General features: G+C 60.0%; 51 protein-coding genes (1 of these 51 running past the window's edge). 33 read left to right on the top strand and 18 right to left on the bottom strand.

Going from position 1 to position 57,671, the window contains the following annotated elements; translation table 11 throughout:
- The 3 genes in view from CER19_RS26970 to CER19_RS26960 are tightly spaced (at most 37 nt apart) and all read left to right on the top strand, a layout consistent with a single transcriptional unit that may run on beyond the window.
- Positions 1-184: the 3' portion of a CHASE2 domain-containing protein gene (locus CER19_RS26970; protein WP_116668608.1), read on the top strand. Its footprint begins 1,160 nt before the window's first position; 184 of the gene's 1,344 nt are visible here — the last part of the coding sequence; the start codon falls outside the window, past its left edge; the stop codon is at positions 182-184.
- Positions 185-221: 37 nt separating this feature from the next.
- On the top strand, positions 222-587 hold the full coding sequence (locus CER19_RS26965) for a hypothetical protein (RefSeq protein WP_014716500.1): 366 nt from the start codon (positions 222-224) through the stop codon (positions 585-587).
- 13 nt (positions 588-600) lie between these two features.
- Complete coding sequence (locus CER19_RS26960; protein ID WP_116668607.1) at positions 601-2,178, top strand: M48 family metallopeptidase; 1,578 nt, start codon at positions 601-603, stop codon at positions 2,176-2,178.
- Between the two features lie 81 nt (positions 2,179-2,259).
- Here CER19_RS26960 and CER19_RS26955 read toward each other — a convergent pair whose 3' ends face one another.
- Complete coding sequence (locus tag CER19_RS26955) at positions 2,260-3,576, bottom strand: OprD family porin (protein ID WP_116668606.1); 1,317 nt, start codon at positions 3,574-3,576, stop codon at positions 2,260-2,262.
- Positions 3,577-3,983: 407 nt separating this feature from the next.
- On the opposite strand from CER19_RS26955, the gene CER19_RS26950 reads away from it, so the two are divergent.
- On the top strand, positions 3,984-6,059 hold the full coding sequence (locus tag CER19_RS26950) for a TonB-dependent siderophore receptor (protein WP_116668605.1): 2,076 nt from the start codon (positions 3,984-3,986) through the stop codon (positions 6,057-6,059).
- Positions 6,060-6,324: 265 nt separating this feature from the next.
- On the opposite strand, the gene CER19_RS26945 is transcribed toward CER19_RS26950, so the two are convergent.
- The 3 genes from CER19_RS26945 to CER19_RS26935 all read right to left on the bottom strand — a co-directional run bounded on the left by CER19_RS26945 (position 6,325) and on the right by CER19_RS26935 (position 10,913).
- A complete protein-coding gene (locus tag CER19_RS26945; RefSeq protein WP_116668604.1) occupies positions 6,325-6,540 on the bottom strand; it encodes a hypothetical protein in 216 nt (71 codons plus the stop codon).
- Positions 6,541-6,775: 235 nt separating this feature from the next.
- Complete coding sequence (aguA, locus tag CER19_RS26940; protein WP_116668603.1) at positions 6,776-7,882, bottom strand: agmatine deiminase; 1,107 nt, start codon at positions 7,880-7,882, stop codon at positions 6,776-6,778.
- 121 nt (positions 7,883-8,003) lie between these two features.
- Positions 8,004-10,913 carry an aminotransferase gene (locus CER19_RS26935; RefSeq protein ID WP_116668602.1) on the bottom strand — a complete coding sequence of 970 codons (2,910 nt, stop codon included), beginning with the start codon at positions 10,911-10,913 and terminating at the stop codon, positions 8,004-8,006.
- Between the two features lie 151 nt (positions 10,914-11,064).
- Between CER19_RS26935 and rfbB the strand changes: the two genes are divergently transcribed.
- Genes rfbB through CER19_RS26900 form a run of 7 tightly spaced genes read left to right on the top strand, consistent with a single transcriptional unit; the run spans position 11,065 to position 18,146 of the window.
- Complete coding sequence (gene rfbB / locus CER19_RS26930) at positions 11,065-12,147, top strand: dTDP-glucose 4,6-dehydratase (RefSeq protein WP_116668601.1); 1,083 nt, start codon at positions 11,065-11,067, stop codon at positions 12,145-12,147.
- Positions 12,144-13,019 carry a glucose-1-phosphate thymidylyltransferase RfbA gene (gene rfbA / locus CER19_RS26925; protein WP_116668600.1) on the top strand — a complete coding sequence of 292 codons (876 nt, stop codon included), beginning with the start codon at positions 12,144-12,146 and terminating at the stop codon, positions 13,017-13,019. Before rfbB ends, rfbA begins: the two co-directional genes overlap by 4 nt.
- Positions 13,016-13,561 (top strand): dTDP-4-dehydrorhamnose 3,5-epimerase, encoded by a 546-nt coding sequence (gene rfbC, locus CER19_RS26920; protein WP_116668599.1) that lies wholly within the window; start codon positions 13,016-13,018, stop codon positions 13,559-13,561. The genes rfbA and rfbC overlap by 4 nt, the downstream gene beginning before the upstream one ends.
- Positions 13,558-14,439 carry a dTDP-4-dehydrorhamnose reductase gene (gene rfbD, locus CER19_RS26915; protein ID WP_116668598.1) on the top strand — a complete coding sequence of 294 codons (882 nt, stop codon included), beginning with the start codon at positions 13,558-13,560 and terminating at the stop codon, positions 14,437-14,439. Before rfbC ends, rfbD begins: the two co-directional genes overlap by 4 nt.
- 34 nt (positions 14,440-14,473) lie before the next feature.
- Complete coding sequence (locus CER19_RS26910) at positions 14,474-16,282, top strand: ATP-binding protein (protein WP_116668597.1); 1,809 nt, start codon at positions 14,474-14,476, stop codon at positions 16,280-16,282.
- Positions 16,279-17,664: a sigma-54 dependent transcriptional regulator gene (locus CER19_RS26905; protein ID WP_116668596.1), complete on the top strand. Its 1,386-nt coding sequence runs from the start codon at positions 16,279-16,281 to the stop codon at positions 17,662-17,664. Before CER19_RS26910 ends, CER19_RS26905 begins: the two co-directional genes overlap by 4 nt.
- Before the next feature lie 26 nt (positions 17,665-17,690).
- Positions 17,691-18,146: a thioesterase domain-containing protein gene (locus CER19_RS26900; protein WP_116668621.1), complete on the top strand. Its 456-nt coding sequence runs from the start codon at positions 17,691-17,693 to the stop codon at positions 18,144-18,146.
- A gap of 127 nt (positions 18,147-18,273) precedes the next feature.
- Here the strand turns inward: CER19_RS26900 and cysQ are convergent, their stop codons facing one another.
- Together cysQ and nudE are read right to left on the bottom strand one after the other, a co-directional pair.
- Positions 18,274-19,110 carry a 3'(2'),5'-bisphosphate nucleotidase CysQ gene (gene cysQ, locus CER19_RS26895; RefSeq protein WP_116668595.1) on the bottom strand — a complete coding sequence of 279 codons (837 nt, stop codon included), beginning with the start codon at positions 19,108-19,110 and terminating at the stop codon, positions 18,274-18,276.
- Positions 19,107-19,673, bottom strand: coding sequence for an ADP compounds hydrolase NudE (nudE, locus tag CER19_RS26890; RefSeq protein ID WP_116668594.1), 567 nt, complete (start codon positions 19,671-19,673; stop codon positions 19,107-19,109). The genes cysQ and nudE overlap by 4 nt, the downstream gene beginning before the upstream one ends.
- Before the next feature lie 87 nt (positions 19,674-19,760).
- On the opposite strand from nudE, the gene yrfG reads away from it, so the two are divergent.
- On the top strand, positions 19,761-20,423 hold the full coding sequence (gene yrfG / locus CER19_RS26885; protein ID WP_116668593.1) for a GMP/IMP nucleotidase: 663 nt from the start codon (positions 19,761-19,763) through the stop codon (positions 20,421-20,423).
- A 69-nt stretch (positions 20,424-20,492) separates the two neighbouring features.
- Here yrfG and lysM read toward each other — a convergent pair whose 3' ends face one another.
- Entirely contained in the window at positions 20,493-20,933 is a 441-nt protein-coding gene (gene lysM, locus CER19_RS26880) for a peptidoglycan-binding protein LysM (RefSeq protein ID WP_116668592.1), read from the bottom strand.
- A 242-nt stretch (positions 20,934-21,175) separates the two neighbouring features.
- Between lysM and fdhD the strand changes: the two genes are divergently transcribed.
- The 3 genes from fdhD (at position 21,176) to CER19_RS26865 (ending at position 25,168) form a co-directional block, all read left to right on the top strand.
- The gene (fdhD, locus tag CER19_RS26875; RefSeq protein ID WP_116668591.1) at positions 21,176-22,015 is read left to right on the top strand and encodes a formate dehydrogenase accessory sulfurtransferase FdhD; all 840 of its coding nucleotides are present in this window, start codon (positions 21,176-21,178) and stop codon (positions 22,013-22,015) included.
- On the top strand, positions 22,012-24,360 hold the full coding sequence (locus CER19_RS26870) for an FdhF/YdeP family oxidoreductase (protein ID WP_116668590.1): 2,349 nt from the start codon (positions 22,012-22,014) through the stop codon (positions 24,358-24,360). The genes fdhD and CER19_RS26870 overlap by 4 nt, the downstream gene beginning before the upstream one ends.
- 325 nt (positions 24,361-24,685) lie before the next feature.
- Complete coding sequence (locus CER19_RS26865) at positions 24,686-25,168, top strand: glycine zipper domain-containing protein (protein WP_014716482.1); 483 nt, start codon at positions 24,686-24,688, stop codon at positions 25,166-25,168.
- A gap of 146 nt (positions 25,169-25,314) precedes the next feature.
- Here the strand turns inward: CER19_RS26865 and CER19_RS26860 are convergent, their stop codons facing one another.
- The 3 genes from CER19_RS26860 to CER19_RS26850 form a co-directional block, all read right to left on the bottom strand.
- Positions 25,315-25,746: a thioesterase family protein gene (locus CER19_RS26860; protein ID WP_116668589.1), complete on the bottom strand. Its 432-nt coding sequence runs from the start codon at positions 25,744-25,746 to the stop codon at positions 25,315-25,317.
- A 12-nt stretch (positions 25,747-25,758) separates the two neighbouring features.
- The gene (locus tag CER19_RS26855) at positions 25,759-27,696 is read right to left on the bottom strand and encodes an ATP-dependent DNA helicase RecQ (RefSeq protein ID WP_116668588.1); all 1,938 of its coding nucleotides are present in this window, start codon (positions 27,694-27,696) and stop codon (positions 25,759-25,761) included.
- 223 nt (positions 27,697-27,919) lie between these two features.
- Complete coding sequence (locus CER19_RS26850; RefSeq protein ID WP_116668587.1) at positions 27,920-29,095, bottom strand: tetratricopeptide repeat protein; 1,176 nt, start codon at positions 29,093-29,095, stop codon at positions 27,920-27,922.
- A gap of 662 nt (positions 29,096-29,757) precedes the next feature.
- Here CER19_RS26850 and CER19_RS26840 point away from each other — a divergent pair.
- From CER19_RS26840 to CER19_RS26830, 3 genes are all read left to right on the top strand, one after another.
- Positions 29,758-30,228, top strand: coding sequence for a hypothetical protein (locus tag CER19_RS26840; RefSeq protein ID WP_116668585.1), 471 nt, complete (start codon positions 29,758-29,760; stop codon positions 30,226-30,228).
- A gap of 277 nt (positions 30,229-30,505) precedes the next feature.
- A complete protein-coding gene (locus CER19_RS26835; protein ID WP_116668584.1) occupies positions 30,506-30,862 on the top strand; it encodes a DUF1493 family protein in 357 nt (118 codons plus the stop codon).
- 191 nt (positions 30,863-31,053) lie between these two features.
- Positions 31,054-31,917 (top strand): DMT family transporter, encoded by an 864-nt coding sequence (locus CER19_RS26830; RefSeq protein ID WP_256660552.1) that lies wholly within the window; start codon positions 31,054-31,056, stop codon positions 31,915-31,917.
- Between the two features lie 55 nt (positions 31,918-31,972).
- Here CER19_RS26830 and CER19_RS26825 read toward each other — a convergent pair whose 3' ends face one another.
- Positions 31,973-33,514 (bottom strand): phosphoenolpyruvate carboxykinase, encoded by a 1,542-nt coding sequence (locus CER19_RS26825; RefSeq protein WP_003187687.1) that lies wholly within the window; start codon positions 33,512-33,514, stop codon positions 31,973-31,975.
- Positions 33,515-33,693: 179 nt separating this feature from the next.
- On the bottom strand, positions 33,694-34,596 hold the full coding sequence (gene hslO, locus CER19_RS26820) for an Hsp33 family molecular chaperone HslO (RefSeq protein WP_116668583.1): 903 nt from the start codon (positions 34,594-34,596) through the stop codon (positions 33,694-33,696).
- Between the two features lie 124 nt (positions 34,597-34,720).
- Here hslO and CER19_RS26815 point away from each other — a divergent pair, with 124 nt between their 5' ends.
- Positions 34,721-35,524 (top strand): phosphatase PAP2 family protein, encoded by an 804-nt coding sequence (locus CER19_RS26815; RefSeq protein ID WP_116668582.1) that lies wholly within the window; start codon positions 34,721-34,723, stop codon positions 35,522-35,524.
- A gap of 75 nt (positions 35,525-35,599) precedes the next feature.
- Here the strand turns inward: CER19_RS26815 and CER19_RS26810 are convergent, their stop codons facing one another.
- Positions 35,600-36,007: an RNA-binding S4 domain-containing protein gene (locus CER19_RS26810; protein ID WP_003236026.1), complete on the bottom strand. Its 408-nt coding sequence runs from the start codon at positions 36,005-36,007 to the stop codon at positions 35,600-35,602.
- 116 nt (positions 36,008-36,123) lie between these two features.
- Between CER19_RS26810 and CER19_RS26805 the strand changes: the two genes are divergently transcribed.
- The 3 genes from CER19_RS26805 to rimK are packed head-to-tail and all read left to right on the top strand — an operon-like array spanning position 36,124 to position 38,301.
- Entirely contained in the window at positions 36,124-36,903 is a 780-nt protein-coding gene (locus tag CER19_RS26805) for an EAL domain-containing protein (protein ID WP_116668581.1), read from the top strand.
- A gap of 46 nt (positions 36,904-36,949) precedes the next feature.
- Positions 36,950-37,399, top strand: a complete 450-nt coding sequence (locus CER19_RS26800) for an ATP-dependent zinc protease (protein ID WP_169856571.1) — start codon at positions 36,950-36,952, stop codon at positions 37,397-37,399.
- Entirely contained in the window at positions 37,396-38,301 is a 906-nt protein-coding gene (gene rimK / locus CER19_RS26795; protein ID WP_003187674.1) for a 30S ribosomal protein S6--L-glutamate ligase, read from the top strand. Before CER19_RS26800 ends, rimK begins: the two co-directional genes overlap by 4 nt.
- A 140-nt stretch (positions 38,302-38,441) precedes the next feature.
- Here the strand turns inward: rimK and CER19_RS26790 are convergent, their stop codons facing one another.
- Together CER19_RS26790 and ompR are read right to left on the bottom strand one after the other, a co-directional pair.
- The gene (locus CER19_RS26790; protein WP_014716473.1) at positions 38,442-39,755 is read right to left on the bottom strand and encodes an ATP-binding protein; all 1,314 of its coding nucleotides are present in this window, start codon (positions 39,753-39,755) and stop codon (positions 38,442-38,444) included.
- A 117-nt stretch (positions 39,756-39,872) separates the two neighbouring features.
- The gene (ompR, locus tag CER19_RS26785; protein WP_003187669.1) at positions 39,873-40,613 is read right to left on the bottom strand and encodes a two-component system response regulator OmpR; all 741 of its coding nucleotides are present in this window, start codon (positions 40,611-40,613) and stop codon (positions 39,873-39,875) included.
- A gap of 355 nt (positions 40,614-40,968) precedes the next feature.
- Here ompR and CER19_RS26780 point away from each other — a divergent pair, with 355 nt between their 5' ends.
- The 7 genes from CER19_RS26780 (at position 40,969) to tauD (ending at position 49,141) form a co-directional block, all read left to right on the top strand.
- Entirely contained in the window at positions 40,969-43,293 is a 2,325-nt protein-coding gene (locus tag CER19_RS26780) for a Tex family protein (protein WP_116668580.1), read from the top strand.
- Entirely contained in the window at positions 43,293-43,676 is a 384-nt protein-coding gene (locus CER19_RS26775) for a PaaI family thioesterase (protein WP_057709541.1), read from the top strand. The genes CER19_RS26780 and CER19_RS26775 overlap by 1 nt, the downstream gene beginning before the upstream one ends.
- A gap of 214 nt (positions 43,677-43,890) precedes the next feature.
- Complete coding sequence (gene gshA, locus CER19_RS26770) at positions 43,891-45,474, top strand: glutamate--cysteine ligase (protein WP_116668579.1); 1,584 nt, start codon at positions 43,891-43,893, stop codon at positions 45,472-45,474.
- A 208-nt stretch (positions 45,475-45,682) separates the two neighbouring features.
- The gene (gene tauA / locus CER19_RS26765; RefSeq protein WP_116668578.1) at positions 45,683-46,660 is read left to right on the top strand and encodes a taurine ABC transporter substrate-binding protein; all 978 of its coding nucleotides are present in this window, start codon (positions 45,683-45,685) and stop codon (positions 46,658-46,660) included.
- A gap of 17 nt (positions 46,661-46,677) precedes the next feature.
- On the top strand, positions 46,678-47,457 hold the full coding sequence (gene tauB / locus CER19_RS26760) for a taurine ABC transporter ATP-binding subunit (RefSeq protein ID WP_003187659.1): 780 nt from the start codon (positions 46,678-46,680) through the stop codon (positions 47,455-47,457).
- A complete protein-coding gene (gene tauC / locus CER19_RS26755; protein WP_116668577.1) occupies positions 47,454-48,290 on the top strand; it encodes a taurine ABC transporter permease TauC in 837 nt (278 codons plus the stop codon). Before tauB ends, tauC begins: the two co-directional genes overlap by 4 nt.
- 14 nt (positions 48,291-48,304) lie before the next feature.
- The gene (gene tauD, locus CER19_RS26750) at positions 48,305-49,141 is read left to right on the top strand and encodes a taurine dioxygenase (protein ID WP_116668576.1); all 837 of its coding nucleotides are present in this window, start codon (positions 48,305-48,307) and stop codon (positions 49,139-49,141) included.
- A 126-nt stretch (positions 49,142-49,267) separates the two neighbouring features.
- Here tauD and mgrA read toward each other — a convergent pair whose 3' ends face one another.
- The 3 genes from mgrA to epsC all read right to left on the bottom strand — a co-directional run bounded on the left by mgrA (position 49,268) and on the right by epsC (position 53,719).
- Positions 49,268-50,305, bottom strand: a complete 1,038-nt coding sequence (mgrA, locus tag CER19_RS26745; protein WP_034125489.1) for an L-glyceraldehyde 3-phosphate reductase — start codon at positions 50,303-50,305, stop codon at positions 49,268-49,270.
- Between the two features lie 127 nt (positions 50,306-50,432).
- Positions 50,433-52,394, bottom strand: coding sequence for a choline transporter BetT (gene betT, locus CER19_RS26740; RefSeq protein WP_165861680.1), 1,962 nt, complete (start codon positions 52,392-52,394; stop codon positions 50,433-50,435).
- A gap of 398 nt (positions 52,395-52,792) precedes the next feature.
- Positions 52,793-53,719, bottom strand: coding sequence for a serine O-acetyltransferase EpsC (gene epsC / locus CER19_RS26735; RefSeq protein ID WP_014716464.1), 927 nt, complete (start codon positions 53,717-53,719; stop codon positions 52,793-52,795).
- A 166-nt stretch (positions 53,720-53,885) separates the two neighbouring features.
- On the opposite strand from epsC, the gene CER19_RS26730 reads away from it, so the two are divergent.
- The 4 genes from CER19_RS26730 (at position 53,886) to tcyN (ending at position 57,362) form a co-directional block, all read left to right on the top strand.
- Positions 53,886-54,881 (top strand): D-cysteine desulfhydrase, encoded by a 996-nt coding sequence (locus CER19_RS26730; RefSeq protein ID WP_116668574.1) that lies wholly within the window; start codon positions 53,886-53,888, stop codon positions 54,879-54,881.
- Between the two features lie 272 nt (positions 54,882-55,153).
- On the top strand, positions 55,154-55,948 hold the full coding sequence (gene tcyJ / locus CER19_RS26725; RefSeq protein WP_116668573.1) for a cystine ABC transporter substrate-binding protein: 795 nt from the start codon (positions 55,154-55,156) through the stop codon (positions 55,946-55,948).
- A complete protein-coding gene (gene tcyL, locus CER19_RS26720; protein ID WP_003187646.1) occupies positions 55,948-56,613 on the top strand; it encodes a cystine ABC transporter permease in 666 nt (221 codons plus the stop codon). Before tcyJ ends, tcyL begins: the two co-directional genes overlap by 1 nt.
- A 2-nt stretch (positions 56,614-56,615) precedes the next feature.
- Positions 56,616-57,362 carry an L-cystine ABC transporter ATP-binding protein TcyN gene (tcyN, locus tag CER19_RS26715; RefSeq protein WP_014716461.1) on the top strand — a complete coding sequence of 249 codons (747 nt, stop codon included), beginning with the start codon at positions 56,616-56,618 and terminating at the stop codon, positions 57,360-57,362.
- Positions 57,363-57,671: the final 309 nt, after the last annotated feature.

Raw genomic sequence — 57,671 nt, 5'->3', positions numbered from 1 at the left:
CCAGGAAATCTGGTTTTTTACCTCGCCGTGCCCGTCGTGGCTGTTGGTGATGTCGATGTTGGCGGGGGTCAGTGTGTTGCTGAGCCTCAATGACATCACCCCGGTCAACGTGCTGGGCATTGTGTTGCTGTCGTTGGTGCTGTTCAGCGAGCGGATCGAAGCCTTCTTCGACCGCGATCGCTGAGTGCGCCGCTCTGCTATCTGACTCAAGGAAACCAAGGATGAACAGAAGCCTCATCGTCTTGCTCGCCGCCCTCTTCACCCAGGGCGCATGGGCAGAAACCCACAGTATCAAGGCGTTCCTCGCCGACCCGGTGACAGTGCTGGACGAGCAGGGCAAGCAACAACGTGAGCTGGCGAAAAAGGACGCGCCCACCCAGCCCCTGCCGGTGTTGCAGTACAACCAGGCACTGGACCTGGTGCAGGTAGAACTGGCAGGCCAGAAGGTCTGGCTGGACACCATGGACCTACGCATCGAGCCGCCGCTGAACGTCGTGGACCTGCCCTGCCAGGGCCTGACCAAAAGCCAGGCCAAGGATAGCCGCAACAACTCCACCATCGGTTTTGGTGCCGGCTGCAATCAATAAAAGGAGCGTTGCGGTGAAGGGATATCTAGTAGCAGCCGGCCTGTTGGCCAGTTCGGTGCTCAGTGGTTGCGCCACCTTGAAAGGTGCAGACCAAGCGTTCCTGAACCTGGTGGGCCCCTCGACCCAGTCCCGGGTTCAGGGCCATTACGTGGATAACAGCGACGTACGCCAGTATTACAAGCTCGACCCGCAGCGCCAGAGCCAGCAGCGTTTGAGCTACGACGGGCGCGCGGTACCGGCCGCTGAAGCGCGCCAGCAGAACCTGGTGGATATCCCCATGCTGCAAGGCTACTTGCAGGGCATTGTCACGCGCCTGTCCAAGGGCTGGCCGGGGGAGTTGCCGCCGCTGCAGGTGAAGATCACCGACAGCTATGGGTTCGGGCCGTCGGCAGACCCTTACGGCAACCTGTTCGTGCCGCTGGGCATGCTGGACAACGTCGCCAGTGAAGATGAAATCGCCGCGATGCTGGGCCATGAAATGAGCCACGTATTGCTGCATCACCATGACCGCATGGCCGCTTTCCAACAGCAAAAAGAGATGTTCACGACGGTGGCCTCCACCGTTGCCTTGGCAACCATGGCGGCCGACACCGGCGTGGACCGCAGCAGCGGAACCATGAAGTTGTTCAGCAAGGACCCGGCCGGCACCCAGAAGACCATCGGTAATACCGTGCTGTATACCGCACTGGCCAATACCTTTTCCGACCAGGTTTGGAGCACCGCCTGGGGCCGCAGCCAGGAAGACCAGGCCGACTTGCTGGGCACCGACTTGATGATCCGCGCCGGTTACGCACCGCGAGCCGCCACCCATAGCCTGGAGCGCCTCAACGACTTCCAGGGCAAGCAGAAGCCCTTGCTCGCAGGGTTCCTCACCGCGCGCAAGAATGCCATGCAGGATTCGCTGCAGCAGTTCAATCTCAACCAGTTCACCAAAGAACTGGACGTGTTGGTCAAGGACGGCTTGACCACCGGTATCACCGCAACCAGCCAGTACTTCAACCGCTCACACATGTCGGCCATGGACCGCGACACCGAGCTGCGCCAGTACTTGCAACGCGAATATCGCCAGGAACGCCGTGCCCGGGTCAACCCGCAAAGCTGGTCGAAAATGAAGAGCACGCCCCAGGTGGCGAAGGCTTTGCAGGGCTATAAAGACGCGTACTTCGCGATTGATGCCCTGGAGAAAAACAAGGTGCCGCAAGCTGACGCTTTCATCCGCAGGGCCCTGGCCTCGCCGGTAAAAGACCAGCCGAGCATTCGACGCACCGCCTATACCGTGCGCCTGGCCCAGGGCAAAAACAGCGAAGCGGTGAAAGAGTTGCAGGCGATCAAGGACTGGTCCCTGGCCGGGCCTTCCACCTATGACTTGATGATCAGCTACCACCTCAAACGCGGTGATGGGCAATCGGCGTTGGCGATGATTGACAAGGCGGAACGCAACCTGGGCTCGGAGGAACTGTTTATTACCGAGAAGCTGTTGGCCAACCAGCAACTGCAGAATGCGCAGCAGGTGCAAACGGTGTTGCGCAAGTGCGAGCAGTACCCGACACGCAAGGAAAACTGCAAGAAGCTCGCGCCAGTCAAGGCCTAGGTGGCAACCTCCAGGCATAAAAAAAACCCCGAACCAGTCGGGGTTTTTTATTGCCTGGCATCAGGCCCGACACTCGATCAATTAGAAAACGTTGATCGGGTAGTCGGCGAACAGACGGATTTCGTTACCGCCAGTGTTGTATTTGCTGGCGTTGTCGGAAACGCGCAACCACGAGGCGCGAGCACGCAGGCTCAGGTCTTTGGCTGGGCCGCTCTGTACCACGTACTTGAACTGGTTCCAGATTTCACGCTCGGTGCCATCGCCACGGCCGCTGCCGTCGTCGATGTTGGTACCACGCACATAGGCGATGTTGTAGGTCAGGCCCGGTACGCCGAAGGTGGCGAAGTCGATGCCGTAACCTGCTTGCCAGGAGCGCTCGTCCTTCCCGTTGAAGTCGGACCAGTAGGAGTTGGCCAGCAAGATGGTATTGCCGCCGTCGCCGATGCCGCCAGCGTTGCGGTAGCCGCCGTACAGGTAGCCGGTGTCACCGGTGCTGCGCTGGTGAGCGAGGGTGAAGCTGTGCGCGCCAACGGCCCAGGTAGCGCCCAGGCTCCAGATCTTGTTGTCGCGAGCGTCCGCATCACCTTGGTTTTCCAGGGCGAAGCTGCGGTCGAGCTTGGTTTTGTAGCCGTTGAAGTCAAACGTCAGCGACTGCTTCTCTGGCAGGGCCAGCACGTAGTTGACGTTGACGTACTGCTTCTTCAGCACGTCCTGCATGTCGGAGGCATACAGGGCCGCCGACAGGCTTTCGGTGAATTTGTAGCTACCACCAATGTAGTCGATGCTTTTCAGGCGGCCGCTGTCGGTGCCTTCCATGCTCTTGCGCGCTTCTTTGGTGAAGTGACCCGCGTCCAGTTGCAGACCGGCGATCTCTTTGGAGACGATCGACGTACCGGTGTAGGTTTCCGACAACAGGCGGGAGTTGTCGTACTGCAGCACAGGTACAGCCGGGAACTGGTCGCCGTACTTGAGTACGGTGTTGGAAACGCGGAACTTCACGGCAGCGCCGCCTTTGGCCAGGTCGTGTGGTGCCGAGCCTGGGTTTCGCTGGCCGTTGTCATCAACAGTGCCGTTGCCCTGCTTGAAGAAGTCGATGCCGCCGGCGCCAGCGCGACCTTTACCACCGTCCAGGCGGATAGCGTATTGACCAATCACATCCACACCCACACCGACGGTGCCTTGGGTGAAGCCGGACTCGAACTTGCCGATGAAGCCTTGGCCCCATTCGGCTTTGTCCTTCTCGCCATTTTTTTTGTCACGGCTGATGTAGGCGTTACGTGCTGCGATGTTCAGGTGGCTGTCTTCAACAAACCCCTTGGATTGCTCCTGGTCGTTTGCCATTGCTGTCGATGCGCTCAAAATCCCCAGAGCGATCAGACTCATCCGTTGCTTCAACATATTCTTATATTCCTTATTACGGGTTGAGTACGCGCTGTGACACCAGGCTCCTGTTGCTTTTCTGGTGTCGACCTTGCCAGCAAAAAGAAGGCCCGCGGACGACTGAACTGCCGCGGGCCTTTTTTATTTGGATTAGTCATGGTGGTTAGCCACAGGCGTTGGGCGCAATCCTATGCGGGCGTTGAACTATGTGTCAATTTCGTGAATCGTCTGTATTTAGGCGATATTCGTCTAAGCGACGAGGTGAAGCGCGGCGATGAAAGTCTGAAAAGCGCCTTGAATCCCTTTCAAAACACATTAAGTAACAAATCCGACACGATGCGCATTAGGGAATAGATAACGCGCGCAAATGCAAAGCATTACCATTCGCGCACAATTTTCCTGCCACATCATTTGGATACACTCCCATGCCTGCCCCTCGCCTGACGCCCCTCTCTCTTGGGCTCTCTGTTCTGCTGTCTGCCGGTTTTGCCGGTGCGGCCACGGTCCTGCCCGAAACCTCGATCAGTGTGGAAGCAGACGAAGACGACCCACGGGTCAAGGAGACCAGCACCGCCACACGTACCGTGACGGCTGTTCGCTATGTGCCCCAGGCGATCGACTCAGTCAAAACCGAAAGCCTGCGCTCCTATGGCACCAACGACCTGGGCCAGGCCTTGAGCGGTATCCCCAACGTCAGCAGCGGCGCCGACACACGCTTCGACAGCCTGCGCATACGCGGTTTCGACGCCAGCAATGACTTCTATCTGGACGGCATTCGCGACGACAGCCAGTACGTGCGCGACCTGCACAACATCGAGCGTATCGAAGTGCTCAAGGGCCCGGCCGCCGTGCTGTACGGGCGAGGTGGCCAGGGCGGTATCGTCAACCGCGTAAGCAAATTGCCCACCCCGGGCCATAAGTCGAGTATCGAAGCCCAAGGTGGCAGCAACGATCTGCGTAGCTTGTATGCCGACCTGAGCGCCGACCCGAGCGACACCATCAGCCTGCGCCTGAACATGGGCAACCAGGACAACAACAGCTTTCGCGATGGCGTCAGCGGCAACCGCCAGTTGTTCGCGCCGTCGATGAGCTGGCAGCTCACTCCAGAGCTGAACTGGCTGGTGCAATACGAATACAGCCGCTACAACCGCACCCCAGACCGTGGCATTCCTGGCGTCAACGGGCGCCCGGCGGACGTGAGCCGCAGCACTACTTACTTTGATAATGGCGATTACATCGACGATAAGTCCCAGTCCCTGCGTTCCAAACTCGCCTACGAGCTCAACGCCGACTGGCAGCTGCGCCACACCCTTGGCGTGTTCAAGCTCGACAGCGATTTCGACAATACCTACCAGACCGGCTATGACCCGAAAACCAACACCGTCACCCGCCAGCACTGGCAGCAGGACCTGACCACCCGCAACGTGTTCAACAACCTGGAGCTGGAAGGCGGTTTCGACACCTTCGGCCTGGAACACCGCCTGCTCACCGGTATTGAGCTGGGCAGCCAGCGCCGCGATCCGAAGCTGTACTCCGCTCGGGATGGCAAGACGGTGCCGAGCCTGGACCTCAACCAACCCAATCGCCGCCTGAGCCATACCGGGAGCATGCGACTGTCGAGTAACAACCACACCGAAGTCGAAAGCCGCGCCCTGTACGTGCAGGACCAACTGCGCCTGAATGACCAATGGCAACTGCTGGGCGGGCTGCGCTACGACCGTTTCGAAGTAGACACCACCAACAAGCTGCTCGACATCCAACAGAACGTGAAAAGCCACAGCACCAGCCCACGCGTTGGCCTGGTGTGGACGCCCCTTGAGCACCACTCGTTCTATGCCTCGTGGAGCAAGACCTTCTCACCAGCAGGCGGCGGCCTGATCGGCATCACGCCGAACGCCACCGGCAACGTCAACGACCTGAGCCCGGAGCTGACCAAGCAAAAGGAAATCGGGGTGAAAAGCGATTGGTTCGACGAACGCCTGAGCACCACCCTGGCCGTGTACGAACTGGAACTCTACAACCGCCGCACCAGCGACCCGCTGGACCGCACCATTACCCTGCTCACCGGCGAGCAACGCTCACGCGGCGTGGAGCTGACCGCCACCGGCAAGATCGTCGACAACTGGTATGTGCGCGGCGGCGTAGGCCTGCAGGACGCCAAGGTCGAGAAGGACAACAACGGCTTTGAGGGCAAACGGATCAGCGATGTGGCCAAGCGCAATGCCAGCCTGTTCATCACCTGGAAGCCGGAGATGGGCTGGTACGCGGAAACCGGTTTGACCCTGGTGGGTGATCGTTATGCCGACAACCTCAACACCGTGGTGTTGCCGGGTTATGGCCGCTGGGACGCGCTGGCCGGGTTCCGTCAAAAAGAATGGGACGTGCGGGCGGCACTGAACAATATCGCCGATAAAAACTACTACGCCTCGGCGACCAGTGCGGCGCAGATTCAACCGGGCGAGCCGCGAAGCCTGGTGGTCACCGGTACCTACAGCTTCTGACACTCCTCATGTGAAACAAAGCTTGTGTAGGCGCTGGCTTGACTGCGATGGCGGTGGGCCAGCGCCCTCTCTGTCGGCTGATAGGCCGCTATCGCAGGCAAGCCAGCTCCCACACTGGTCAGGTATTGCATATAAAACCAGCGCCTGGCGCAGATCCCTGTGGGAGCGGGCTTGCTCGCGAAAGCGGTGTGCCAGTCACTGAATATTTAACTGAACCACCGCCATCGCAGGCAAGCCAGCTCCCACAGTTGGTTTTAGGTGTTCTTTAGTTGCTCATCAACTCGCACAACGCCTGCACTTCGTCCTCCGTGAACAACCCCAACGGGTAGCGCTCACTCATCACGCTGCGCAAATCAGGCACTTGCCTGACCTGTCGCGAGCCGTTTGCCTTTAACCAAAGCGCCAGCGCATGGATCGCGTCACCGTCGACCCGCAAAGGGTGGAACGTACGCGTGTTCATCAGGTGGACATCGGCATTCATTTCAGCGCTCTCTCCTGCTGCGTGAGCGGCTAACTTACTCAAGGTTTGTGACAGAACTGCGCGGTCATCCCCCTTGGGCCACTGTAACTACAGCGATACAAGAGCTATGCCAATGTGCCGTGTTCACCGGGATACAGGCATGAAAAAGCCCGCGACTGGGCTGGGTCGCGGGCTTGCGGTGAACACTGCAAAGGCGCAGTGCTCGTACGCCATCAAGGCGCTGTTACAACTGCACTCACTTTCGTTGCGGGGCTGGCTGCTGTTGGGTCAGGCAATGGATATTGCCCCCACCCAGTAACAGTTCGCGGCCCGGCACCATCACCACTTCATGCTGTGGGAAGAGGTTCTGCAGGATTTGCTTGGCCTGGTCGTCCAACGGGTCATCGAAGCTCGGCGCGATGATGCCGCCGTTGACGATCAGAAAGTTGACGTAGGACCCGGCCAACCGCACGGTCGGATTACGCTCCTGGCTACCGTCAACAAGGTCTACCCCGGCGCATTCCTCCTCAGTGGCATACAGCGGACCCGGGATCGGCATTTTATGCACAATGAACGAGCGGCCCTGAGCATCGGTGCTGCTTTGCAGCACGTCCAAGGCTGCGTGGCAGCGTGGGTAGTTCGGGTCTTGCGGGTCATCGGTCCAGGCCAATAGCACTTCGCCCGGGCGCACGTAGCAGCAGAAGTTATCCACATGGCCGTCGGTTTCGTCGTTGAACAGGCCATCCGGCAACCAGATGATCTTATCCACAGCCAGGTTATCGCTGAGCACGGCCTCAATAGCCGCACGATCAAGGTGCGGGTTGCGGTTGCGGTTCAACAGGCATTCTTCGGTGGTGATCAGGGTGCCTTCGCCGTCGACATGAATCGAACCGCCTTCAAGCACGAAGCCTTCAGTGCGGTAACGCGGTGCGCGCTCCATCTCGAGGATCTTGCCTCCCACTTGGGAATCGCGGTTCCACGGTGCATACAGGCCGCCGTCAAAACCACCCCAGGCGTTGAAGTCCCAGTTCACACCCCGGACTTCACCACTGCCGTTGATCACGAAAGTCGGGCCGGTGTCGCGAACCCAGGCGTCGTCATTGGACATTTCCACCAGGCGGATGTTGGGCACGTCCAGGCGGGCGCGGGCGTTTTCATACTGGCTGGCGGAAACCGCGACGGTCACCGGCTCAAAACGTGCGATGGCCTTGGCCACCGCCACATGGGCCGCCTGCGCAGGCTTGCCGCCCAGGCGCCAGTTGTCTGGACGCTCTGGCCAGATCATCCAGGTTTGGGTCTGAGGCGCCCATTCGGCAGGCATGTGAAAGCCATCGGCGCGAGGTGTGCTGTGCAAGGTGGTCATGGCGATCAGGGCTCCGAATGGGGTGAAGGGCAACTTTATAATGGATAAAAATCGGCTTTAACAGACTAAAAACATGATAGGTGCTCGGGTCTGCAAAAAATAGCCGATAACAATCGATAAATCACAGTTGCTCATCCAGCACTTTCGACAGCATGTCCACAAAGAAGTCCACGCTGCGTCTGGACGTCACCATCGGCGGCTTGATTTTGAGGATATTCAGATAATCACCGGTAGGCTGCATGAAAATCCCCAGCTCCCGCAGCCGGTCACATAACAAGCCGGTTTCTGCAGTCGCAGGTTCCAGGGTATGGCGATCACGCACCAGTTCAAGGCCCAGATAGAAGCCCGAACCGTGCACGGCACCGACGAGTGGGTGGCGATCGATCAATTCCTCCAGTCGTGCCTTGAAATGCCCGCCTACCACTTGGGCGTTTTCCCACAGTTTTTCCTCTTCCATCACGTCCAGTACTGCCATGCCGATCCGGCAGCTGACCGGGCTGCCTCCCGATGACGAGAAGAAGTAACCCTCGGCCTCCAGTGCCTCGGCAATCTCTCGGCGGGTAATCACTGCGCCCAACGGCTGGCCGTTGCCCATGCCTTTGGCCATGGTAATGATGTCAGGCACCACACCCTGCTGTTCAAACCCCCAGAAGAAATGCCCCATGCGGCCGTAACCCACCTGCACTTCATCGGCGATGCACACGCCACCCTGGGCACGCACCAAGCCATACACCTGCTGCAGGTAACCCGCTGGCAGGGATATGCCGCCGGCATTGCCGTACACCGGTTCACAGATAAACCCGGCCAGTTGACGCTGGCTCGCGGCGATTTTCGCCAGGTTATGCTCCACACTTCGTACATAGTCCGGCGCGCTGTCCGGCCCGCGGAATTCACCGCGGTAGGTATTGGGCGCGGTCACCGGGTGTACCCAATCCGGGCGGCTGCTCAAGGCCTGGGGGTTATCAGCAATCGAGGTGGACACGGCATCCGCCGCCACCGACCAACCGTGATAAGCCTCCAGCACGCTGAGCATGTCGCGCCCGCCGCTGTAGGCCCAGGCCAGGCGAATCGCCAGGTCATTGGCTTCGGTGCCACTGTTGACCAGGAACACCCGGTCCATGCCCTCCGGCGCCAACGCCAGCAGGCGCTCGGAGAACTCGGCAATCGCCGCATAGTGAAACCGCGAGTTGGTGTTAAGCAACGACCACTGCCGCGCCGCCACCTCAGCCATGCGCGGGTGGCCATGGCCCAGCACGGCCACGTTGTTGAGCATGTCGAGGTAGGATCGGCCCTGCATATCAATCAGGTGGTTGCGCCAGCCGCGCTCGATACGCGGCGGGTCGGCGTAGTAGTGTTTCTGGGAGCGGGCGAAGCTGGCATCCCGCCGGGCCAGCAGGGCCTCTGAGTCCAGTTCCGGCTCAGCATCACAGGCCAGGCCCAACAGCGCCGAGGGTGACGGGCACAACGCCTGCCACGCCAACGCCCGGGAAGGTGTGCAGAACAGCGGTGGCTCAAGGTCGGCGCGGCATAACTGCACAGTCAACGGTGCCTGAACCTCGCCCAGCACCTGCCCTTTGACCAGCGTTGCGCCGGGCTTGAGTGATGTTCGAACACCCCACAGGCGCAGGCTCAGATCACTGTCGTGCAAGCACAGCAAGCCGTCGGCACCTTCGCGCAGCGTTCCCGCAAAGGGCGCCTCCAGAACCGTGCCGTGAGGCAGGTGCAGTTCGACATGCAGGGGGAAGGTCTCGGGCTCTAGCGCACTGTCGGGGCGGGTGCGCGACAAGCGGTATTGCCCATAACGACTGGCCGCCAGCCCATGCACCGTCGCCGCTTGATCCAGCAAGCGCCGATCTATGCCAGGGGTCTCCCAATTGCCAGCCTCGAAATGCGGGCTGAGTACGCCCAGGTCGATCAGCGCAAACTCGCGGCCCACCAAGCCTGGCAATAAAGGCGCGAAGTCTTGGTTGGCGACGGGCGGTAATGTTTTGCCGACGCTGCGCAGAATCGCCGCTTGCATGAGTTCAAAGGACACCGACGTGGCGATATGGAAGATTTCCCACTCGTGTTCGGCGTTTTTCTTGAGATAAGCATTATCCGGGTCCAGGCGTTGCTGCTGCTCGCTGCTGAGCACCAACACCGCCGCGCGAGCGACGATCAACGGCCACAACACCTCCAACTCTTCGCGCTGCAACGGCGTGACCGCGTGGCAGGCCTGGATCGCCGGCAAGAGGGCAAACGGATCACCGTCGGCATGGTGCAACAGCGCCGCGCAGGTCACCGACAGGTCGGCAATCCTCCAGGTACGCACCAGATCGCCAAAATCGATCACGCCTTGAATACGCCAGTGCCGCTGGTCATCACGCTGCCACACCACATTGTCATCGGTGATGTCCATGTGCACCGCTTGCCACGGCAGGTGTGCCGCCAACGGCTGGACATGCGCCTCGACCTGCCTGGCCACCTGCTCCAGAGCAGCACGCTGCGGCAGGTCGGGCAAGGTTGCCAGCAGGTGGGTGATCAATGCCTGCGCGTGGCGCGGGTCCCATTGCAGGGTGCGCTCCAGGCCAGGATGCTCGAAATCTGCCAGCGCGAGGCTCATCTGCCCGCACAGCTCACCAAAGCCTCCGATCACGGTGCGGCTCAGGCGGGGCAAATGCGTCAGGGGTTGGCCGTCGATGTAGTCCAATAGCCGCAGGTGCAGGGTTTGGCCATCGACGTTGACCGTCAGCAGCTCCTCGCCCTCCACGGTCTGGATGACCTTGGGCACGCGCAAGCCGGGGTGCGTGCCCAGGCTGGTGAGGGCCGCGTGCTGGGCCTGGAGTTCAACCGCGGCGTAGTCACCTCGGCAGATTTTCAGAACGAAGCGGCCCCGCGTGCTGTCAATTCTGTAGTTAAGGTCTTGTTGACTGCCCAATGAGCGTAATTTGCCCGTCATTCCATAATGTCGCTCGAGCAGGTGTGCTGCCTGCTCGGGGGTTACTTGTGGGCAAGGCAAGCTGGCACGGTGGGTCAACGTGGCTAACGACATTGTGACGACCTTTGTTTTTTCAGACGTCTATATCGCCATTGTTATGTGGCGTTAATCAACCCCTTCTGCTCACGGTGCTTGCGCCGGCCCGATTCACAACTCAAGCTATGCTACTTTCGCCCAGTGTCCGTCTAAGGAAAAGGCCCTCGACATGCGCATTCTCATCACCGGCGGTGCCGGATTTATTGGCTCGGCCCTGATCCGGCACTTGATTCAACACACTGAGCATGAAGTGCTCAACCTGGACAAGCTGACTTACGCCGGCAACCTTGAGTCGCTGACCAGCATCGCGTCCAACAGCCGCTATGAGTTTGTCCAGGCCGATATCATCGACCAGGCCACCGTCAGCGCCGTGCTCGCACGCTTCGAACCCGATGCGATCATGCATTTGGCGGCCGAGTCCCATGTCGACCGCTCCATTGACGGTCCGTCGGATTTTATCCAAACCAACATCGTCGGCACCTACAGCCTGCTGGAAGCCACGCGAGCCTATTGGCAGAAGCTGGCAGAGCCGGCAAAAAGCGCGTTCCGTTTCCACCACATCTCCACTGATGAGGTGTATGGCGACCTGCACGGCGTGGACGACCTCTTCACCGAGACCACGCCCTACGCGCCGAGCTCGCCTTATTCCGCGAGCAAGGCAGCGTCCGACCACTTGGTACGCGCCTGGCAGCGCACCTATGGCCTGCCGGTGCTGTTGACCAACTGCTCGAACAATTACGGGCCGTTCCACTTCCCCGAAAAATTGATCCCGCTGGTGATTCTCAATGCCCTGGCGGGCAAGCCACTGCCGGTGTATGGCGATGGTCTGCAGGTGCGTGACTGGCTGTTCGTCGAGGATCACGCCCGTGCACTGCTCAAAGTGGTGACCACTGGGGTTGTGGGCGAGACCTACAATATCGGCGGCCACAACGAACAGAAGAACATCGACGTGGTACGTGGCATCTGCGCCCTGTTGGAAGAATTGGCCCCCCAACGCCCGGCGGGCGTGGAAAAATTCACTGACCTGATCACCTTCGTCAAGGATCGCCCAGGCCACGACCAACGCTACGCCATCGACGCCAGCAAAATCGAACGCGAACTGGGCTGGGTCCCGGAAGAAACCTTCGAGACCGGCCTGCGCAAAACCGTGCAGTGGTACCTCGATAACCTGGAATGGTGCCGCAGGGTCCAGGACGGCAGTTATCAAGGTGAGCGATTGGGCAATACTGACGTGAAGGATTTGATCGCATGATGAAGGGAATTGTATTGGCCGGCGGTTCCGGCACGCGTTTGCACCCTATTACCCTGGGCGTGTCCAAACAATTGTTGCCGGTGTATGACAAGCCGATGATCTACTACCCGATCTCGGTACTGATGCTGGCGGGGATCAAGGACATCCTGGTGATCTCCACGCCAGTGGACTTGCCGCAATACCAGAACCTGCTGGGCGATGGCAGCCAGTTCGGCGTGCGCTTCACCTACGCGGAGCAGCCTTCGCCGGATGGCTTGGCCCAGGCGTTTATCATCGGCGAAGAATTCATTGGTAATGACCCTGTGTGCTTGATCCTGGGAGATAACATCTTCCACGGCCAGCATTTCGGCGATCAACTGCGCACTGCGGCCGAACGCCCCTCAGGCGCTACCGTGTTCGGTTACTGGGTCAAAGACCCTGAGCGTTTCGGTGTAATTGACTTTGATAGTGAAGGCCGCGCCCTGTCCATCGAAGAAAAACCGGCTAAGCCTAAGTCCCACTACGCGGTGACCGGCCTGTACTTCTACGACAACGACGTGATCAAGATCGCCAAGGCGGTCAAGCCTTCGCCACGCGGCGAACTGGAGATCACCGACGTCAACAATGCCTACCTCCAGCGCGGCGATCTGCACGTTGAACGCTTCGGCCGTGGTTTCGCCTGGCTCGACACCGGCACCCATGACAGCCTGCTGGAAGCCTCGACCTACGTTCAGACCATCGAGCATCGCCAAGGCTTGAAAGTGGCCTGCCTGGAAGAGATCGCGTATGAAAACGGCTGGATCAATCGTGACTATCTGCTGGAACGGGCCAAGTACTTTGGCAAGACCGGCTATGGTCAGTACTTGTACTCTCTCGCTGGGAATCCTAAATGAATGTGAACGCCACTGAACTGCCCGGTGTATTGATCATCGAGCCCAAGGTTTTTGGCGATGAACGTGGCTTTTTCTATGAAAGTTTCAACGCCCGGGATTTTGCTCAGGCCAGCGGTCTGCAACTGCAGTTTGTGCAGGACAACCACTCGCGCTCGCAAAAGGGCGTGCTGAGAGGCCTTCACTATCAGGTAGAACACGCCCAAGGGAAATTGGTGCGTGTGACCGCCGGAGAGGTACTGGACGTTGCGGTGGATATCCGCCGCAGTTCACCACATTTCGGCAAATGGGCCAGCGTGCGCCTATCGGCCGAAAATAACCGCCAGTTGTGGATTCCACCGGGCTTCGCCCACGGTTTTGTAGTACTCAGCGAATACGCTGAATTCCTCTACAAGACCACGGATTACTACACGCCGTCTGCGGAGCGGTGCATTCGCTGGGACGATCCTGAACTGGATATTGATTGGCAGTTGGCGGGTCCACCCACCTTGTCTGCTAAGGATCAAAACGGTAAAAACCTGAAAGACGCGGACCTGTTCCCGTGACAGTCGCCCTAAAAATCCTCATCGTCGGCCAACACGGCCAAGTCTCCCAGGAGCTGCAACAGCGGCTCCAGGGCCTGGGCGAACTTATCGTCCTGGGCAGCAAGCAACTTGACCTGGCAAACGCAGACCTTATCCGCCAACAAGTGCGCATCCATCGCCCTGGCCTGATCATCAACGCGGCGGCCCACACCGCCGTCGATCTGGCCGAGAGCGAACCGGACGCTGCGTTCGCAATCAACGCCATCGCCCCCGGCATCCTCGCCGAAGAAGCCAAGGCGCTGGGTATCCCGCTGATTCACTACTCGACCGACTACGTGTTCGACGGCAGCAAACCTGCCCCGTACACCGAAAGCGACACGCCCAACCCATTGGGTGTCTACGGCCAGAGCAAGCTGGCGGGTGAGCAGGCGATTGCGGCGGTAGGTGGCGAGTACCTGATCTTGCGTACCAGCTGGGTCTATTCGGGCCATGGCAAAAATTTCCTGCTGACCATGCAGCGCCTGCTGCAGGAAAAAGCGCAGATGCGCATCGTTGCCAACCAGATCGGTGCGCCGACCTGGGCCGGGACTATCGCCAACAGCACGCGTGTGTTGATCGAGCAATGGCAGGCCGGTAAGGCTGGGGAATGGGGTGTTTACCACCTCACTGCCCAGGGTGAAACCTCGTGGTTCGGTTTTGCCGAGGCGATTGGCGAGCAACTGCGCGCCGAAGGCAAGGCCTGCGCCGAGCTGGAACCGATTCCTTCCAGCGCCTACCCGACCCCCGCCAAGCGCCCGCTGAACTCGCGCCTGGACTGCACGCGCCTGCGACAGCAATGGCATGTCAGCCAGCCACAGTGGCAAGACGCATTGCACGAGTGTCTTGCACAGCAGCACTAGGCATAATGCGCCTGTACCCACAGGCGCGACTTCCATGACCCCACCCCTTGCGCGAAGACCCCGCTGGCGCAGCCTAGCCCTGCTGGCTCTGTGCCTGGCACCGCTGTTGTGGCCGCTGGAGCATTTGGCCGAGCGCTATTACCGCAGCGAACTCGCCGGCCAAAACCGCCAGACCCTCGACCTCTACGTCGCCAACTTGCTGGGCACCCTGCACCGCTACGAAATACTGCCGCAGATCCTCGGTGACTTGCCGGCCCTGCGTACTGCATTGGACGCTCCCCACGTCAGCACTCACCTGGTCAGCGCCAACCAGTTGCTCAAGGATGTCGCCGCCCAGGCAGGGGTGGAAGTGATGTACCTGATGGACACCACCGGCAAGACCCTCGCCGCGTCCAACTGGGACAAACAAGACAGCTTTGTCGGGCGCAACTTCTCCTTCCGTCCGTATTTCAGCGAAGCCATGGCCGGGCGCCTCGGCCGGTTCTTCGGCCTGGGCACCACCTCGGCCAAGCGCGGCTACTTCTTCGCCGCCGCGGTGCGTGACGGCGATACCGTCATCGGCGTGCTGGTGGTGAAGGTCGACCTGGACCACACCGAAAGCCTGTGGGGCAATACCCCGGAACAATTGCTGGTCACCGACCACAACGGCGTGGTGATCCTCACTTCGCGCCCGCAATGGCGATTCCGCGCCACTCGGCCACTGACCGCCGAAGAACGCCAGGCCATCATTGCCATCCAGCCCTACCCTACCCGTGACCCGCAGCCACTGAGCCTCAGCAGCAGCGCCTGGCTGCGCCAATCCACAGCCATCGCAGAAACCGGCTGGAACGTGGAAATCCTCGCGCCGCGCTCGCTGATCAACCGTCCGGTGCGCACGGTCGTCGCCGTGGGCGGCGCCACCTTATTGGTGCTGATGCTGTTGCTGGGGTTACTGATGCAGCGCCGCCGGCACTATCTGGAACGCATCGCCTTCGAAGCCAAGGCTCGCCGCGAGTTGGAAATGCGCGTGGCCGAGCGTACCAGCGACCTGGAGGGCCTTAACCGGCGCCTTAAACAGGAAGTGCTGGAGCGCGAGCATGCCCAGCAAGAACTGGTGCGCGCCCAGGACGATTTGGTCCAGGCCGGTAAGCTCTCGGCGCTGGGCACCATGTCGGCGAGTATCAGCCATGAATTGAATCAGCCACTGGCGGCGATTCGCAGCTATGCCGAAAACGCCGAGATCCTGCTCGATCATGAGCGCACCAACGACGCCCGCGGCAACCTCAAGCTGATCAGCGAATTGACCGGGCGCATGGCCTCGATCATCGCCCACCTGCGCGCATTCGCCCGTCGCGACCGGCATGCGCCGGAGAGCGTGGCCCTGCAACCGGCACTGGATGATGCCCTGGCGTTGTTGGCCAAGCGGCGGCGTTCGATGGAAGTGGAACTGATCCGCGACCTGCCGGAGGCAACCCTGTGGGTGCAGGCCGGTGAAACCCGCCTGCGCCAAGTGCTGGGTAACTTGCTGGCCAATGCCCTGGACGCCCTCACCGAAAAAGGCCCGCCACGCAGACTCTGGCTGAGTGCCGAAACCACGCCGCAGGGCGTCAACCTGTACATTCGCGACAACGGCCCGGGCTTTTGCATGGAAGCCCTGGGCCGCGCCAGCGAGCCGTTCTACACCACCAAAACGCGCACCCAGGGCCTGGGCCTGGGCCTGGCGATCTGCGACACGCTGATGCGCGCCTTTGGCGGCGAACTGTTGTTCGCCAACCACAAGGAAGGCGGCGCGCTGTTAACCTTGAAATTACGTGCCGGCTCGCCGGGCGTCAGTCTGCAACCGTCCGAGGACCGCAGTGTATGAGTATCGACAACTCGATTCAGGTGGTATTGATCGACGACGATCCACACCTGCGTCAGGCCCTGTGCCAGACCTTGGACCTGGCCGGCCTGAAAGTCCTGCCCCTGGGCGAAGCCAACGGGCTCACTGCACGCCTGTCCCGCGACTGGCCGGGCGTGGTGGTCAGCGACATCCGCATGCCCGGCATGGACGGCCTGGAATTGTTGGCCGAACTGCACGGACAGGACCCCGATCTGCCGGTGCTGCTGATCACCGGCCACGGCGATGTACCGCTGGCGGTGCAGGCCATGCGTGCCGGCGCCTATGACTTCCTGGAAAAACCCTTCGCCAGCGACGCGCTGCTCGACAGCGTGCGCCGTGCCCTGGCCCTACGCCGGCTGGTGCTGGACAACCGCAGCCTGCGCCTGGCCCTCAGCGACCGCCAGCAACTGAGCACGCGCCTGGTAGGGCACTCGCCACAGATGTTGCGCCTGCGCGAGCAAATCGGTGCGCTGGCCGCGACCAAGGCCGATGTGCTGATCCTCGGCGAAACCGGGGCGGGTAAGGAGGTCGTCGCCCGCGCCCTGCACGACCTCTCAAGCCGACGCAGCGGCCCGTTTGTGGCGATCAACGCCGGGGCACTGGCGGAATCGGTGGTGGAAAGCGAACTGTTCGGCCATGAACCCGGCGCGTTTACCGGCGCGCAAAAGCGCCGCATCGGCAAGTTCGAGTTTGCCAATGGCGGCACGCTGTTTCTGGATGAAATTGAAAGCATGAGCCTGGATGTACAGGTCAAGTTGCTGCGCCTTTTACAGGAGCGCGTAGTCGAACGCCTGGGTGGCAATCAGCTGATCCCGCTGGATATACGCATTATCGCCGCCACCAAGGAAGATCTGCGCCAGGCCGCCGACCAGGGCCGTTTCCGTGCCGACTTGTATTACCGCCTCAATGTGGCGCCGTTGCGCATTCCGCCCCTGCGTGAGCGGGGTGAGGATGCGCTGATGCTGTTCCAGCACTTCGCCGACGAGGCCAGCAGCCGCCACGGCCTGCCCTTGCACGAACTGCAACCGGGCCAGCGCGCGCTGTTGCTGCGCCACAGCTGGCCGGGCAATGTGCGGGAACTGCAAAACGCCGCGGAGCGTTTCGCCCTCGGCCTGGAGTTGGCCCTGGATACCGCCCAGGACCATCCCGCCGCCGGCGTGCTGACCTCCACGCCTGGCGGCCTGAGCGAGCAAGTCGAACAGTTCGAAAAAAGTCTGATCGCTGCCGAACTGACCCGCCCCCACAGCTCCGTACGCAGCCTCGCCGAAGCGTTGGGCGTGCCGCGCAAAACCTTGCACGACAAACTGCGCAAACACGGCCTGAACTTCGCCGACAGTGCCAACCAGAGCGCCGATGACGAATGACATCGTCCACCTACGAAGAGGCCGCCATGAGCCGCGATAGCCGTTACCTGGAATCCATCCTTCACCATGACATCCCACTCACCCGGGAAATGGGCCTCAGGGTGCTCGACTGGCAACACGACCAACTGCACCTGCCCCTGCCGTTGCAAGCCAATATCAACCACAAGAGCACCATGTTCGGCGGCAGCCTCTACTGCGGCGCCGTGCTGGCGGGTTGGGGTTGGCTGCACCTGAAGCTGCGTGAAGCCGGGATTGAGGACGGGCACATCGTGATTCAGGAAGGGCAGATCAGCTACCCGCTGCCGGTGACCCAGGACGCGACAGCCATTTGCGCGGCGCCGGATGAAAAGATTTGGAAGCGCTTTGTGGCGACCTATCAGCGCTACGGGCGGGCGCGGTTGGCGCTGGAGACGTGGATTGTGAATGAAGGCAGTGAAGAGCATGCCGTTGTCTTTACCGGCCAATACGTCCTGCACCGCTAGCAGCCATTACATAAAACAAATGTGGGAGCTGGCTTGCCTGCGATAGCGGTGGCTCAGCCAATACCTGTATGACTGACACTCCGCCATCGCGGGCAAGCCCGCTCCCACATTTTGCTTTGCAGTGATCTTAAGATCTAGCCAGGGTCAACAGCCGCTCACGCCACGCCGCCTTGGCCGGCAACGCCAGAAAGAACGGGTTCAGCAACGACTCCCGCGCCGGGTAGCTGAACGGCTTGCCATTCAACTCCAACACTTCGCCCCCCGCCCCTTCCAATACACCCTGGGCCGCTGCGGTATCCCACTGCGAGGTCGGCGCCAGGCGCGGATAACAATCGGCACTGCCCTCGGCTAATAAGCAAAACTTCAACGAGCTGCCGATATTCGCCAGTTTCAACTCACCCAAGCCCTCGCTCAAACCATCCAACAGACGCTCCTGCTCAGGGCTGGTGTGACGACGGCTGGCCACCACGGTAAAGGCTTCGCCCGCAGCCCTGGTCTGGCGCACTTGAATCTGCTTGGGCGCTGCATTGACATCCGACCGCCAAGCCCCCAGGCCCGCGCCGCCGAAGTAGCAACGGCCAGTGGTCGGTATCGACACCACGCCGAACACCACACGGCCCTGTTCGATCAATGCAATATTGACGGTGAATTCTTCACTGCCGGAAATGAATTCCTTGGTGCCATCCAGGGGGTCCACCAACCACCAGCGCTGCCAGCCGGCACGCACACTCTGATCGATATCGGCGTCCTCTTCAGACAACACTGGGATGCTTGGGTCCAGCGCGGTGAGGCCTGCGAGAATCAGATGGTGGGCAGCCAAGTCGGCAGCCGTCACGGGTGAATCGTCCGCCTTGGCGGTCACGGCTACATCGACACGCCAGTACGGCAGGATGGCTTCACCCGCCTGGCGCGCCAGTTCAATGACCGGGGCGATAAACGGGTGGCCTAAAAACAGTTCGCTCATGCGGTGAACGCTCCACGCTGGGTCAACAGGTCTCTCACCAGATACAACGCCGCCAGGGCGCGACCTTCGCTGAATTGCTCGTTTTGCGCCAACGCCGACAGCTCGCGCAGGTTGACCCGGTCTACCCGCATCGGTTCGGGCTCATCACCTTCAAGGCGCTCTTCATAAAGATCGGTAGCCAATACCACCTGGATTTTCTGGCTCATATAACCAGGCGACAATGACAGCTCGGTGATGTGCTCCAACTGCCGTGCGCCATAGCCGGCCTCTTCCTTGAGTTCGCGGTCTGCCGCCGCCAGCACGTCTTCGCCGGGCTCGATCAAGCCTTTGGGCAACGACAATTCATACTCGTCAGTGCCGCCGCAGTACTCTTCCACCAGCAATGCATGATCTTCATCGATCATCGCCACAATCATCACGGCCCCATAGCCTGTGCCGCGCCCGACAAGACGCTCGTAGGTGCGCTCAACGCCATTGGAAAAGCGCAGTTGCACTTCCTCCACGCGGAACAAACGGCTACTGGCGACTATTTCGCGGGCGAGGACAGTGGGTTTCTGGCGCATAAACGGCTCCTTGGCGTGATCGGGTTACTATACCGTGGCTTGTCCGATTGTCTGTGTCGGATATCTTTACTTACATGAGACCCCACCATGCCCTCTTTGCCCTGGCACGCCATCGACACCGTCCTGCTGGACATGGACGGCACCCTGCTCGACCTGCATTACGACAACCACTTCTGGATGGAGCACCTGCCCCAGCGCTACGCCGAACTTCACGGTGTGAGCCAGGCCATGGCCGAGATGGAGTTGCAACCGCTGTTTGAGCGTAACGCCGGACAGTTGCAATGGTATTGCCTGGATTTCTGGAGCGCCGAGCTCAAGATCCCGGTGCGCGAACTCAAGCTGGAGACCGCCCACCTGATTGCCCTGCGTCCGGATGCCGATACATTCCTGGCGGCGATCAAACAGGCCGGCAAGCGCGTGATCATGATCACCAACGCTCATCGTGATTCACTGTCATTGAAGTTGGAGCGCATTGAACTGGCGCCGTATTTCGAGCGATTGATCAGCTCTCACGACTACGGTTTTCCCAAGGAAAACCCGCAATTCTGGCAAGCCTTGCAAGCGGATATCCACTTTGACCCGGCCCGTAGCCTCTTTATAGATGACACTTTGCCGATCTTGCGCAGCGCCCGGGATTTCGGGGTCGGTCATTTGCTGGCAGTGAAGGAGCCTGATAGCAAGAAAGGACCAAAGGACACCGCAGAATTTTTAGCAGTGGGAGATTATCGAGAACTCATTGCCGGACTTTGAGCGAATGTGGGAGGGGGCAAGCCCTGATACCAACCTGTAGGAGCGAGCTTCCTCATTTTATCCTGCGTATTACTCAGGGATGCGCAGTGTCTGACCTGGGTAGATCTTGTCCGGGTGCGACAACAGTGGCTTGTTAGCCTCGAAGATCTTGTTGTACTTATTCGCGTCGCCATAAACCGTCTTAGAGATTGCGCTCAGGGTGTCGCCGCTTTTCACAACAACAAAGCGCGAAGCCACAACCACTGGACCGGATACTGTGATCTGGTCATCCACACTTGCCACGCCGGCAATGTTACCCAGCGCCAAGAGGATCTTCTCTTTCTCTTCCTGCGTGGCCACTTCACCGCTCACCGTGACCTTGTCGCCATCCACCGTGGTCTGCACGTTTGGATTACCCAGGCCCACCTTGCTCACATGCTCCTTCAACTGCTCACTCGCGTTCGCATTACCCGGCGTCAACAGGTCAACAATCTTTTCGCCGGCTTCTTTGATAAAGCTAAAAATACTCATGGTGCGTTCTCCTTGGGATTTAATTTCCAGATGCCCAAGACTAGACCAGTCCTGCCGACTTGGGTTCCAGACTGGCTAAAGACTCAAAAGTATCCAACTCACCCCTGCCTGGAATAAGCCCGACGAAAACGCGGGTGAACCTTGATCGACGCCCTCTATCAATAGATCAATACTGGCGATTAGACGTGACCCTTTGTCGCGCCTAGTCTAAACACTGATCAATCCGCCGGTGGTACTGCCCCATGAACGCCAAGCGCCCTCACTGCGCGGCGCCCGCTCTTGAATCGGCCGCGCCCGTCGCTAGCCAGAGCTATCACTATTGCAATCTTGAACACACGGAAGTCGCCAGCACTGCGCTGGCCGAAGAAGTGGCGTTGGCGATTGCCTATAACGATATCAGCCAGGCGGTGATGCTGGTGACGCCTACGGACCTGGAAGACTTCATTGTAGGTTTCAGCCTCGGCAGCGGCATTATCACCGACGTTAACGACATTTATGATCTGAAAATCAGCGGATCGGGCGCAGCCCAGTACGCTCAGGTACAGGTTTCCAGCCGTGCGTTCTGGAACCTCAAGCAGCAACGTCGCCAATTGGCGGGCACCAGCGGCTGCGGTCTATGTGGCGTTGAAGCGGTAGAGCAAGCATTGCCCGACCTCCAGGTACTGCCAGGCGCACCCTTGCCGCCCGCGCAGTGGCTCGATGGCCTGCGCCAGCGTATCAGCGCATTCCAACCCCTGGGCCAGCACAGCGGCGCCGTGCATGCGGCGGTTTTTATGGACAGCCAAGGCGAATTGCTGATGGGTCGCGAAGACATCGGTCGGCATAACGCCCTGGATAAATTGATTGGCGCGTTGATCCGCCAAAAGATTCCGACCGACGGCGGCCTGGCGATTGTTACCAGCCGCTGCAGCCTGGAATTGATTCAGAAAGTCTTGCGCGCGGGCATCCAGACCCTGGTCAGCCTGTCGTCGCCCACCGGCCTGGCCTTGCAATGGGCGCGCCGGCACAACCTCAACCTCATCCACCTGCCGCAAAAAAGCGCGCCACGGGTCTATAGCCCTGCGATGGAGCACCAGCCATGAGCCTTCACCACCAAGCCGACCAGACCCCGACCCCACGCTACAAGCCCTACAAAGGCCCAGCCGGTGGCTGGGGCGCCCTGATCAGCGTGGCGCAAGCCTGGCTGACCAGCGACAACGCCCTCAAAAACCTGCGCATGATGCTCAAGACCAATCAGAACGGCGGCTTCGACTGCCCGGGCTGCGCCTGGGGCGACTCGCCGGAAAGCGGCATGGTCAAGTTCTGCGAAAACGGCGCCAAGGCGGTCAACTGGGAGGCCACCAAGCGCCGCGTCGATGCGGCCTTCTTCGCCAAGCACAGCGTCACAGCGTTGCTGGAGCAAAGCGACTATTGGCTGGAATACCAGGGCCGCCTGACCGAGCCGATGCGCTATGACGCCGAGACCGATCGCTACACGCCCATCAGTTGGGAAGCCGCCTTCGACTTGGTCGGCAAGCACCTCAACGCACTGCCCAGCCCGAACATGGCCGAGTTCTACACCTCGGGCCGCGCCAGCAACGAAGCCGCCTACTTGTACCAGCTGTTTGTGCGCGCCTATGGCACCAACAACTTCCCGGACTGCTCGAACATGTGCCACGAAGCCAGCGGCGTAGCCTTGGCGCAGAGCGTGGGCGTGGGCAAAGGCACCGTGACCTTTGATGACTTCGAACATGCCGATGCCATTTTCGTCTGGGGCCAGAACCCCGGCACCAACCACCCACGCATGCTCGAGCCTCTGCGCGAAGCGGTGAAGCGCGGCGCCCAGGTGGTGTGTATCAACCCGCTGAAAGAGCGCGGCCTGGAGCGCTTCCAGCACCCCCAACATCCGCTGGAAATGCTCACCAACGGCGACAAGCCGACCAACACCGCCTACTTCCGCCCGGCGCTGGGTGGCGATATGGCGATCTTGCGTGGCATGGCTAAATTCCTGCTGCTGTGGGAACGCCAAGCCTTGGCCGAAGGCAAGGAAGCAGTGTTCGACCATGACTTCCTCAACGAACACACCGCCAACGTCCTGGAATACCTGGGCCAGATCGACGACACCTCCTGGGAGGAAATCGTCGAGCAGTCCGGCCTGACCCTGGTGGAGATCGAGCAAGCGGCGCGCATGTACGCCAAAGGCAAGAATGTGATCATGTGCTGGGCGATGGGGATAACCCAGCACCGCCACTCGGTGCCGACCATCCAGGAAATCGCCAACCTCATGTTGCTGCGCGGCAATATCGGCCGCCCAGGTGCCGGGCTGTGCCCAGTGCGCGGCCACAGTAACGTGCAGGGCGACCGCACCATGGGCATCAACGAACGCCCACCGGTAGCGTTTCTGGACGCGCTGGAGCGTCGTTTCCAGTTCCAGGTGCCGCGCGACAATGGCCATAACGTGGTGGAAGCGATTCACGCCATGCTTGAAGGCCGTTCCAAGGTCTTTATCGGCCTGGGCGGCAACTTTGCCCAAGCCACGCCAGACAGCACGCGCACCTTTGAAGCGCTGCGAAATTGCGACCTGACCGTGCAGATCAGCACCAAGCTCAACCGCAGCCACCTGATGCACGGTAAAGATGCGTTGATCCTGCCGTGCCTGGGCCGTACCGACATCGACATCCAGGCCGACGGCCCGCAAGCGGTGACAGTGGAAGACTCGTTCAGCATGGTTCACGGTTCCAACGGCCAACTGCAACCGCTGTCGAAACGGATGAAGTCCGAGCCGGCGATCCTGGCGGGCATTGCTGCCGCCACCCTGGGCAGCAAGCCCGTGGATTGGAACTGGCTGGTGGCCGACTATGGGCGCATCCGTGACCTGATCGCCGACACCATCCCAGGCTTCAAGGACTTCAACGAGAAGATCAAACATCCAGGTGGCTTCTATCTGGGCAATTCCGCCGGCGCACGCCGCTGGAACACTCCGTCCGGTCGCGCCAACTTCCGCCCGAACATCTTGCCCAAAGACCTGATCCACGAGCGCACCCACGCCACGGGCCGAGTGCCGGACCTGATCATGCAGTCGATGCGCTCCCACGATCAGTACAACACCACTATTTATGGCCTGGACGACCGTTATCGCGGGGTCAAAGGCCAGCGTGACGTGCTGTTCGTCAACGAAGCCGACATCATCCGCCTGGGCTTCAAGCCGGGGCAGAAGGCAGACATCGTGTCGCTGTGGGAAGACGGTCGTGAGCGCCGCGTGAAGGGCTTTACGCTGCTGGCATTTGATATTCCGGCGGGGCAGGCAGCGGCCTACTACCCGGAAGTGAACCCGTTGGTGCCATTGGAAAGCACTGGCGACGGTAGCCATACGCCGACGTCTAAGTTTGTTGCGATTCGTTTGGAGGCGGCGAGTGATACTGGGTTGATCATGGCGCGCTCGGCCTGACTCGATCCGAGATGTGTGTTGCTTGAACTACCGCTTTCGCGGGCAAGCCCGCTCCCACATTTGAAATGCATTCCAAGTGTGGGAGCGGGCTTGCCCGCGAAGAGGCCAGCACAAGCACCGCACATTCGGCAGGCACAAAAAAGGCCGCTTTTGCATAAAAGCGGCCCTTCCGAAGTAACTAAAGACCCGTAAAAATGACTTAAGTTCCCCATACAAAACAGTAACTTAGCAAATTGTATACAACCTCTGCCGCCGGTCGGATTTCGATTGTCAGCGCCTCGATACAACCTCAGGATCGCGCCGTCATCCCTTGAGGTTTCCCTGAATGAAGTTCTCCTCGATTCTCTTGTTGTCCCTTGGCCTGGTCAGTGGCGCAGCCATGGCAGGCGGCACCACCGAAGCCGGTGTAGGCGGCGCATTGGGTGGGGTTCTAGGTTCCGTTGTCGGCCAGCAGTTGGGCGGCAATACCGGTTCGACCATTGGCGCGGCCCTGGGCGGCGCAGGTGGTAGCGCGGTCGGCGCCGACAAACGTAGCCGTGGCGAAGCCGCCATCGGTGGCGCACTGGGCGCAGCCGGCGGTAACGTCGTAGGGCGCAGCGTTGGCGGCAGCACCGGCGCACTGATCGGCTCCGCGGCCGGCGGTGGCGCGGGCGGCGCGCTAGGCAACTACATGGGTAACGAAAGTGATCGCGACAACCGCCATTACCGCGATCGCGACCGTGACGATCGTCGCTACTACCGCGATGGCCACCCAGGCCGCGGCCATGCCTATGGGCATCGCAAGAACAAGCATCGTTATCGCGACTGATAAACACGCGCTCTGACGAACACATCCGATGTGGGAGCCGGGCTTGCCCGCGAGAGCAGTGAATCAGGTTTAGACGTACTGCCTGATACTGCGCCATCGCGGGCAAGCCCGGCTCCCACATTTGGTCCGGGTTGCTTGTAGGTGCCTCAAACCACCAAGCGCTGCATCGCTTCGCGCAACATCGCCGGAATCGGCACTGGCTGGTTCGACGCTCGGTCCACAAACACATGGACAAAGCGCCCCGCCGCACACGCCTCCTGCTCGCCCGCCTTGAATACCGCCAGCTCATACTGCACCGAGCTATTGCCCAGCTTGCCCACCCGCAGGCCGACCTCAATGCGCTCGGGAAAAGCAATCGAGGCAAAGTAATCGCAGGCCGAACTCACCACAAACCCCACCACCTCACCGTCATGAATATCCAGCCCACCCTGTTCGATCAGGTAGGTATTAACGGCTGTGTCGAAGAAGCTGTAGTAGGTGACGTTATTCACATGGCCGTAGGCATCGTTGTCGTGCCAACGCGTGGTAATCGGTTGGAAGTGGCGGTAGTCGTCGCGCACAGGCGTTGAGTCAGGCATCGGCAAGTCTCGTCAAAGTTGATCCAATTGAGCGTGGGCCCAGTCGCGCACCTCGGCGTAGGGGTAGTCTTCCAGCGCAGCAAAACCCGGAATGCCCCGCGCCTTCAACTTGGTAAACAACGGTACGCTGATACCGCCAAGGAAACGCGTCAAACGCTCCGCACTCGGCAAGTGCCCCGTGTACTCATGATGCCTGTGGATAAAATCACCGCACAGCCCCATGAAGTTTTTATCCACAAGCGGCGGCAGGCTCGGCGGCGCCGGCAGATGGGCGACCTGACCGTGGCATACCGAACAATGCCCGCAACGCTGGGGCGCATTATCATCACCAAAGTAGTGCGCCAGGCGTTGCCCCAGGCAGTGGTCGGTGGCGAACAGGTCGAGCATGGCGTGAATCCGCGCGACCTCCGTCACCTCATGCTGCTTAAAGCCTGTGTATAACTCGGCGCTTAACGCCTGCGGGTCGAAATCGGTGTCGAGCAAACTGTAGACCTCAGTCATCTGCTTGCTTTCCAGCTCTATAAGGCCCTGCTCCTGAAAATAATCCAGCGCCTTCACTACCCGGCTACGTTCGGCATTGTGCTGTTGATAAAGCCCATCGAAATCCACCGTCGCCCAGGTTTTAGCGCGCTTGCACACCTGGATGATCGCCGCGACAAACTGCTGCCGCTCGCCGGAAAAACGCGCCAGCAAGGCTTCAGGTTCGATCAGGTATTTAAAACGGTATTCCGCATAAAACGCATAGCGCGGTGCGATCACGCCCTTGAGCTCCAACTGCACCAAGAGCGTCTTGAGCGGCAGCTCGCGAATATTGCTGTGGTCCGACAGCGACCTGAGTAGAAACTCCCACTGGCCTTCGCTACGCGCGGCCTGCAACTCCTCAAGTACACGACGAATGCCTTCCTGCTCCGGCGTATCACCGTACACAAAGTTTTCCAACACATTGAGGCTGTCGCGGTTGGCCAACACCAGGCAATCCGACGGCTGCCCGTCACGCCCTGCGCGGCCGATTTCCTGGCTGTAGTTCTCGATGGACTTGGGCAGGTCGAAGTGCACGACATTGCGGATGTCACTCTTGTCTATGCCCATGCCAAACGCGATAGTTGCGACAATGCAATTGGAGCGCCCGCCCATGAAACGCTGCTGGATACCCTCGCGTTTTTCGTGGGGCAGCCCCGCGTGATAAGCCTCGGCCTGAATGCCGTGGCGGTTCAGATGCTCGGCAATCTGCTCGGCGGGTTTCTGCAAGGGGACGTAGACGATACTCGGCTGGTTGGCCCGCGCTTTCATCCACTCCCCCAGCCTGCGGCGTTTGTCGTGGCCGCTGACCGGTTCCACCAGCAGGTTGAGGTTGGGGCGATAGAAGCCCGTGGTCACTACATCTTCGGCAGCAATGGCGAACTTGGCCTGCATGTCGGCGATCACCTTGGGCGTGGCCGTGGCCGTCAGCAACAGCGCCTGCGGGATGTTGAACTGGCGCTGGTAGTCCGGCAGCTTCAAATAATCCGGACGGAAGTTGTGGCCCCATTCGGAAATACAGTGCGCCTCGTCCACCACCAGCAACGAGATCTGCACGCTGTTCAGGAAGTTACGGAAACGCTCGTTCTTCAAACGCTCCACGGAAATCATCAGGATCTTGAGCTCGCCCGATCGCGCACGGGCCATTACCTCATTGGCCTCATCACGGCTCTGGGCCGAATCGATACTGCCCGCCGAAATGCCATGGCGCTGCAGGAAACCCAACTGGTCCTGCATCAACGCCAGCAAAGGCGACACCACCAGCGTCAGGTGCGGCAGCAACACCGCCGACAGCTGGTAGCACAAGGATTTGCCCGACCCCGTGGGAAAAATGGCGGCGGCAGAACGCCCAGCCAGAACGGCGCTGACTGTCTCTTCCTGGCCCAGGCGAAAGTGTGGATAACCAAAGACCTGCTGGAGGGTGTCGTGCATAAGGCTGTCACTCCATGACCGCTGAGTTGGCTCAAAAACATAGCCCGGGAATCTCAGCGAATCGAGAAAGGTCGCGAGGAAAAAAGAGACAGGATGATACACAGAGGGAGGGATGGCTCAGGGCCGAAGTGGGACTTTTCTGAGAACGTAACAGGAAGCAGCAGATACAAATGTGGGAGCTGGCAAGCCCTCTCCCACATTTCACAACCGAGCTACAGCTGAATCAGCGGTTCTGCACCCGCTCAATCGCCGTGTCATACACCGGGTTGGCCTTTTGCTCCTTGGCCAACTGGTAGTGACGCAACGCATCCGGGAACTGCCCGGCCGCTTCGTAGATGCGTGCAATGTTGTAGTAAGCACCGGCACGCACGGTCGCGGCATTGGTACCGGTGGCCAGGGCGATAGCCTTGCGGTTGGCCCAGATCGACTCCGCGGTATTGCCAGCTTTCTGATACGCCAGGCCCAGGTTGCCGTAAGCCTTGCCGAAGCTGTTATCCAGCTCGATGGCTTGACGGAAGAAGTCGATGGCCTGGTCCAGGTTACCGGCCTGGTAGGCCGCTTCGCCCTTGAGGTTCAGCTTTTTCGCATCGGCCTGTACCGACGAGCTCACCGTCACGGCGGTGACGGCCACGCTGTCATCCAGCAACGGCTTGACCTCGTTGAGCACATCTTCGGCGCCGACTCTCACGCCGGTGAAGGTGTTGATGTCCTGGAAGTCGCCACTGCCGGTCATGCGGAACACGGTCCACAGGTTGCCGGTGCGGTTCTGCGGCACATAGTAGGTGCGCACCAGGGATTGCCCCATGTACACAAACACCTTGGCCTCACTGTGGGATAACTCGCTAGAGTTGGGAGAGCCACTGTTGGAATAGTCATGCACGGCATAGACGTAGCTTTCGCCGTAATGCTTTTTCTGCAGGGTGATGGTTTCCGGGCCATAGCTGTCGGTGTCATCCACGTCCAGTTCGGCGTCGGTGCCCTTTTTATTGTTGAAGAAGATGTTATTGCCGGGGAAGATCATATGGGAGTCGAGGTCGCGCGGAGCCTTGCCCCAGGTCAACACCACACGCAGGCCGTCGAGATTTTCCATCACCGGGCTGACGGCATAGGTCATGCCTTTGCACGGGCACTTCACCACCAGGTTGGAATAGCCAGGCTTCTTGATGATCAGCAGGTTGCTGGCATCATCAGCCGCCTCGCTGGTCAGCGTGACCTGGCCTTGTGCGTTGGTACGGCCCACCACGTTCTGCGCGCCATTGCGTTGCAGCAACACTTCGGCATCGGCGATTTTCTGATCCTTAACCACCGCGCTCAGCACTTCAATCGGCAACTGCTCTGCCTGGGCAGAAAACGCCACCGCACACAAAGACATCGCCGAGGCGACACGAAGCAAACCCATGCTTAACTCCCTTTAAGTAGTGGGCGGAATCGCCCTACAAGATTTTGCGGTGAAACATACGCTGATTTCAGAGCTTTGGCGGATTTTTTTATAGCAAATGTGATGTGCTTTTTATCCGATCAGGTCGCCATTCCCACATCATCAATGCGTTGTACCTGCTCGTTCAGGACGGCTGTGATTTGCTGGAAGCTACGCAACACGTACAACTGCAACCAACGACCGATCAGCCACCACACAGCAATCCGATACACAGCTAAACCTGTGGGAGCTGGCTTGCCTGCGATGGCGGCTATCAGGCTATATTTATTTCCAAACCTGACACAACGCCATCACGGGCAAGCCCTAATGCCTGTAGGAGCGAGCTTGCTCGCGAAAAACGTTAACGGTAACGCGCGCTTCCTGGATAAACGCGGTGCCTGTGGGTTTTTCGCGAACAAGCTCGCTCCTACAAAAAGCCTTAGGAAAGCCCGGCTCCCACATTTACTCGGCTCTGCCAGCAGAATCGGTATCAAGTCGTCAATGCAGGAAGGCATTGTAAGAAACCAAAAAACGGCGCGTCGTCCGTTTCCCAAACTGCTCCAAACAGTGTCTCACCCCTCTACAGAAACGCCCTTTGACTGGACGAAACTAGCCCCCTCTCCTAACTCTCTCGGCATAATTTTGTGAACATCGAAAGGACTCAGCATATCGGCCACTATGGCGTCACCTTCACAGTGATTCGCTTTACTGTTGCGCCGGACAATCGGCACTTTTTCTCCAACCTATGCCTGCTTGAAGCAAAAACGGCAGCCCAGCGGGTGCGCGATCAATTACGCAGGCTGTACGAAAAAATGCTGGCCAGAGATTTACCATGCGACATGGCAGTTGCGATTTCCCATCCGTTGAGACGGAATCAGGCGGATCGGTTAAACGACCAAAACGTGCTCATCAAACGAATAATTTCCGAAGCGGTTAAAGCGCCGGGGGCTGTCATTTCAACCGCAACCGCTGGTTTCGTTGGCGATACGATTTCCGGCAAGCTTCGCAGATATCACGCGGGGGACATCATCATCGGTCTGGATGCCAGTGTGAGGGGAGGCATAGGACCTCAGCGTTCAACACACTCAATACATGTTTACTCGGACGAGTCTTAGTAACATGGCTTTGTACTTTCAATCGGCTTCTTTTTTCATCATCTATCTGGTGCTGCACTACCAAATCACAGACCCCGCGCTCAGAATGCGCGTCGCACTCACATGCCTCGCTACAGGTCTAGTTCTGACGTTCCTACTGCCCTATGTAGCCGTGATTCTCAGAATGCCCTGGCTACCTGTCTTTGTATGCTTGATAGGCTTGGCTCTCTTCATCACCCGAAACAAATACCGCCTGCAACGTGACAGGCCCCCTCACCCACTCCTGCGTGCCCCCACCATGAACCTGGCCCCCAACTTCCCCGAAGACCCTGTCATGCAGCAACTTCTGCAACTGCTGCATGAAGAAATCGGCTTGCCAAAACACAAGACCATTGGCCTGCACACCTCACTGAACTTCGACCTCGGTTGCGATGGCGCTGAGGCCAAGCAATTCATGGAGGCGCTGGAACAGGATTTCGGGGTCGACCTGGGTGACTACGACGCTTATCGTTACTTCCAGCCGCCGGTGTTCGACGTGTTCCTGAAGCGTCGCGCCAAGGGCCGTGGTGACAAGATCCCGCTGACCATCGGCATGCTCTACCTGGCGATCAAGACCCACTGCTGGGAAACGCAAACGCTGGAAAACCTGAGCTGATTCCAATGAAGGATTTTTTGTAGGAGCGAGCTTGCTCGCGAAAAACTCACAGGCGCCGCGTTCATTCAGCAAGCACGCGTTATCGTTGACGTTTTTCGCGAGCAGGCTCGCTCCTACAGTATTAGGGCAAGCCCGCTCCCACATTGGATCTGCGCTAATCTGGCGAGCCGCATAAATAACAAGGATCGTTCATGGACGTCACAATGGGTCTCCTGGCCGCTCTGCTCTGGGGCGGCACGGACTTTCTGGTGGGCCTCAACGCCCGAGCCGTTGGCGTTAAACGCGCGGTGTATTTCGGCCAAGCCCTCGGCTTTTTGATCATGACCCTCCTGCTGGTCATTTTCCCGGCCTTCCTTTTCAAATCCCTCGATGCGCCTTTAAGCGTCTGGCTTTTGGGTATCGTCGCTGCCCTACTGACCGTGTCCGGCGCCCTTGCGCTGTCCAAAGCCTTTGCCTTGGGCAAAGCGGCCATCGTCGCGCCATTGGTGACCTCCTATGGGGTCGTGACCACCTTGCTGTCCTGGGCCAGCGGTGAACATATCAGCCTGATACAACTGGGCTGCATTGTCCTGTGCGTGATCGGCGTTGTGCTGTCCAGCATCCACAAGGACAACGGCACGCCCCACAACAGCCCGCGCCTGTCCATTGCCTACGCCATGTTCGCCGCAACCTTGTACGGCACCAGTTTCTGGCTGCAAGGTCGCTACACACTGCCGGCGCTGGGGCCAATCACCATGTTGTGGCTGGGCTACCTGGTGGGCTTGTGCGTGCTGGTGGTGATGGTGCTGAAGATCAAGGATGGCTTGAAGATCCCGCCGCTGAAAAACTGCGCGACATTGACCGGTGCGAGCTTGATGAACCTCGGCGGGTTCTCGGCGTTTTCGTGGGGCGCGATGGCCGGCTCGGTGTCGGTGGTGACGGTGATCAGTACGCTCTCTGGAGGGATTGCGGCGATCCTGGGGTTTGTATTTTTCAAGGAACGATTGTCAGCGGTGCAGGTGGCAGGCGTTGTACTGGTGCTGATCGGTGCAGTGGTACTGCACATCGCCGACTAATCGTTCGCACATAAAAAAGCCGCCTAAGAGGCGGCTTTTTTACAACCGGCGAATCTTACAACTTAGGACCCGCCGCCTTGATCGCATCGCTGACTTCAAACTTCTTGAAGTTTTCGATGAACAGGCCAGCCAGCGCTTTCGCGGCTTCGTCGTAGGCAGCCTTGTCAGCCCAGGTGTTGCGTGGGTTCAACAGGCCGGTCTCAACCCCCGGCACGGCCAACGGCACGTCGAGGTTGATAGTGTCCAGGTGTTCGGTTTGCGCACCGATCAACGCACCGCTCTGGATCGCTGCAATCACGCCGCGAGTGGTCGGGATGTTGAAGCGTTTACCAACGCCGTAGCCGCCGCCGGTCCAGCCGGTGTTAACCAGGTAGACCTTGGAGCCGAAACCACGGATACGCTTGATCAGAAGCTCTGCGTATTCCCCAGCCGGGCGTGGGAAGAACGGCGCGCCGAAGCAGGTGGAGAAGGTCGACTTGATGCCGCTGCCCGAACCCATTTCGGTCGAGCCCACCAAAGCAGTGTAGCCGGACAGGAAGTGGTAGGCCGCTTGTTCTTCGCTGAGGATCGACACAGGCGGCAGCACGCCAGTCAGGTCGCAGGTCAGGAAGATCACCGCGTTTGGCTCGCCGCCCAGGTTCTTCTCGGAACGCTTGGCAACGTGCTCCAGCGGGTAGGCGGCACGGCTGTTCTGGGTCAGGCTGACGTCGGCGTAGTCGGCGTGCTTGGCCTCGTCGATCACGACGTTTTCCAGCACCGCGCCATGCTTGATGGCTTTCCAGATAACCGGCTCGTTCTTCTCGGACAGGTCGATGCACTTGGCATAGCAACCGCCTTCGATGTTGAACACCACGCCTTCGCCCCAGCCGTGCTCGTCGTCACCGATCAGGTAACGGCTTTCGTCGGCGGACAGGGTGGTCTTGCCAGTGCCGGACAGGCCGAAGAACAGGGTCACGTCGCCTGCTTCGCCGATGTTGGCGGCGCAGTGCATCGGCAGCACGTCGGCAGCCGGCAACAGGAAGTTCTGCACCGAGAACATGGCTTTTTTCATTTCACCGGCGTAACGCATGCCGGCGATCAGGACTTTTTTCTGTGCGAAGTTGAGGATCACGCAACCGTCGGAGTTGGTGCCGTCACGCTCAGGCACGCACTCGAAGTTAGCTACGTTGAGCACTTGCCACTCGTCACGACCGGCCGGGTTGTACTGGGCCGGGTTGATGAACAGGCAACGACCGAACAGGTTCTGCCACGCGGTCTGGGTGGTCATTTTCACGGCCAGGTAGTGGTCTTCTGCGGCCCCTACGTGAACATGGGAAACGAAATGCTCTTGCGCGTTATTGAAGGCCTCGACGCGAGCCCACAGGGCATCGAACTTGTCGGCCGGGAACTTGCGGTTGATCGGGCCCCAGGCAATGGCGTCCTGGGTGGACGGCTCTTCAACGATGAAACGGTCAACCGGCGAACGACCGGTGCGGTGACCGGTTTCTACGACCAGCGCGCCAGTATCGGCAAGCACGCCTTCACCGCGCTGCAGGGCTTCTTTGACCAGATCGTCAACACTCAGATCGGTGTATACGGCGTTATTGGCTTGCGTCATGAGGTTCCCCGTCGGCCTATGGCCGAGTGCTCCAAACGTTTTGTAGTAGAAAGTTGCGCACTACTACCGCGAAAAAAGTGGGCCGGATTATGCCAGAAAAGCCCAAAAAGAGTAGGGCCCTCCCGTCAGAACACCTCTAATCCGGCGTTTGTCAGGTGATTTACCTGTGCTTAAACGTTTTAGTGGCGGGTGTCGGAAGGGGTGTCGATGCCTGCGCCAGCGAACAACTGCGCTACATCAGCCGCATCGAAGAGGTAGCGCTGGTTGCAGAACTGGCAGTCGATCTCGATATGGCCGCCATGCTCTACCACCAGGTTTTGCGCATCTTCCAGGCCCAGGCTGACCAAGGCATTCGCGGAACGCTCGCGCGAGCAGCTGCAATTGAAGCGCAGGCCCTGTTCGTCAAACAGGCGCACGGCCTCTTCGTGGTACAGACGATGCAGGATGGTTTCGTTGTCCAGGCCCAGCAATTCTTCAGCGGTCAGCGTACCGGCCAGAGCGGTCAGCTTGCGCCAGCTGTCGGTGCGCTCATCGTCGTCCTTGATGCGGTCGGCCGGCAGTTGCTGCAACAGCAGGCCGCGGGCGCGCTTGCCGTCGGCATTGAGCCAAAACTTGGTGCCGACTTGCTGGGACATCACGAAATAGTTGGTGAAGCAGTCCGACAGGGTCTCGCCGTCGAGGTCGACGATGCCCTGGTAGCGCTGGCCTTCCGTGGGGTCGACAGTGATTGCTAGTACACCGTCGGCCATCAGGTCGGCCAGGGTAGCGTCAGGCGCGATCCGCTCGGCGTCGTAACGGGCCAGGCCTCGGATTTCTCGCTCGCTGGAGCACTCGATCATCAGCATAGGCACCGGGCCTTCGGAACGCGCCTGCAGGATAAGCAAACCGTCGAATTTCATCGTACCTACCAACAGCGCAGCCGCCGCCATCAACTCACCGAGCAGTTGCGCGACCGGCTCCGGATAAGCGTGCTTGGCGAGGACTTCGGCATAGCTGCGCTCCAGGGAAACGAGTTCGCCGCGGGCGTCGTTCTCGTCGAAGATGAAGCGTTGGGTGAAGTCGGTATCCGGTAGATCAGTCATAGGTCTGGGTATCTGAAGTGATGACAAAATGATTACAAGGTTTATAAAATTAAACGCTTTAGCACCATCTTGGTGCGACTTCTCCTGAATTCAAGGAGCTGAATAGAGCGATGAGGGACAGTTTATGAACAATCCGGGTTTGTTCCAAGCCAACTGGAACCTCCGGCGATGGGCTCTTTGCAATCTACTCGCTATCGGGCTGCTGTGTTTTTGGCTGTGGCCCACGGGCCAGATGCTCTGTGTGATTTTCGACGAGTGGCTATTTCATCTGCTCAATGGCCCATTGGCCACGAACTCGACCTGGTTGCATGTATGGGCCGTGGCCAGCCTGCGGCCCTTTGATGCAGTGGTCGGCGTGATTTTGCTGGCACTGCTGATTCGCGGCGACTGGGTGTTCAAGACTGTGCAGGTGCGCCAGGCGTTTTTTGGCTTCCTCGGCATTCTGCTGCTGTTGCTGTTTATCCGCATGCTGTTTTCCAAACTCGCGGCGCACATGGGCTGGCAGCACAGTAGCCCGTCGATGATCATCAGCGGCGCGATTCAAATGAGCGACTTTTTCCCAGGGCTGGAGAAAACCTGGGAATTGAAGGACCGCTCGAGCCAGAGCTTCCCCGGCGACCATGCTTCAGTGCTGTTGATCTGGGCGATGTTCATGAGCGTGTTCGCCCGGCGCATCGGCCAGGTGCTGGTGATCTGGGGCCTGGCGCTGCTGTTCATGATGCCGCGGCTGGTCGCGGGCGCGCACTGGGGACAGGACGACTACATCGGTGGCGTACTGCTGGCGCTGTTGGCGTTGGGCTGGGGGTATTACACGCCGTTTGCGGCGAAGGTGTCGGGCGCTTTGTTGCGGATGACGGCGCCGCTTTTCGAGCTACTGAGCAAGTTGCCCGTTATTGGACGGTTGAGTGTCATGCGCACAACTCCGTAACCCCCCAGGGCTAAAAGTGGGAGCGGGCAAGCCCGCTCCCACATTTGATCGAGTTTGCATGGGCGACTCGTGCAATCAATCGTCATTGCCGCTGCCGCGAAATTTGAACAGATCGCGGCGCTGCTTCTTGCTCGGCTTGCCGTCAGTGGTCAGGCCTGAAGCCCCTGCCTTGCGCATGGCCGCAGCGTTTTCGCGCTTGGCGATGCTGGCTTCGGTCTCGGCATACAGTGCCTGCGCTTCAGGCGCGCCGCGGCGGACGATGGAAAGCGCCTGTACCACGATGGTTTTTTCATCAAAGCCTGTACGAATCTGAAACTCGTCGCCGACGCGCGGCTCCTTTCCCGGCTTGCAGCGCTCGCCGCGATGATGCACCTTGCCGCTCTCGATAGCGGCCTTGGCCAGAGCGCGGGTCTTATAGAAACGCGCTGCCCACAACCACTTGTCCAGCCGAACCTTCTCTTCCTCTTCCTGCTTTTGAGCCACTTGAATTCCTCGCTCTGAAAAATGTCGCAACCTTACCGTTGAAACCCTTCGACGCATAAACCCCAAGGCTCACCTAAGATACGCCAGGTAGCACCCTGTTTTCGCGAGGATACGCTGTGACCGACTTTCCCCTTTCACTCACCTCGCCCAACCAGCGGTGCGTGGGTTGCCAGCAAAGCGAGCCGCTGGGGTTCGATTTTGCGTTCGCCTACCAGCCTATCGTAGACCTGCGTGACCATTCGATATTCGCCCACGAAGCCTTGGTGCGCGGCACCCAGGGAGAAGGCGCGGTGTCAGTGCTGGCTCAGGTCAACGAAACCAATCGCTACCGCTTCGACCAGCGCTGCCGGACCAAAGCCATCGCCGGTGCCGCTGCCCTGGGCATGCAGACTCACCTTTCCATCAACTTCATGCCCAATGCCGTATATCGCCCGGAACTGTGTATCCGCAGCACGCTGGAGGCCGCCCGGGCGCACAATTTCCCGCTAGACCGGCTGATTTTCGAGACCCTGGAAAGCGAGCACGTAGATAACTATCGCCATTTGACGAATATTCTGCGTGAATACCGCGAATTCGGCTTCAAGACCGCCATCGACGATTTCGGCGCGGGCTATTCGGGGCTGAATCTGCTGGCCGATTTCCAACCTGACTTGATCAAGCTCGACATGGCGCTGATTCGCGATGTCGACCAGGATCGTGTCCGTCAGGTGATCGTCCGGGGGATTGTCACAATCTGTGAGCAGTTGGGGGTTACTGTCATCGCCGAAGGCATCGAAAGTGCCGGCGAGCGCGACTTCCTATCCGACTGCGGAATATTTCTGATGCAGGGTTTCTGGTTCGCCAAGCCTGCATTCAAAGCGTTGGCTGAGGTATCTCCTCAAGCCTGGGCGAATTGACCGGTTAACCCTATTGAAGACATTTGACCATTTGACCGTTGTGGGTCTGCGTGAATGGGTGGCGCTTCCCGACTTGGGAGTAGCGGGCCTGCGCGCGAAGATCGACACCGGCGCCAGCACCTCAAGCCTGCACGCCACCGATATCGAGCCCTTTGAGCGCGACGGTGAAAAGTGGGTGCGTTTTACCGCGCACCTGGGCAGCGTGGTGCAACTGCGTCACCGGCGCTGCGAGGCACCCCTGGTGACGATGAAAACCATCAAGAGCTCCAACGGCCATGCACAGGTGCGCTACGTGATCAGCACCACCCTGGCCCTGGGTGATCGGGTGTGGCGGGTGGAGTTCACTCTCGCCTGCCGCAAAGCCATGCGTTACCGCCTGCTGCTGGGCTCCAAGGCGCTGATTGACGGCCAGTTGGTGGTCAATCCCGGCCTCAAGTACGTTCAAGACAAGCCGGTGTTCCCGGTCTCCACTATTTCTGCCCCAGGTGCTGCATGAAGATTGCTGTGCTGTCGCGAAACCCGCGTCTGTATTCCACCCGCCGCCTGGTCGAGGCCGGCACTGAACGTGGCCATGAAATGGTGGTGATCGACACGTTGCGTGCCTACATGAACATTGCCAGCCACAAGCCGCAGATCCACTACCGGGGCAAGCCCCTGGAAGGCTTTGATGCGGTGATCCCGCGTATCGGCGCTTCGGTGACGTTCTATGGCTGCGCGGTATTGCGCCAGTTTGAAATGATGGGGGTGTTTCCGCTGAATGAATCCGTGGCCATTGCACGCTCGCGGGACAAGCTGCGCTCCCTGCAACTACTGTCGCGCCGGGGCATCGGCCTGCCGGTCACCGGTTTTGCCCACTCCCCGGATGACATTCCCGACCTGATCGAGATGGTCAATGGCGCACCGCTGGTGATCAAGGTGCTGGAAGGCACCCAGGGCATCGGCGTGGTGCTGTGTGAAACAGCGACGGCGGCGGAGTCGGTGATTGAGGCGTTCATGGGCCTCAAGCAGAACATCATGGTGCAGGAGTACATCAAGGAAGCTGGCGGTGCGGACATTCGCTGCTTCGTGGTGGGCGACAAGGTGATTGCGGCCATGAAGCGCCAGGCCAAGCCCGGTGAGTTCCGTTCCAACCTGCACCGTGGTGGCAGCGCCAGCCTGATCAAGATCACCCCGGAAGAACGCATGACCGCGTTACGGGCAGCCAAGGTGATGGGGCTGAGCGTGGCGGGTGTGGACATCCTGCGCTCCAACCATGGCCCGCTGGTGATGGAAGTGAACTCATCGCCGGGCCTGGAAGGAATCGAGACCACCACGGGTAAGGATGTGGCGGGGATCATCATTCAGCATCTGGAGAAGAATGGCGGGCCGAATATGACTCGGACCAAGGGAAAGGGCTGAATACCCACATCTGCCACACGCCGCAAACCACTGTGGGAGCTGGCTTGCCTGCGATGACGCCGGTACATTCAACATCGTTGTTGACTGAACTACCGCTATCGCAGGCAAGCCAGCTCCCACATTTGCGTTCAGATTGCTTGTTAGACCGCGTCTCTAGGCAGCATCAACCCCAACGGCAGCCGCACCCGTGCTTCCAACCCGCCGCCTTCCCGGTTGCGCAACTCAACATTGCCGCCATGCATCGACGCAATCCGCCGCACAATCGCCAACCCCAACCCGGTGCCCTTGCCTCCTCGGGCGCGGTCGCCACGGGTGAAGGGGTTGAAGATACCTTCCAGCTCAGCCGGGTCGATTCCTGTGCCACGGTCCATCACGCTTAGCACCACGTAAGGTGCTGCACTGTCGCCAGAAACGTACGCCGCCACTTCCACATCGGAACCAGCATGGTGCAAGGCGTTGCCAATCAAGTTGTTCAGCAGGCGCTTCATCGACACCCGGCGTAATGCGAACGGCTGGATCGGCTCCAGGCGCGTGCGCACCTGCTCACCGTTCTGGTTATAGGGCGCAACCACCTCACGCACGAGTTCCGTGAGGTCGACCTCCTCGACCACCTCATCCCGCCCGTCGCGGATGAACGCCAGGAACTGGTCCAGGATGGCGTCCATGTCTTCGATGTCGCGCACCATGTCATCGGTGAGGTCGGTATGGTCACCCATCAATTCCAGGGACAAACGCAAACGCGTCAGCGGCGTGCGTAAGTCATGGGACACCCCCGCCAGCATCAACTCGCGCTCGCGCCCGGCCTGTTCGACGTCTTCTGCCATCTGGTTGAATGCGCCGTACACCTCGGTCATCTCACTGGGCGTGTCGCTGACCGGCAGACGCACACTGCGCCCCTGGCCCAGTTGGCGAGCGGCAAACACCAGGCGCTTGAGGGGCTGGTTGAGCTGGCGGACAAAGATCCACGCCGACGCCGTTGAGAGCAAGCCAATAGCCAGGAACCAACCCAACACGTTCCAGATTTTTTGCCCACGCAGAGGGTGCGGATAAAGCGGAACCTTGATCCACGCATCCCCCAGGCTTGGCGCTCGCACCCACAGCGCAGGCGAAACATGCATACGCAGCCGCACCTCGGTGTCGGCGCCCAATTCTGCCTGCATCTGGCGCTGGTAAATCTCGCTGTAGGGCCAATGTTGCTCGCCTTCAGGCACACCGGCGCCGTCAACTCGAGTCAGGGTCGATGCCTTGGCTACTTTTTCGCGGTTCTCAGGGTCTACCGCCCAGTAACCACGCAACGTCAGGGCGACGCCATGGCTGTACTGCCGATCCACCAGCACGTCTTCGTTCATCAACAGATAAACCAGCGTGAGCGCCTTGGAAAACAGAACGACAATAAGCACCAGCCAGAGGGTGCGGGAGAAGAAACTTTGCGGGAACCACAGCGGGGTTTTCATAGATGAAAGCTGCACACCTTGCAGGAACGAGCGGTGCTCGCAGAATTGCAGACGCCGGGCATCCCGTCGACCCTCATGGGGTCAAACGCCAGGATACCCGCCCCTGCAAATCATCGGTCACTTGGTTGCGGTGCCATCCGGCACGAACACATAACCCACACCCCACACCGTCTGGATATACCGCGGCTTGGACGGGTCCGGCTCGATCATCCGGCGCAGTCGGGAAATCTGCACGTCGATGGAGCGCTCCAGTGCGTCCCATTCCCGGCCACGGGCCAGGTTCATCAGCTTGTCACGGGTCAGCGGCTGGCGAGCGTTCATCACCAAGGCCTTGAGCACTGCGAATTCACCGGTGGTGAGCATGTGCACTTCTTCACCGCGCTTGAGCTCACGGGTGGCCAGCGACAGTTCGTAGTCGCCAAAGGTGACGCTTTCGTCTTCGCTGCCCGGTGCGCCCGGTACCGCCGGTGCCTGGCGACGCAATACGGCCTTGACCCGCGCCATCAGCTCATCGGGGTTGAAAGGCTTGGCCAGATAGTCATCAGCACCCAGTTCCAGGCCCTTGATACGGCTCAGTTCATCGCCCTTGGCGGTGAGCATGATGATCGGGATCTGGTTGTTAGCACCGCGCAGGCGTTTACAGGCAGTAAGGCCGTCTTCGCCGGGTAGCATCAGGTCGAGTACGACCAGGTTGAAGACTTCACGCCCTAACAGGCGATCCATCTGCTCGGTGTTCGGCACCGCCCGGGCCCGATAGCCCTTGGAGTTGAAAAAACGCTCCAGCAGGCTGCTCAGCCCCGGATCGTCATCAACGATGAGAATTTTTTCGCCTTCAGCAGTTTGTGCGGTGCTGCTCATTGGATGCTCCTCTTATCTCGGCGCGCATTATGGCGTAGCTGCCGTTATACGCACCGTGTGCATTGTTAGCAGATTTTTCATCTACTGCCAGCGAACCCGCGCCCTGCAACCTGCGGCGCAGTACCCCCGAAGGGCAGAACGCTGGTTATAATGCGGCGCCTGCGTGCAGGGCAACGTCAGATCGTTACCGTTTACTGCCGGGCTTTTTTTACCCGCTTGTCGTGAATTTTTCGATTTCGAGGGTCAATAGCCAGCCTCTTGACCCAGGCAGCGGCGCCAGTCGGGCCGCTCAACCAGCCTCGCCGGCCTTTTTCTACGGGCCTGCGTGCTGATTTTAAGAATTTCAGGTGGTTTTATGGACAGCATCAACAGCCGCATCGCCGAGGAACTCGGCGTACGCCCACAACAGGTCGAAGCGGCCGTCGCTCTACTGGATGAAGGCTCCACGGTGCCTTTCATCGCCCGTTACCGAAAAGAAGTGACCGGCAGCCTCGACGACACCCAATTGCGGCACCTGGAAGAGCGCCTGCGCTACCTGCGAGAACTCGACGAACGGCGTATCAGCATCCTCGCCAGCATCGAGGAACAGGGCAAGTTGACCCCTCAACTGGAACGCGACATCAAGCTCGCCGACACCAAGACCCGCCTCGAAGACCTTTACCTGCCATACAAACAGAAACGTCGTACAAAGGGCCAGATCGCCCTGGAGGCCGGCCTGGGTGATTTGGCCGATGGCCTGTTCAACGACCCATCGCTGACCCCGGAAAGCGAAGCCGTACGCTTCATCGACGCGGAAAAAGGCGTCGCCGACGTCAAGGCCGCCCTCGAAGGCGCCAAGTACATCCTGATGGAGCGCTTCGCCGAAAACGCCAGCCTCCTGGAAAAACTGCGTACCTACCTCAAGCAAGAAGCCATCCTCAGCGCCCGCGTCATCGCCGGCAAAGAGGAAGAAGGCGCCAAGTTCCGCGACTATTTTGAACACGACGAGCCGCTCAAAAGCATGCCGTCCCACCGCGCCCTGGCGATTTTCCGTGGCCGCAACGAAGGTATTCTCAGTTCCGCGTTGAAAGTCGGTGATGAATTGCCGGGCACCATGCACCCGTGCGAAGGCATGATTGGGCAACAATTCGGCATCCAGAATCAGAATCGCCCCGCAGACAAATGGCTCGGTGAAGTCGTGCGCTGGACCTGGAAAGTCAAGCTCTACACCCACCTGGAAACCGACCTGCTGGGCGAGTTGCGCGACGGCGCCGAAACCGAGGCGATCAACGTGTTCGCCCACAACCTGCACGACCTGCTGTTGGCCGCACCGGCCGGCCCGCGTGCCACCCTGGGCCTCGACCCGGGCCTGCGCACCGGTTGCAAGGTCGCGGTGGTCGATGCCACCGGCAAGCTGCTGGACCACGCCACCGTGTACCCGCACGTTCCTCACAACAAGTGGGACCAGACCCTGGCGACCCTGGCCGCCCTGTGCGCCAAGCACGCGGTGGACCTGATCGCCATCGGCAACGGCACCGCCAGCCGCGAAACCGACAAGCTGGCCGCCGAGCTGATTAAAAAATACCCAGCCATGAAGATGACCAAGGTCATGGTCTCCGAGGCAGGCGCTTCGGTGTACTCGGCGTCGGAGCTGGCTTCCAAGGAATTCCCGGACCTCGACGTGTCGATCCGTGGCGCGGTGTCCATCGCCCGCCGCTTGCAAGACCCGCTGGCCGAACTGGTGAAGATCGACCCTAAATCCATCGGCGTCGGCCAGTACCAGCACGACGTGTCGCAGCTGAAACTGGCACGCGGCCTGGATGCAGTGGTGGAAGACTGCGTAAACGCCGTGGGCGTAGACGTGAACACCGCCTCAGTAGCGCTGCTGGCGCGAATCTCCGGCCTCAACGCCACCCTGGCGCAGAACATCGTCAGCCACCGCGACGAAAACGGCGCGTTCAAAACCCGCGCCGCGCTGAAGAAGGTCGCACGCCTGGGTGAAAAAACCTTTGAACAGGCTGCTGGTTTCCTACGCGTAATGAACGGCGACAACCCGCTGGACGCGTCTGCGGTTCACCCGGAAGCCTACCCATTGGTGCAACGCATTGCCGCCGAGACCGACCGCGATATCCGCTCGTTGATCGGTGATGCCGCGTTCCTCAAGCGCCTGGACCCGAAGAAGTACACCGACGAAACCTTCGGTGTGCCGACCATCACCGATATCCTGCAAGAACTGGAGAAACCGGGTCGCGACCCACGCCCGGAGTTCAAGACCGCCGAGTTCCAGGACGGCGTCGAAGACCTCAAGGACCTGCAACCGGGCATGATCCTCGAAGGCGTGGTGACCAACGTGACCAACTTCGGCGCGTTCGTCGACATCGGCGTGCATCAGGACGGTTTGGTGCACATCTCCGCGCTTTCGGAGAAGTTCATCAAGGACCCACGTGAGGCGGTGAAAGCCGGTGACGTGGTCAAGGTCAAGGTCATGGAAGTCGACATCCCGCGCAAACGCGTCGGCCTGTCGATGCGCATGAGCGACACCCCCGGCGAGAAAATCGACGGTGCCCGTGGTGCTCGCCCAGGTTCGGCACCGCGCCAGTCGCAGAACAACGCGCCGCGCAAGGAAACCGCCACCGCCGCGCCAAGCAACAACGCCATGGCGTCGCTGTTTGCCAACGCTAAACAGCTGAAGAAGCGTTGATGGAGATTCCGGCCGGCTTGACCCAGAGCGCATTCAGCGAACTGATCGGCTGCCGCCTGCAACGCCTGGAAGAGGGCGTTGCCGAGGTGGCCCTGACCCTGGAGCCGCACCTGCGCAACCGCGCGGGCAAGCTCCATGGCGGGGCGATTTTCAGCCTGGTGGATATAACCATGGGCCTGGCCTGTTCCAGCGCCCATGGTTTCGACCAGCAGAGCGCCACCATCGAATGCAAGATCAACTATATCCGCGCTGTGGAAGACGGTGAGGTGCTGTGCACCAGCCGGGTGATCCACACCGGTCGCCGCACCCTGGTGGTCGAGGCAGACGTGTACCAGGGCGAAAGACTTGTCGCAAAAGCACAGGGCACGTTCGCTGTCCTATAGCTCCCCACCCCCGATTTGAGTTAATTTCGGCGCTGCGATAACAGCGTCGGAATTTTCTCGCTGCGCTGTAGCCCAATTCATGGAGTGAAGTCGGCAAATTCAGAGCGGGTCAAATCGACTCAAAACCAGGCGATCACGCCAGTTTCAACTTCACCCTTGTAGACCGTCCTGCCCACCCCCATATTGGGGCGACTGACGCGTGAAGGAATCCAACTTGAGCGAACTTCTCAACCGCCGCCTGGCCCTGCTCGGCAAGCGCGAACACCTCTCCCTGCTAGAGCAATGCTTGCACGGCATCGAGCGCGAATGCCTGCGCGTCACCAACGAAGGTCGCCTGGCGCAAACGCCGCACCCCGAAGCCTTGGGCGCCGCGCTGACCAATGAGCAGATCACCACCGACTACTCGGAATCGCTGCTGGAGTTCATCACCCCAGCCCTGCCCAACCCGGCCGATACCTTGAGTAGCCTGGACAAGATCCATCGCTTTGCCTACACCAAGCTGGGCAGCGAATACCTGTGGAGCCCCTCGATGCCGTGCCCGTTGCCGGCCGAGGAAGATATTCCGATTGCCTACTACGGCACCTCCAATATCGGCCAGCTCAAGTACGTGTACCGCAAGGGCCTGGCCCTGCGTTACGGCAAGACCATGCAATGCATCGCGGGCATCCACTACAACTTTTCCCTGCCGGAAGCGTTGTGGCCGTTGCTCAAGGAAACAGAAGGATTTGTCGGCACCGACCGCGACTATCAGTCCACGGCCTACATCGCGCTGATCCGTAATTTCCGTCGCTACAGCTGGCTGTTGATGTACCTGTTCGGCGCCTCGCCAGCCCTGGACGCCGGCTTCCTGCGCGGGCGCTCGCATCAGCTTGAAGTCCTCGATGCCGACACCCTGTACCTGCCTTACGCCACCAGCCTGCGCATGAGCGACCTGGGTTACCAGAGCAATGCCCAGGCCGGCCTGACGCCGTGCTACAACGACTTGGCCAGCTACACCGATAGCCTGCGCGAAGCGGTGGCAACGCCCTACGCGCCGTACGTTGAAGTCGGCACGCACAAGGATGGCGAGTGGGTGCAGCTGAACACCAACATCCTGCAGATCGAAAACGAGTACTACTCCAACATCCGTCCCAAGCGCGTGACCTACACTGGCGAGCGGCCGATCCAGGCGTTGATGGCCCGTGGTATTCAGTACATCGAAGTGCGCTGCCTGGACATCAACCCGTTCTTGCCGATGGGTATCGACCTGCCAGAGTCGCGGTTCCTCGACGCGTTCCTGCTGTACTGCGCGCTGAACGACAGCCCACTGTTCGCCAACAACGAGTGCGGCAACGCCAGCTCCAACTTCCTCAGCGTGGTCAAGGAAGGCCGCCGTCCGGGCCTGCAATTGCAGCGTGACGGCCAGCCGGTGGACATGAAGGAGTGGGCGGCCGAGTTGCTGGAGAAGATTGCCCCGCTGGCCGCCCTGCTCGATCAGAGCCATGGCATCACCGAGCACAGCGAGGCATTGGACGCCCAGTTGGCCAAGGTCAAGGACCCGTCCCTGACGCCGTCGGCTCAGGTGTTGGCAGCCATGGCTGAGCGCAAGGAAAGCTTTGCGCAGTTCTCTCTGCATCAAAGCGAAGTACATGCCGAATACTTCCGCAAGGAGCCTTTGGCGCCTGAGGAACAAGCGCACTTTGAAGAACTGGCCCGTGCCTCGCTGGCGCAGCAGGTGGAGCTTGAGCAGAACGAGGTGGGCGATTTCGATGTGTTTGTCGGCTCGTACCAGGCAAGCATCCTCGCCATCAGCAACTAAGTAGCACCCTGTAGGAGCGAGCTTGCTCGCGAAGAACCCACGGACACCGCGTTCATCCAGACTGGACGCGTCACCGTTAACGTTTTTCGCGAGCAAGCTCGCTCCTACAGTTTTAAGCTAATTCGAAAAAGTTATTTATTTTCCAATTCTTAGATCATTTAGTCTCCTCTCACGCCGACTCTCGGCCGCCTGATTGAGGAGCTTCCCCTTGAAACTGCTGACCCCTCTGCGCCTGTTGGCCGCATTGTCCTTGGCCGGTGCCAGCCTGTTTGCCCAGGCGGCGGATCTGACCATTGCTTACCAGACCACCGTGGACCCGGCCAAAGTCGCCCAAGCCGACGGCGCCTATGAAAAAGCCACTAACGCCAAGATCGACTGGCGTAAATTCGACAATGGCGCCGATATCATCGCTGCCATCGCGTCCGGCGACGTGCAGATTGGCTACCTCGGTTCCAGCCCACTGACTGCCGCAATAACCCGCAAAGTCCCTGTGCAAACCTTTCTCGTCGCTACTCAGATCGGCGGCGCCGAAGCCTTGGTGGCGCGTAACGGGTCGGGGATCAACAGCCCGCAGGACCTGATCGGCAAAAAGATCGCCGTGCCCTTTGTTTCCACCGGCCACTACAGCCTGCTCGCCGCGCTGAAACACTGGGATATCGACCCGGCCAAAGTCACCATCCTCAACCTCGCCCCACCGGCCATCATCGCCGCCTGGAAGCGCGGTGATATCGACGCCACCTACGTATGGGACCCGGCCCTGGGCGTGGCCAAAGAAACCGGCAAGGTGCTGATCACCTCCGGGGAGCTGGCCAAGTTCGGCGCGCCGACGTTCGATGCCTGGATCGTGCGCAAGGATTTTGCCGAGAAGCACCCAGAGATCGTCACCGCCTTCGCCAAAGTCACTCTGGATGCCTACGCCGCCTACCGCAAAGACCCACAAGCCTGGCTTGCCGATACCGGCAACGTCGACAAACTGGTGAAACTCTCCGGCGCCAAGGCCAGCGATATCCCCTTGCTGCTGCAAGGCAACGTCTACCCGTTGGCCGCCGACCAGGTCACCCTGCTGGGCGCGCCGACCACCAAGGCCGTCACCGACACCGCTGCGTTCCTCAAGGAACAGGGCAAGGTCGATGCCGTGCTACCCGACTACGCCCCTTACGTCAGCGCCAAGTTCATTACCAACTGACCCAGGAGTTCACTGCGATGGCCTTGCTACAACTGGAGCGCATCAGCGCACAGTACCCAGGCGCCCCGGAACCGGTACTGTCCGATATTTCACTGGAGCTTGGGCCCCAGCAGCTGCTGGTTGCCCTGGGCCCGTCCGGCAGTGGCAAGACGTCGTTGTTGAACCTGATTGCCGGCTTCGTCGAACCGTCTGCCGGGCGTATCACCCTCGATGGCGTGCCGGTCAAAGGCCCCAGCGCCGAGCGCGGCGTGGTGTTTCAGGACGACGCCCTGCTGCCCTGGCAGGACGTGCTGGCCAACGTCGCCTTTGGCCTGGAACTGGCCGGCGTGCCCAAGGCGCAGCGCGACGTGCGGGCCCGTGAAATGCTCGCGCTGGTGGACCTGGCCGGCTTCGACAGCCGCCGCATCTGGCAACTCTCCGGTGGCCAGAAGCAACGCGTCGGCCTCGCCCGCGCCCTGGCGGCTGACCCTCGCGTATTACTGATGGACGAACCCTTCGGCGCGCTGGATGCCTTTACCCGCGAACAAATGCAGGAGTTGCTGCTGCAAGTGTGGCGGCGCACGGCCAAGCCGGTGTTCTTGATTACCCATGACATTGAAGAAGCGGTGTTCCTGGCTACGGACTTGATCCTGCTCGCGCCCAACCCGGGCCAGATCGTCGAACGCCTGCAACTGGATTTCGGCCAACGTTATGCCGCCGGTGAATCAGCCCGCGCAATCAAGTCCGACCCGCGCTTTATCGAAACCCGTGAACATGTGCTGGGCAAAGTGTTCTCCCAACGGCAGGTGTACGCATGAGCAGCTACGAACTTCCCGCCACGACCAGCAAGCCGGTGGCACCTGCCGTTATTCCGGTACGTCGCAGCCTGAGCACGCGCTGGATCAGCGTGCTGACCCTGGTCGCTCTGCTCGCCCTCTGGTGGGCAGTGACCGCCACCGGTTTGATCGAACCTCTGTTCCTGCCGCCACCGTCCGCCGTGTTGCAAAAAGGCTGGCTGCTGGCGACCACCGGCTACATGGATTCCACCTTGTGGCAGCACCTGGGCGCAAGCCTGAGCCGCATCGGCCTGGGCCTGGGCTTTGCGGTGCTGACCGCCGTGCCGGTGGGGATTGCCATCGGAGCCAACCGCATTGCCCGAGGCATTTTCGATCCGTTGATCGAGTTCTACCGGCCAATTCCGCCGCTGGCCTACCTGCCGCTGATCGTGATCTGGTGCGGCATTGGCGAGCTGTCCAAGGTGCTGCTGATTTACCTGGCGATTTTCGCCCCGATCGCCATCGCGACCGCAACCGGGGTGCGCACCGTCGACCCGGCCAAGCTGCGGGCTGCGCAGTCGCTGGGCGCCACCCGCGCACAACTGATTCGCCATGTGATCCTGCCCAGCGCCCTGCCCGACATCCTCACCGGAGTGCGTATCGGCCTGGGTGTGGGCTGGTCGACCCTGGTCGCCGCCGAGTTGATTGCCGCCACCAGCGGCCTGGGCTTCATGGTGCAGTCGGCGGCGCAATTTCTGGTCACCGATGTGGTGGTGCTGGGCATCCTGGTGATCGCCCTGATCGCCTTCGCCATGGAAATGGGCCTGCGTGCCCTGCAGCGTAAATTAGTGCCCTGGCATGGCCAGGCACACTGAGTGAAGAATCCACAATGAGCAGCCTGACCGTTACCCCATTAAGCACCGCCCTGGGCGCCCAGATCAGTGGCGTCGACGTCACACAGCCGCTGAACCCTGAACAGCGCGACGCCATTGAACAGGCGTTGCTCGACTATTCGGTGCTGTTCTTCCGTGACCAGCCGATCACCCCTGCGCAACAGGCACGGTTCGCGGCAAACTTTGGCGACCTGCACATCCACCCAATCTACCCCAACGTGCCGGAACAGCCCGAGGTGCTGATCCTCGACACCGCCGTCACGGATGTGCGTGATAACGCGGTGTGGCATACCGACGTGACCTTCCTGCCCACGCCGGCCCTGGGCGCTGTGCTCAGCGCCAAGCTGCTGCCAGCCTTCGGCGGTGATACCTTGTGGGCCAGCGGGATTGCGGCGTATGAGGCGTTGTCCGAGCCGTTAAAGCGCTTGCTCGATGGCCTCACCGCCACGCACGATTTCACCAAGTCGTTCCCGCTGGAGCGCTTTGGCAACACCGCCGAAGACCTTGTGCGCTGGGAAGCAACCCGCAAGAAAAACCCGCCGCTATCGCACCCGGTCGTGCGCACGCACCCGGTGAGTGGGCGTAAATCGCTGTTCGTCAGCGACGGCTTCACCACTCGAATCAATGAACTGGAACCGGCCGAAAGCGAGGCCATTCTCAAGCTGCTATTCACCCACGCCACCCGCCCGGAATTCACCATTCGCTGGCGCTGGCAGGAGAATGATGTGGCGTTCTGGGATAACCGCGTCACCCAGCATTACGCCGTGGATGACTACCGGCCACAGCGGCGGGTGATGCACCGGGCGACGATTCTTGGCGACGTGCCATTTTAGAATCCAGCGAAGATCAACTGTGGGAGCTGGCTTGCCTGCGATAGCGCTGGTGCAGTAACAGATACAGTGACTGACACACCGCCTTCGCGGGCAAGCCCGGCTCCTACACTTACCGAGTCAGGCAGGTTATTCAGCGGTGGATGGCTTTTCCCACAAGTTGATCCCACCTTCCTGCGCAAACCGATCAATCTCCGCCAGTTCTTCTGCACTGAAGCTCAAGTTCTTCAACGCCCCGACGTTTTCGATAATCTGCTCCGGCCGGCTTGCGCCGATCAGCGCACTGGTTACCCGTGGATCACGTAATGTCCACGCCAGCGCCAACTGGGCCAGGCTCTGGCCACGGCGCTTGGCGATTTCATTCAGGCCGCGTACATGGGCGATGTTGGCTTCGGACAGGTGCTGGGCCTGCAACGAGCCGCCACCCGGACGATTGACCCGCGCATCGGCCGGTACGCCGTTGAGGTACTTGTCGGTGAGCAAACCCTGGGCCAGCGGCGTGAAGGCGATCACCCCAGCGCCAAGTTCTTCAGTGGTGTCCAGCAGGTCCTTTTCCACCCAACGGTTGAGCAGGTTGTAGGCCGGCTGGTGGATCAACAACGGCACTTTCCACTCGTTGAGCAAGGCTGCGATTTCGCGGGTTTTTACCCCGGAGTAAGACGAGATACCGATGTACAACGCCTTGCCTTGTTGCACGGCGGTGGCCAGGGCGCTGGCGGTCTCTTCCAGGGGCGTGTCGGGGTCGAAGCGGTGGGAGTAGAAGATATCCACATAATCGACACCAAGGCGTTGCAGGCTCTGGTCCAGACTCGCCAATACGTATTTACGCGAACCGCCACCCTGGCCGTAAGGGCCGGGCCACATGTCCCACCCGGCTTTGCTGGAGATGATCAATTCGTCGCGATAGTGCTTGAAGTCTTCGCGCAGCAACCGACCGAAATTGATCTCGGCGCTGCCGTAGGGCGGGCCGTAGTTGTTGGCCAGGTCGAAGTGGTTGATGCCCAGGTCGAACGCCGTGCGCAGCAAGGCGCGCTGGGTGTCGATCGGGGTGCTGTCGCCAAAGTTGTGCCACAACCCCAGGGACAGTGCCGGCAGCACCAATCCACTGCGGCCTACGCGGCGATAAGGAATAGATTCATAGCGGTTTTCGGCAGCAATGTACGTCATCGAATCCTCTCTTGATCTAGGGCAAATAAGGCCCGGGAATAGGCATATTCCCGGGCCTTATAAGCAGCTGAATCGCTTAAGTCTGCCTATACCTTTTACAGCAAAGACCTACTTGAGAGGAACGCTATCAGCGCACCAAATGCAGGAACTGCAGATGGCGCTCGTACTGGTCGAGGATGTCGTTGATGATCTGCTCCTTGGTATAGCCCACCAGGTCATAATCCTGGCTGCCCTCACTCAAGTGCACCTCCGCACGATAGTAACGGCGGTTGTTGATCTCTTTCGAACCCATGCCACCGCGGGCAAACGACGGTGTGAAATAGCCGCGCATCTGCACTTGGTAGATGAACGGATGCTCCTCGCCATGACCGATTTCCAGGCTGACGCTGTCGTTGGACGGGTCCGGCTGAGTGACCACATTCAGGCCCTTTTCGACAAACACCGCCGTCACTTCTTCGATCGCCGGGCGCACCGTCGACTCGAGGAAGCGGTACACCTCATCGCGGGATGGGAAATGCACCGCCTGGCTCAAGCGCTGGCGCCAGCCGCCTCGGCCTTTGCGCGAAGCGGAGATCGGCGCCAGGGAATGCAACTGCGCGATCTGCTTTTGCGACTCCAGGTAGAACGCCTTGTGCAACCCCCACATCATCAACAGCAGGATCAGCGAAAACGGCAGCGAGGTCAGTACCACCGCAGACTTGAGCGAGTCGATACTGCCGGCGAACAGCAACGCACTGGTGACCAGGGCGGTCATCGCGCCCCAGAACACACGTAGCCACTTCGGCCCATCTTCGTCAGCATTGCCGCCTTTGGACGAGAGGGTGGAGAGCACCACAGTGCCGGAGTCAGCCGAGGTCACGAAGAACACAAAGCTGATGAACACCGTGACCGCGATCACCGTCTTGCTCCACGGGTAGGTTTCCAGCAGCAGGTAGAGGCTCATCGATGGGTCATCGATCGCCGACTGGCCCAGTGCAGCCATGCCATGGTTGAGCACCTGGTCAATGGCGCTGTTACCGAAAATCGACATCCACGCCAGGGTGAAGCCCAGCGGAATCAGCAGCACGCCAAACACGAATTCGCGGATGGTGCGGCCACGGGAAATACGCGCGATAAACAGGCCCACGAACGGCGACCATGCAATCCACCAGGCCCAGTAGAACACTGTCCAGCCGCCCAGCCAGTCGCTCGGCTCGTTGTAGGCGTACACATCAAAACTCTTGGTGGGCAGCGCGCCCAAATAGTCGCCGATGTTCTGGATCAAGGTGTTGAGCAGGTGCTGGGTAGGCCCGGCGAACAACACGAACAGCAGCAGCGCACAGGCCAGCAGCATGTTGATGTCGGACATCACCCGCACGCCCTTGTCGACGCCGGCCACGGCCACGATGATTGCCGCGCCCATCATCAACGTAATCAGGCCCACTTGGATCCACTGGGTATGGGCAATGCCAAACAGGTAGTCCAGGCCAGAGTTGAGGTGCAGTACGCCAAAGCCCATGTCGGCACCTAGGCCGAACACGGTGGCAATGATGCCAAAGCCATCCACGGCGTAACCGATAGGGCCATTGATGCGCTTGCCGATCAGCGGGTACAGCGCCGAGCGCAACGCCAGCGGCAGGTTATGCCGGTAGGCGAAATACGCCAGGGCCATGCCGACAAACGCGAACACGCCCCAGCCATGCAGGCCCCAGTGCAGGAACAGCACCTGCATGGCCTGGCGCGCCGCATCGGCGTTCATTGCTTCGCCTTGGGGCGGTTGCACCAGATGGGTCAGCGGCTCCGAGACACAGAAGAAAAACAGCGTGATGCTGATCCCGGCGGCGAACAACATGCCGGCCCAGGACAGGTAACTGAATTCGGGCTCGTCGTGGTCGGCACCGAGTTTTATCTTGCCGTAGCCCGATAGCGCGGTGACCACCACGAAGACCAGATACAGCGTCATCGCCAGCATGTAGTACCAGCCGACCGTGTTGGCCGCCCAGTTTTGCGCCGCCAGCAGCCAGGCACCGGCCTGTTGCGGGATAGCGATGACCGTGATGCCAAACAGCAGGATGACGGTGGCGGCAAAGTAGAAAACGGGCGCATTCATGCGCACCATGCCGCTGGAAGGGGTGGACGATGCACTCATGAACGATGCACCTCAAGGTTGCGGGATATGGCTGTAAAAAACGGACTCAGCAAAGGTAAGCCTCCTGTTGTGAGCGGGCAGCGAACCACCGGTTTAACTTGAACGAACGTTCAAGTTAAACATGAATAGGCGGTCTGGGACTAATCTCGGGGCTGAGTGGTAGGTGTTTCCTACACTAGCTCAGGGATTGGTATGACGGATGAAGGAGGCAAATCGTTCAGCGACCCCACGTTGAAATACATTCTAAATGTGGGAGCTGGCTTGCCTGCGATAGCGGTGGGTCAGCCACCCTTCCTTTGACTGATACACCGCTATCGCAGGCAAGCCAGCTCCCACACTGATGGGTGTCTACTCAGGTATTACTTCTGCGCCCCATCATCATGCTGCAAGTTCGCCTGGGTGATATTCGCCCCGGCCGGCACGCTGCGGGTCAGCCACACATTGCCGCCAATGGTCGAGCCTTGGCCAATGGTGATCCGCCCCAGGATCGTCGCCCCGGCGTAAATCACCACATCATCTTCAACAATAGGGTGACGCGGGTGGCCTTTCTGCAATTGCCCATCCTCATCCGCCGGAAAGCGTTTGGCGCCCAGTGTCACCGCCTGGTAGATGCGCACCCGCTCGCCGATGATCGCGGTCTCGCCAATCACCACGCCCGTGCCGTGGTCGATAAAGAAGCTCGGGCCGATCTGCGCGCCGGGGTGGATATCAATGCCGGTGGCCGAGTGGGCGATTTCCGCACTGATGCGCGCCAGCAGCGGCAGGCCGGCACGGTACAGGTGGTGGGCCAGGCGATGGTGGATCACCGCCAGGATGCCCGGGTAGCACAACAGCACCTCATCCACACTGCGTGCGGCCGGGTCGCCGTGGTAGGCAGCCAGCACGTCGGTGTCCAGCAAGCTGCGCAGGGATGGCAACGCCAGGGCGAAATCCTGGATCAGGCGAATGGCATGGGCATTGACTTCACTGTCGTCCTCACCGCTCTGGCGCGCGGCATAGCGCAATTCCAGGCGCGCCTGGGCGAGCAAGGCGTTGAGCGCGACGTCGAGGGTATGGCCCACATAGAAGTCTTCGCTTTCTTCGCGCAGGTCCGCCGGGCCCAGGCGCATCGGAAACAGTGCGCCACACAAGGCCTCAAGAATCTGCGCCACCGCCTCGCGGGACGGCAACTCGCGGCCACCATGCTCGCCGCTCAAGCGCCCGTTGCGCGTTCGCCACTGGTCGCGGGCGCCGCGCAGCTGGCTGACGATGGTCTGCAATTGCCAATGACTGGAACGCTCACTCACGGTATTCACTCCTGACGAAATGGCCATCACTTTACGGTATGCACCCAGGCAGCTCTTAAGAACCAATGGTGTGAGCCTAAGAACCTTTCGTCATAAGCGATTGACGGTTGCCCGATGAAAAGTGCCTGCCTATAGTCCCCCCATCACTCAGCCACCGTGCGTAACCATGATCAAACAACAGCTCGACCGCTTTAACCGTCTGGAACTACTGGGCAGTGCCACTGCCCTGGAAAAACTTGAGCGGCTGTCGGCTTGGCTGGGCAGGGACATCTACGTCAAACGCGATGACACCACGCCGCTGGCCATGGGTGGCAATAAGCTGCGCAAGCTTGAATACCTGGCCGCCGATGCCATCGCCCAGGGCGCCGACACGCTGGTCACCGCCGGCGCGATCCAGTCCAACCATGTGCGACAGACCGCCGCGCTCGCCGCCAAGCTCGGCCTGGGCTGTGTTGCCCTGCTGGAAAATCCCACCGGCACCGAAGACCCCAACTACCTGGGCAACGGCAATCGCCTGCTGCTGGAGCTGTTCGACGCCAAAGTGGAGTTGGTGGAAAACCTCGACAACGCCGACGACCAACTCAACGCCCTCGCCGACCGCCTGCGCAGTAACGGCAAGAAGCCGTACCTGGTGCCTATCGGCGGTTCCAATGCACTCGGCGCCCTGGGCTACGTGCGCGCCGGGCTGGAGTTGGCCGCGCAAATTGAAGACAGCGGCATTGAATTCGCCGCCGTGGTGCTCGCCTCCGGCAGTGCCGGTACCCACAGCGGCCTGGCTCTGGCCTTGAGCGAGGCACTGCCGCAGTTACCGGTGATCGGCATCACGGTGTCGCGTACCGAGCAAGCGCAATTGCCCAAGGTGCAGGGCCTGGCCGAACGCACTGCCGAGTTGCTCGGCGTGGCTATTCCGCAAGCCTTCAAGGTCACCCTGTGGGACGAGTATTTCGGACCGCGTTATGGCGAGCCAAACGCTGGCACCCTCTCGGCGATCAAACTTTTGGCCAGCCAGGAAGGTCTGTTGCTGGACCCGGTGTATACCGGCAAGGCCATGGCCGGTTTGCTCGACGGTATCGGGCGCCAGCGCTTTGAAGAGGGGCCGATCATTTTCCTGCATACCGGTGGGGCGCCAGCGTTGTTTGCCTATGACTCAGTATTCAACTGACTGAATACGGTCGATGTGGGAGCTGGCTTGCCTGCGATTGCGTTGGGTCAGCCAAAAACTTGGCCCTGACACACCGCAATCGCAGGCAAGCCAGCTCCCACATAAGGCGCACATATTTCTAAAAAGAATATGAAATTGTATTTTTATTATTTTCAAGACTTAAAAACCCACCTTATCATCGCGCCGAAGGCGAAGACGCGCTTCGCGCTTTAGGGCAGGATACGACTACCGTGTCACCTGCTTCGCTCACCATAAAAACACAGGGGCTCTCCATGACTATTTCTGCATTTCGTCGCACGCTGTTGGTTGGCACTTTGGGCCTGGCGCTTGGCGCTGGCTGGCTGGGCCAGGCCGTTGCCGGCGAGCAGTTGAACACCATCAAGAAGGCCGGCGAGATCAAGATCGGCCTGGAAGGCACCTACCCACCGTTCAGCTTCGTCGATGAAAGCGGCAAGCTCAGCGGTTTCGAAGTGGAACTGTCCGAGGCTTTGGCCAAGGAGCTGGGCGTCAAGGTCAAGCTGCAAGCCACCCCTTGGGACGGCATCCTCGCCGCGCTTGAATCCAAGCGCCTGGACGCCGTGGTCAACCAAGTGACCATCTCCGAAGAGCGCAAGAAAAAGTACGATTTCTCCAAGCCTTACACCGTGTCCGGCATCCAGGCGCTGGTGCTGAAAAAGAACGTCGACTCGATCAAGAAAGCCGACGACCTGGCCGGCAAGAAAGTGGGTGTGGGCCTGGGCACCAACTACGAACAATGGCTCAAGGACAACCAACCTAAAGCCATTATCAAGACTTACAACGACGACCCGACCAAGTTCCAGGACCTGCGCATCGGCCGTATCGACGCCATCCTGATCGACCGCCTCGCCGCCCTGGAATACGCCAAGAAAGCCCCCGACACCGCCGCTGCCGGCGACGCCTTCTCCCGTCAGGAATCCGGTATCGCCCTGCGCAAAGGCGAGCCTGAATTGCTCGACGCGGTGAACAAGGCTCTGGACAAACTGCGCGCCGACGGCACCTTGAAGAAGCTGTCCGAGAAGTACTTCAACGCTGACGTCACGCAATAATGGAAGCAGGTTTCCAACTCGCGCTGGACTCCGCGCCCTTTCTGCTCAAGGGCGCGTACTACACGGTAATCCTCAGCCTGGGCGGGATGTTTTTCGGCCTGTTGCTGGGCTTCGGCCTGGCCTTGATGCGCCTCTCGCGCTTCAAGCTCTTGAGCTGGACCGCCCGGGTCTACGTATCGTTTTTTCGCGGCACGCCGTTGCTGGTGCAGCTGTTCTTGATCTACTACGGTTTGCCGCAAGTGGGCATCGAGCTGGACCCGATCCCGGCCGCCATGATCGGCTTTTCGCTGAACATGGCCGCCTATGCCTGTGAAATCCTGCGGGCCGCCATCGCCTCCATCGAGCGTGGCCAGTGGGAAGCCGCTGCCAGTATCGGCATGACCCGTGCGCAGACGTTGCGCCGGGCCATCCTGCCTCAGGCGATGCGCACGGCATTGCCGCCCTTGGGCAACAGCTTTATTTCATTGGTCAAGGACACGGCGCTGGCCGCCACCATCCAGGTGCCCGAGCTGTTCCGCCAGGCCCAACTGGTGTCGGCACGTACCTTCGAAATTTTCACCATGTATCTGTCCGCGGCCCTGATCTACTGGATCCTGGCGAGTATCCTGGCGCATCTGCAAAATCGTCTGGAAGACCGGGTCAACCGGCATGACCTGGAGTCTTGAGCATGATCGTGGTTGAAAAACTGACCAAACAATTCAATGGTCAGGTGGTGCTCAACGGCATCGACCTGGAGGTCAAGGAAGGCGAAGTGGTCGCCATCATCGGCCCCAGCGGTTCGGGCAAGACCACCTTCCTGCGCTGCCTGAACTTCCTCGAAGAGCCCACCAGCGGCCGTATCAAAGTGGGCGACATCGAGATCGACAGCAGCAGGCCGCTCAATCAGCAACAGGGCCTGGTGCGACGCCTGCGCCAGCATGTGGGCTTCGTGTTCCAGAACTTCAACCTGTTCCCCCACCGCACCGCGCTGGAAAACGTCATCGAAGGCCCCATCGTGGTCAAGAAGATGCCACGGGAAGCGGCGGCCGAACTGGGGCGCAAGCTGTTGGCCAGGGTCGGCCTGGCGGGCAAGGAAGCGTCTTACCCAAGGCGGCTGTCCGGCGGCCAGCAACAGCGTGTGGCGATTGCCCGCGCATTGGCCATGGAGCCGGAGGTGATCCTGTTCGACGAACCCACCTCGGCCCTCGACCCGGAACTGGTGGGCGAAGTTTTGGCGACCATTCGCAGCCTGGCCGAAGAAAACCGCACCATGGTTATCGTCACCCACGAGATGAGCTTTGCCCGTGATGTGGCCAACCGGGTGATCTTTTTCGACAAGGGCGTGATCGTCGAACAGGGCGAAGCCAAGGCGCTGTTTGCCAACCCAAGGGAAGAACGTACCAAGCAGTTCCTGAGCAAATTCCTCGCCCATTGACCCACCCTCTGTAGGAGCGAGCTTGCTCGCGAAAAACGCCCAGGCAACTCGGTCGATCTGATTCACCGCGTTATGGTTAACGTTCTTCGCGAGCAAGCTCGCTCCTACAACGGGTTACCATTTCAGCGCATAAAATCCCCCGCCGTACCCCCCCTTGAAACTCGCTCCTACACACATTTCCGAGCCCACGATACGCTCCGCTAACTCGTATCCCGAATTCTGCTTTTAAAAAACCAGACAAGTCAAAACCTTAGCAAAAGCACTGACTTTGCGGGGGACCATCATCACACCACTCAATTCGCACATGAA

The sequence above is a fragment of the Pseudomonas sp. GL93 genome (assembly GCF_003408955.1).
In the GTDB taxonomy this organism is placed as follows: Bacteria; Pseudomonadota; Gammaproteobacteria; order Pseudomonadales; family Pseudomonadaceae; genus Aquipseudomonas; species Aquipseudomonas paracarnis.
This window is presented reverse-complemented; position numbering and strand designations above follow the sequence as displayed.

What these genes read in the sequence shown, in the direction of transcription:
- CER19_RS26965 (WP_014716500.1), top strand. Translation starts at nt 222, where the DNA reads ATGAACAGAAGCCTCATCGTCTTGCTCGCCGCCCTCTTCACCCAGGGC.
- CER19_RS26955 (WP_116668606.1), bottom strand. Translation starts at nt 3,576, where the DNA reads ATGTTGAAGCAACGGATGAGTCTGATCGCTCTGGGGATTTTGAGCGCA.
- CER19_RS26950 (WP_116668605.1), top strand. Translation starts at nt 3,984, where the DNA reads ATGCCTGCCCCTCGCCTGACGCCCCTCTCTCTTGGGCTCTCTGTTCTG.
- CER19_RS26945 (WP_116668604.1), bottom strand. Translation starts at nt 6,540, where the DNA reads ATGAATGCCGATGTCCACCTGATGAACACGCGTACGTTCCACCCTTTG.
- aguA (WP_116668603.1), bottom strand. Translation starts at nt 7,882, where the DNA reads ATGACCACCTTGCACAGCACACCTCGCGCCGATGGCTTTCACATGCCT.
- CER19_RS26935 (WP_116668602.1), bottom strand. Translation starts at nt 10,913, where the DNA reads ATGTCGTTAGCCACGTTGACCCACCGTGCCAGCTTGCCTTGCCCACAA.
- rfbB (WP_116668601.1), top strand. Translation starts at nt 11,065, where the DNA reads ATGCGCATTCTCATCACCGGCGGTGCCGGATTTATTGGCTCGGCCCTG.
- rfbA (WP_116668600.1), top strand. Translation starts at nt 12,144, where the DNA reads ATGATGAAGGGAATTGTATTGGCCGGCGGTTCCGGCACGCGTTTGCAC.
- rfbC (WP_116668599.1), top strand. Translation starts at nt 13,016, where the DNA reads ATGAATGTGAACGCCACTGAACTGCCCGGTGTATTGATCATCGAGCCC.
- CER19_RS26910 (WP_116668597.1), top strand. Translation starts at nt 14,474, where the DNA reads ATGACCCCACCCCTTGCGCGAAGACCCCGCTGGCGCAGCCTAGCCCTG.
- CER19_RS26905 (WP_116668596.1), top strand. Translation starts at nt 16,279, where the DNA reads ATGAGTATCGACAACTCGATTCAGGTGGTATTGATCGACGACGATCCA.
- CER19_RS26900 (WP_116668621.1), top strand. Translation starts at nt 17,691, where the DNA reads ATGAGCCGCGATAGCCGTTACCTGGAATCCATCCTTCACCATGACATC.
- cysQ (WP_116668595.1), bottom strand. Translation starts at nt 19,110, where the DNA reads ATGAGCGAACTGTTTTTAGGCCACCCGTTTATCGCCCCGGTCATTGAA.
- nudE (WP_116668594.1), bottom strand. Translation starts at nt 19,673, where the DNA reads ATGCGCCAGAAACCCACTGTCCTCGCCCGCGAAATAGTCGCCAGTAGC.
- yrfG (WP_116668593.1), top strand. Translation starts at nt 19,761, where the DNA reads ATGCCCTCTTTGCCCTGGCACGCCATCGACACCGTCCTGCTGGACATG.
- lysM (WP_116668592.1), bottom strand. Translation starts at nt 20,933, where the DNA reads ATGAGTATTTTTAGCTTTATCAAAGAAGCCGGCGAAAAGATTGTTGAC.
- fdhD (WP_116668591.1), top strand. Translation starts at nt 21,176, where the DNA reads ATGAACGCCAAGCGCCCTCACTGCGCGGCGCCCGCTCTTGAATCGGCC.
- CER19_RS26870 (WP_116668590.1), top strand. Translation starts at nt 22,012, where the DNA reads ATGAGCCTTCACCACCAAGCCGACCAGACCCCGACCCCACGCTACAAG.
- CER19_RS26865 (WP_014716482.1), top strand. Translation starts at nt 24,686, where the DNA reads ATGAAGTTCTCCTCGATTCTCTTGTTGTCCCTTGGCCTGGTCAGTGGC.
- CER19_RS26860 (WP_116668589.1), bottom strand. Translation starts at nt 25,746, where the DNA reads ATGCCTGACTCAACGCCTGTGCGCGACGACTACCGCCACTTCCAACCG.
- CER19_RS26855 (WP_116668588.1), bottom strand. Translation starts at nt 27,696, where the DNA reads ATGCACGACACCCTCCAGCAGGTCTTTGGTTATCCACACTTTCGCCTG.
- CER19_RS26850 (WP_116668587.1), bottom strand. Translation starts at nt 29,095, where the DNA reads ATGGGTTTGCTTCGTGTCGCCTCGGCGATGTCTTTGTGTGCGGTGGCG.
- CER19_RS26835 (WP_116668584.1), top strand. Translation starts at nt 30,506, where the DNA reads ATGAACCTGGCCCCCAACTTCCCCGAAGACCCTGTCATGCAGCAACTT.
- CER19_RS26830 (WP_256660552.1), top strand. Translation starts at nt 31,054, where the DNA reads ATGGACGTCACAATGGGTCTCCTGGCCGCTCTGCTCTGGGGCGGCACG.
- CER19_RS26825 (WP_003187687.1), bottom strand. Translation starts at nt 33,514, where the DNA reads ATGACGCAAGCCAATAACGCCGTATACACCGATCTGAGTGTTGACGAT.
- hslO (WP_116668583.1), bottom strand. Translation starts at nt 34,596, where the DNA reads ATGACTGATCTACCGGATACCGACTTCACCCAACGCTTCATCTTCGAC.
- CER19_RS26815 (WP_116668582.1), top strand. Translation starts at nt 34,721, where the DNA reads ATGAACAATCCGGGTTTGTTCCAAGCCAACTGGAACCTCCGGCGATGG.
- rimK (WP_003187674.1), top strand. Translation starts at nt 37,396, where the DNA reads ATGAAGATTGCTGTGCTGTCGCGAAACCCGCGTCTGTATTCCACCCGC.
- CER19_RS26790 (WP_014716473.1), bottom strand. Translation starts at nt 39,755, where the DNA reads ATGAAAACCCCGCTGTGGTTCCCGCAAAGTTTCTTCTCCCGCACCCTC.
- ompR (WP_003187669.1), bottom strand. Translation starts at nt 40,613, where the DNA reads ATGAGCAGCACCGCACAAACTGCTGAAGGCGAAAAAATTCTCATCGTT.
- CER19_RS26780 (WP_116668580.1), top strand. Translation starts at nt 40,969, where the DNA reads ATGGACAGCATCAACAGCCGCATCGCCGAGGAACTCGGCGTACGCCCA.
- CER19_RS26775 (WP_057709541.1), top strand. Translation starts at nt 43,293, where the DNA reads ATGGAGATTCCGGCCGGCTTGACCCAGAGCGCATTCAGCGAACTGATC.
- tauB (WP_003187659.1), top strand. Translation starts at nt 46,678, where the DNA reads ATGGCCTTGCTACAACTGGAGCGCATCAGCGCACAGTACCCAGGCGCC.
- tauC (WP_116668577.1), top strand. Translation starts at nt 47,454, where the DNA reads ATGAGCAGCTACGAACTTCCCGCCACGACCAGCAAGCCGGTGGCACCT.
- tauD (WP_116668576.1), top strand. Translation starts at nt 48,305, where the DNA reads ATGAGCAGCCTGACCGTTACCCCATTAAGCACCGCCCTGGGCGCCCAG.
- mgrA (WP_034125489.1), bottom strand. Translation starts at nt 50,305, where the DNA reads ATGACGTACATTGCTGCCGAAAACCGCTATGAATCTATTCCTTATCGC.
- betT (WP_165861680.1), bottom strand. Translation starts at nt 52,394, where the DNA reads ATGAATGCGCCCGTTTTCTACTTTGCCGCCACCGTCATCCTGCTGTTT.
- CER19_RS26730 (WP_116668574.1), top strand. Translation starts at nt 53,886, where the DNA reads ATGATCAAACAACAGCTCGACCGCTTTAACCGTCTGGAACTACTGGGC.
- tcyJ (WP_116668573.1), top strand. Translation starts at nt 55,154, where the DNA reads ATGACTATTTCTGCATTTCGTCGCACGCTGTTGGTTGGCACTTTGGGC.
- tcyL (WP_003187646.1), top strand. Translation starts at nt 55,948, where the DNA reads ATGGAAGCAGGTTTCCAACTCGCGCTGGACTCCGCGCCCTTTCTGCTC.
- tcyN (WP_014716461.1), top strand. Translation starts at nt 56,616, where the DNA reads ATGATCGTGGTTGAAAAACTGACCAAACAATTCAATGGTCAGGTGGTG.